50 protein-coding genes and 8 pseudogenes (1 of these 58 running past the window's edge) are annotated in these 56,750 nt (G+C 59.0%); 18 read left to right on the forward strand and 40 right to left on the reverse strand.

From position 1 onward, the window contains the following. Positions 1-228: 228 nt before the first annotated feature. Positions 229-570, forward strand: a pseudogene (locus F3J08_RS12585) (transposase); the annotation flags it as partial. A 248-nt stretch (positions 571-818) separates the two neighbouring features. Here F3J08_RS12585 and F3J08_RS12590 read toward each other — a convergent pair. Next, positions 819-1,100 (reverse strand): helix-turn-helix domain-containing protein, encoded by a 282-nt coding sequence (locus F3J08_RS12590; RefSeq protein ID WP_166930366.1) that lies wholly within the window; start codon positions 1,098-1,100, stop codon positions 819-821. Continuing rightward, a complete protein-coding gene (locus F3J08_RS12595; RefSeq protein WP_240149338.1) occupies positions 1,097-1,501 on the reverse strand; it encodes a type II toxin-antitoxin system RelE/ParE family toxin in 405 nt (134 codons plus the stop codon). The genes F3J08_RS12590 and F3J08_RS12595 overlap by 4 nt, the downstream gene beginning before the upstream one ends. A gap of 181 nt (positions 1,502-1,682) precedes the next feature. Between F3J08_RS12595 and F3J08_RS12600 the strand changes: the two genes are divergently transcribed. Both F3J08_RS12600 and istA read left to right on the forward strand, forming a co-directional pair. Then, complete coding sequence (locus F3J08_RS12600) at positions 1,683-2,069, forward strand: hypothetical protein (RefSeq protein WP_166930368.1); 387 nt, start codon at positions 1,683-1,685, stop codon at positions 2,067-2,069. Positions 2,070-2,159: 90 nt separating this feature from the next. Next, positions 2,160-3,345: pseudogene (gene istA / locus F3J08_RS12605) on the forward strand (IS21 family transposase); the annotation flags it as partial. Between the two features lie 80 nt (positions 3,346-3,425). Here the strand turns inward: istA and F3J08_RS12610 are convergent. From F3J08_RS12610 to F3J08_RS12675, 14 genes and pseudogenes are all read right to left on the reverse strand, one after another. Beyond that, on the reverse strand, positions 3,426-5,516 hold the full coding sequence (locus F3J08_RS12610) for a ParB/RepB/Spo0J family partition protein (protein ID WP_166930369.1): 2,091 nt from the start codon (positions 5,514-5,516) through the stop codon (positions 3,426-3,428). 160 nt (positions 5,517-5,676) lie between these two features. After that, positions 5,677-6,276: a glutathione S-transferase family protein gene (locus F3J08_RS12615; RefSeq protein ID WP_166930370.1), complete on the reverse strand. Its 600-nt coding sequence runs from the start codon at positions 6,274-6,276 to the stop codon at positions 5,677-5,679. Positions 6,277-6,644: 368 nt separating this feature from the next. Then, a pseudogene (locus F3J08_RS12620) lies at positions 6,645-7,551 on the reverse strand (OB-fold nucleic acid binding domain-containing protein); the annotation flags it as partial. A 90-nt stretch (positions 7,552-7,641) separates the two neighbouring features. Next, on the reverse strand, positions 7,642-9,480 hold the full coding sequence (locus tag F3J08_RS12625; protein WP_166930372.1) for a reverse transcriptase domain-containing protein: 1,839 nt from the start codon (positions 9,478-9,480) through the stop codon (positions 7,642-7,644). Positions 9,481-10,094: 614 nt separating this feature from the next. Next, positions 10,095-10,532: pseudogene (gene dnaE2, locus F3J08_RS12630) on the reverse strand (error-prone DNA polymerase); the annotation flags it as partial. Between the two features lie 337 nt (positions 10,533-10,869). Then, positions 10,870-11,976 carry an IS110 family transposase gene (locus F3J08_RS12635; protein WP_370458735.1) on the reverse strand — a complete coding sequence of 369 codons (1,107 nt, stop codon included), beginning with the start codon at positions 11,974-11,976 and terminating at the stop codon, positions 10,870-10,872. 1 nt (position 11,977) lies between these two features. Then, positions 11,978-12,271, reverse strand: a pseudogene (locus F3J08_RS12640) (DNA polymerase); the annotation flags it as partial. A 291-nt stretch (positions 12,272-12,562) separates the two neighbouring features. Continuing rightward, positions 12,563-13,713, reverse strand: a pseudogene (locus F3J08_RS12645) (IS110 family transposase). A gap of 77 nt (positions 13,714-13,790) precedes the next feature. After that, positions 13,791-14,402 (reverse strand): annotated as a pseudogene (gene dnaE2 / locus F3J08_RS12650) (error-prone DNA polymerase); the annotation flags it as partial. Positions 14,403-14,646: 244 nt separating this feature from the next. Beyond that, positions 14,647-15,822: a toprim domain-containing protein gene (locus F3J08_RS12655; protein WP_166930375.1), complete on the reverse strand. Its 1,176-nt coding sequence runs from the start codon at positions 15,820-15,822 to the stop codon at positions 14,647-14,649. Positions 15,823-15,994: 172 nt separating this feature from the next. Further along, entirely contained in the window at positions 15,995-16,249 is a 255-nt protein-coding gene (locus F3J08_RS12660) for a hypothetical protein (protein WP_166930377.1), read from the reverse strand. Positions 16,250-17,028: 779 nt separating this feature from the next. Next, positions 17,029-17,472 (reverse strand): hypothetical protein, encoded by a 444-nt coding sequence (locus tag F3J08_RS12665; RefSeq protein ID WP_166930379.1) that lies wholly within the window; start codon positions 17,470-17,472, stop codon positions 17,029-17,031. A gap of 123 nt (positions 17,473-17,595) precedes the next feature. Further along, a complete protein-coding gene (locus tag F3J08_RS12670) occupies positions 17,596-17,769 on the reverse strand; it encodes a hypothetical protein (RefSeq protein WP_166930381.1) in 174 nt (57 codons plus the stop codon). After that, positions 17,766-17,972, reverse strand: coding sequence for a hypothetical protein (locus tag F3J08_RS12675; protein WP_166930382.1), 207 nt, complete (start codon positions 17,970-17,972; stop codon positions 17,766-17,768). Before F3J08_RS12675 ends, F3J08_RS12670 begins: the two co-directional genes overlap by 4 nt. Positions 17,973-18,128: 156 nt before the next feature. Between F3J08_RS12675 and F3J08_RS12680 the strand changes: the two genes are divergently transcribed. The 3 genes from F3J08_RS12680 to F3J08_RS12690 all read left to right on the forward strand — a co-directional run bounded on the left by F3J08_RS12680 (position 18,129) and on the right by F3J08_RS12690 (position 20,091). Beyond that, positions 18,129-19,085 carry a site-specific integrase gene (locus F3J08_RS12680; protein ID WP_166930384.1) on the forward strand — a complete coding sequence of 319 codons (957 nt, stop codon included), beginning with the start codon at positions 18,129-18,131 and terminating at the stop codon, positions 19,083-19,085. A 66-nt stretch (positions 19,086-19,151) separates the two neighbouring features. Beyond that, complete coding sequence (locus F3J08_RS12685; RefSeq protein ID WP_166930386.1) at positions 19,152-19,805, forward strand: AAA family ATPase; 654 nt, start codon at positions 19,152-19,154, stop codon at positions 19,803-19,805. After that, entirely contained in the window at positions 19,798-20,091 is a 294-nt protein-coding gene (locus tag F3J08_RS12690; protein WP_166930388.1) for a hypothetical protein, read from the forward strand. The genes F3J08_RS12685 and F3J08_RS12690 overlap by 8 nt, the downstream gene beginning before the upstream one ends. 1,020 nt (positions 20,092-21,111) lie before the next feature. Here the strand turns inward: F3J08_RS12690 and F3J08_RS17565 are convergent. From F3J08_RS17565 to trbB, 17 genes and pseudogenes are all read right to left on the reverse strand, one after another. Next, on the reverse strand, positions 21,112-21,303 hold the full coding sequence (locus F3J08_RS17565) for an MJ0042-type zinc finger domain-containing protein (RefSeq protein WP_166930525.1): 192 nt from the start codon (positions 21,301-21,303) through the stop codon (positions 21,112-21,114). Then, complete coding sequence (locus F3J08_RS12700) at positions 21,303-21,695, reverse strand: DUF2442 domain-containing protein (RefSeq protein ID WP_166930390.1); 393 nt, start codon at positions 21,693-21,695, stop codon at positions 21,303-21,305. The genes F3J08_RS17565 and F3J08_RS12700 overlap by 1 nt, the downstream gene beginning before the upstream one ends. Continuing rightward, complete coding sequence (locus F3J08_RS12705) at positions 21,685-21,909, reverse strand: DUF4160 domain-containing protein (protein WP_205206990.1); 225 nt, start codon at positions 21,907-21,909, stop codon at positions 21,685-21,687. The genes F3J08_RS12700 and F3J08_RS12705 overlap by 11 nt, the downstream gene beginning before the upstream one ends. A 1,757-nt stretch (positions 21,910-23,666) precedes the next feature. Continuing rightward, the gene (locus F3J08_RS12710; protein ID WP_166930394.1) at positions 23,667-23,996 is read right to left on the reverse strand and encodes a hypothetical protein; all 330 of its coding nucleotides are present in this window, start codon (positions 23,994-23,996) and stop codon (positions 23,667-23,669) included. Next, the gene (locus F3J08_RS12715) at positions 23,993-24,871 is read right to left on the reverse strand and encodes a DNA polymerase Y family protein (RefSeq protein ID WP_370458736.1); all 879 of its coding nucleotides are present in this window, start codon (positions 24,869-24,871) and stop codon (positions 23,993-23,995) included. Before F3J08_RS12715 ends, F3J08_RS12710 begins: the two co-directional genes overlap by 4 nt. Further along, a pseudogene (locus tag F3J08_RS12720) lies at positions 24,801-25,403 on the reverse strand (ImuA family protein); the annotation flags it as partial. The gene F3J08_RS12715 and the pseudogene F3J08_RS12720, both read right to left, overlap by 71 nt. A 19-nt stretch (positions 25,404-25,422) precedes the next feature. Continuing rightward, entirely contained in the window at positions 25,423-26,313 is an 891-nt protein-coding gene (locus F3J08_RS12725; RefSeq protein ID WP_166930396.1) for a pyridoxamine 5'-phosphate oxidase family protein, read from the reverse strand. 97 nt (positions 26,314-26,410) lie between these two features. Further along, positions 26,411-26,650 (reverse strand): DUF2274 domain-containing protein, encoded by a 240-nt coding sequence (locus tag F3J08_RS12730; RefSeq protein ID WP_166930398.1) that lies wholly within the window; start codon positions 26,648-26,650, stop codon positions 26,411-26,413. Next, positions 26,643-27,878: a TrbI/VirB10 family protein gene (locus tag F3J08_RS12735; RefSeq protein ID WP_166930400.1), complete on the reverse strand. Its 1,236-nt coding sequence runs from the start codon at positions 27,876-27,878 to the stop codon at positions 26,643-26,645. Before F3J08_RS12735 ends, F3J08_RS12730 begins: the two co-directional genes overlap by 8 nt. Next, a complete protein-coding gene (gene trbG, locus F3J08_RS12740; RefSeq protein ID WP_166930402.1) occupies positions 27,875-28,882 on the reverse strand; it encodes a P-type conjugative transfer protein TrbG in 1,008 nt (335 codons plus the stop codon). Before trbG ends, F3J08_RS12735 begins: the two co-directional genes overlap by 4 nt. Further along, entirely contained in the window at positions 28,879-29,562 is a 684-nt protein-coding gene (gene trbF, locus F3J08_RS12745) for a conjugal transfer protein TrbF (protein WP_025437949.1), read from the reverse strand. Before trbF ends, trbG begins: the two co-directional genes overlap by 4 nt. After that, a complete protein-coding gene (gene trbL, locus F3J08_RS12750) occupies positions 29,562-30,968 on the reverse strand; it encodes a P-type conjugative transfer protein TrbL (RefSeq protein ID WP_166930403.1) in 1,407 nt (468 codons plus the stop codon). The genes trbF and trbL overlap by 1 nt, the downstream gene beginning before the upstream one ends. Before the next feature lie 3 nt (positions 30,969-30,971). Next, positions 30,972-31,742: a P-type conjugative transfer protein TrbJ gene (trbJ, locus tag F3J08_RS12755; protein WP_166930405.1), complete on the reverse strand. Its 771-nt coding sequence runs from the start codon at positions 31,740-31,742 to the stop codon at positions 30,972-30,974. After that, a complete protein-coding gene (gene trbE / locus F3J08_RS12760) occupies positions 31,739-34,180 on the reverse strand; it encodes a conjugal transfer protein TrbE (protein WP_166930407.1) in 2,442 nt (813 codons plus the stop codon). The genes trbJ and trbE overlap by 4 nt, the downstream gene beginning before the upstream one ends. A gap of 11 nt (positions 34,181-34,191) precedes the next feature. After that, positions 34,192-34,467, reverse strand: a complete 276-nt coding sequence (locus F3J08_RS12765; protein WP_166930408.1) for a VirB3 family type IV secretion system protein — start codon at positions 34,465-34,467, stop codon at positions 34,192-34,194. After that, entirely contained in the window at positions 34,467-34,820 is a 354-nt protein-coding gene (locus tag F3J08_RS12770; protein ID WP_173572147.1) for a TrbC/VirB2 family protein, read from the reverse strand. Before F3J08_RS12770 ends, F3J08_RS12765 begins: the two co-directional genes overlap by 1 nt. Continuing rightward, complete coding sequence (trbB, locus tag F3J08_RS12775; protein ID WP_166930527.1) at positions 34,820-35,794, reverse strand: P-type conjugative transfer ATPase TrbB; 975 nt, start codon at positions 35,792-35,794, stop codon at positions 34,820-34,822. The genes F3J08_RS12770 and trbB overlap by 1 nt, the downstream gene beginning before the upstream one ends. A 450-nt stretch (positions 35,795-36,244) precedes the next feature. Between trbB and F3J08_RS12780 the strand changes: the two genes are divergently transcribed. Further along, on the forward strand, positions 36,245-37,123 hold the full coding sequence (locus F3J08_RS12780) for a MucR family transcriptional regulator (protein WP_370458737.1): 879 nt from the start codon (positions 36,245-36,247) through the stop codon (positions 37,121-37,123). Between the two features lie 27 nt (positions 37,124-37,150). Here the strand turns inward: F3J08_RS12780 and F3J08_RS12785 are convergent, their stop codons facing one another. The 4 genes from F3J08_RS12785 to F3J08_RS12800 all read right to left on the reverse strand — a co-directional run bounded on the left by F3J08_RS12785 (position 37,151) and on the right by F3J08_RS12800 (position 41,744). Further along, positions 37,151-37,603 (reverse strand): CopG family transcriptional regulator, encoded by a 453-nt coding sequence (locus F3J08_RS12785; RefSeq protein ID WP_166930410.1) that lies wholly within the window; start codon positions 37,601-37,603, stop codon positions 37,151-37,153. Further along, complete coding sequence (locus F3J08_RS12790) at positions 37,600-39,624, reverse strand: conjugal transfer protein TraG (RefSeq protein WP_166930412.1); 2,025 nt, start codon at positions 39,622-39,624, stop codon at positions 37,600-37,602. The genes F3J08_RS12785 and F3J08_RS12790 overlap by 4 nt, the downstream gene beginning before the upstream one ends. 164 nt (positions 39,625-39,788) lie before the next feature. After that, on the reverse strand, positions 39,789-40,412 hold the full coding sequence (locus F3J08_RS12795) for a TetR/AcrR family transcriptional regulator (RefSeq protein ID WP_205206991.1): 624 nt from the start codon (positions 40,410-40,412) through the stop codon (positions 39,789-39,791). A gap of 159 nt (positions 40,413-40,571) precedes the next feature. Then, positions 40,572-41,744 (reverse strand): iron-containing redox enzyme family protein, encoded by a 1,173-nt coding sequence (locus F3J08_RS12800; protein ID WP_370458738.1) that lies wholly within the window; start codon positions 41,742-41,744, stop codon positions 40,572-40,574. 411 nt (positions 41,745-42,155) lie between these two features. Here F3J08_RS12800 and F3J08_RS12805 point away from each other — a divergent pair, with 411 nt between their 5' ends. The 5 genes from F3J08_RS12805 (at position 42,156) to F3J08_RS12825 (ending at position 49,203) form a co-directional block, all read left to right on the forward strand. Then, entirely contained in the window at positions 42,156-42,332 is a 177-nt protein-coding gene (locus tag F3J08_RS12805; protein WP_166930416.1) for a hypothetical protein, read from the forward strand. 12 nt (positions 42,333-42,344) lie between these two features. Then, a complete protein-coding gene (locus tag F3J08_RS12810; RefSeq protein WP_166930418.1) occupies positions 42,345-44,036 on the forward strand; it encodes a recombinase family protein in 1,692 nt (563 codons plus the stop codon). 108 nt (positions 44,037-44,144) lie between these two features. Next, the gene (locus F3J08_RS12815) at positions 44,145-44,510 is read left to right on the forward strand and encodes an antitoxin Xre/MbcA/ParS toxin-binding domain-containing protein (RefSeq protein WP_166930421.1); all 366 of its coding nucleotides are present in this window, start codon (positions 44,145-44,147) and stop codon (positions 44,508-44,510) included. Continuing rightward, the gene (locus F3J08_RS12820; protein ID WP_166930423.1) at positions 44,507-45,025 is read left to right on the forward strand and encodes an RES family NAD+ phosphorylase; all 519 of its coding nucleotides are present in this window, start codon (positions 44,507-44,509) and stop codon (positions 45,023-45,025) included. The genes F3J08_RS12815 and F3J08_RS12820 overlap by 4 nt, the downstream gene beginning before the upstream one ends. Before the next feature lie 119 nt (positions 45,026-45,144). Beyond that, positions 45,145-49,203: an NACHT domain-containing NTPase gene (locus F3J08_RS12825; protein ID WP_205206992.1), complete on the forward strand. Its 4,059-nt coding sequence runs from the start codon at positions 45,145-45,147 to the stop codon at positions 49,201-49,203. Between the two features lie 387 nt (positions 49,204-49,590). On the opposite strand, the gene F3J08_RS12830 is transcribed toward F3J08_RS12825, so the two are convergent. Continuing rightward, positions 49,591-50,403, reverse strand: coding sequence for a helix-turn-helix domain-containing protein (locus F3J08_RS12830; protein WP_240149339.1), 813 nt, complete (start codon positions 50,401-50,403; stop codon positions 49,591-49,593). 35 nt (positions 50,404-50,438) lie between these two features. On the opposite strand from F3J08_RS12830, the gene F3J08_RS12835 reads away from it, so the two are divergent. From F3J08_RS12835 to F3J08_RS12855, 5 genes are all read left to right on the forward strand, one after another. After that, the gene (locus tag F3J08_RS12835; RefSeq protein WP_166930426.1) at positions 50,439-50,600 is read left to right on the forward strand and encodes a hypothetical protein; all 162 of its coding nucleotides are present in this window, start codon (positions 50,439-50,441) and stop codon (positions 50,598-50,600) included. Positions 50,601-50,666: 66 nt separating this feature from the next. Beyond that, positions 50,667-52,331: a 2-isopropylmalate synthase gene (leuA, locus tag F3J08_RS12840; protein ID WP_166930428.1), complete on the forward strand. Its 1,665-nt coding sequence runs from the start codon at positions 50,667-50,669 to the stop codon at positions 52,329-52,331. Positions 52,332-52,361: 30 nt separating this feature from the next. Beyond that, on the forward strand, positions 52,362-53,141 hold the full coding sequence (locus F3J08_RS12845) for a class I SAM-dependent methyltransferase (protein WP_166930430.1): 780 nt from the start codon (positions 52,362-52,364) through the stop codon (positions 53,139-53,141). A 128-nt stretch (positions 53,142-53,269) separates the two neighbouring features. After that, the gene (locus F3J08_RS12850) at positions 53,270-53,755 is read left to right on the forward strand and encodes a GNAT family N-acetyltransferase (RefSeq protein ID WP_240149340.1); all 486 of its coding nucleotides are present in this window, start codon (positions 53,270-53,272) and stop codon (positions 53,753-53,755) included. A gap of 431 nt (positions 53,756-54,186) precedes the next feature. Continuing rightward, on the forward strand, positions 54,187-54,609 hold the full coding sequence (locus F3J08_RS12855) for a VOC family protein (protein WP_166930434.1): 423 nt from the start codon (positions 54,187-54,189) through the stop codon (positions 54,607-54,609). Between the two features lie 62 nt (positions 54,610-54,671). Here the strand turns inward: F3J08_RS12855 and F3J08_RS12860 are convergent, their stop codons facing one another. Continuing rightward, positions 54,672-55,754: an NmrA family NAD(P)-binding protein gene (locus F3J08_RS12860; RefSeq protein WP_166930435.1), complete on the reverse strand. Its 1,083-nt coding sequence runs from the start codon at positions 55,752-55,754 to the stop codon at positions 54,672-54,674. Positions 55,755-55,911: 157 nt separating this feature from the next. Between F3J08_RS12860 and F3J08_RS12865 the strand changes: the two genes are divergently transcribed. Further along, positions 55,912-56,364 carry a helix-turn-helix domain-containing protein gene (locus tag F3J08_RS12865; protein WP_240149341.1) on the forward strand — a complete coding sequence of 151 codons (453 nt, stop codon included), beginning with the start codon at positions 55,912-55,914 and terminating at the stop codon, positions 56,362-56,364. Here F3J08_RS12865 and F3J08_RS12870 read toward each other — a convergent pair. After that, positions 56,321-56,750: the 3' portion of an NUDIX hydrolase gene (locus F3J08_RS12870; protein WP_240149342.1), read on the reverse strand. 86 nt of this gene lie beyond the right edge of the window; only the last 430 of its 516 coding nucleotides appear in the window; its start codon lies off the right edge, out of view — the gene reads right to left on this strand; it ends in the stop codon at positions 56,321-56,323. The two genes, F3J08_RS12865 and F3J08_RS12870, sit on opposite strands and share 44 nt — an antisense overlap.

Raw genomic sequence — 56,750 nt, forward strand, 5'->3', positions numbered from 1 at the left:
TCTTGACTATGCTGTATCGCTCGACGGACTGCCGCTGTCGTCGTGGCGCTCCCGTGGTGAACCTGGCCCATAGTGCTTCCTTCCATTCCGATGAAAAGATTGCACCATCAAAACCCGGGACCAAACAGCTAGGATAACGAAAGCCCTTATACAGCGACATCGATCCTTCCCTTTACTCCGGGGAGATCTCGCAAAATCATCGTATCATCGTTAACCTGACAAAACCCGCCTGCCGATATTTCGGATAGTGCGGGCGGACAGATAATCCTGGATGCTATCCGCAAACGCTGGCCGTGGGTGAAGCAGCTGTTCGCAGATGGGGCCTATGACCGCTTGCAGTTGATGGACAAAGCCGCCTTTCACGACTTTACGGTCGAAATTATCCGGCGGTCAGATACGGCAAAAGGATTTGAGGTCCTGCCACGCCGATGGGTCGTTGAACGGACATTCGGCTGGATGATCCGCTGGCGCCGACTGGTGAGGGACTACGAACAGCGTATCGACGTCGCAGACGCCATGATCCACATCGCCATGGGAAGCCTCATGCTACGCCGAAACGCTCATCCGTGAATTTCCACAAGGGCTCTAAGTAGTTATCAACGTCTATTGAAACAACAGGGCCATCAGGCTCACTAAAATCGTAGTGCGGGGGAAATCTTCGTTTACAGTAAAAGTGATCACTAATCCGGGATATAAGCCTTTTTTATAAGCATCCATCGATATTGTGACTTTCTCGCCAACAGATGGAATACAGTTTGACGAGGTTTTATATATTTCCGTCCCGCCGATAACAAATCGTATTTTCACCTTCATTCTTTTTAGGCGGTTTCCATCACCCGCATCTCTACATGCAGGTTGGCAGACGTCAGCATGTTTACGAGAGTATCGATAGCAAACACGTTGATCTTACCACGCATCAAGTCAGAGACGCGGGGTTGCGTAACACCAAGCCGGCGGGCGGCTTCTGCCTGCGTCCATCCACAATCGCGGATTCTCTTCTCCAACGCCATCATCAGCGCCGAACGCAGTTTCATGTTTTCTGCCTCGGCGGGGGTGTCCTCGAGAGCATCCCACACGCTGGCAAAACTCTGGTTCGTCATCGTCCTATCTCCCTCACAAGATCGCCGTAGCGCTGGGTTGCCAAATCGAGATCGGCCTTGCTGGTCTTCTGCGTCTTCTTCTGGAAACAGTGCAGCACATAGACAGCATCAGCAAATTTGGTCACGTAGATCACGCGAAACGCTCCGGAGGCATCCCTCAAACGTATTTCCTGCACGCCCGGCCCGACTGTCATCATAGGCTTCCAGTCAGCGGGTACCTCTCCGCTCTGCACTTTATCAAGCTGATACCCCGCTTCGCGCCGCACAGAGAGAGGAAAGTCGCGCAAATCGTTGAGGGCGCTCCCTCTGAATTGCAACATCTTCATCCGAAGGATATACAAAATTTTGTATGCTATTGTCACCTCCTTTATCTGAATAAAATAGAAAAATCTCCTGCTCATGATCCTGTGGGATTGTGGTGTGTCGGGCGCGCTGTGGGCAGGGTGAAGGCCTGTCCATAGGGCGCACGTACCCGCCCTGGCGGCACTCCACAAGTCCGTAGGACAATCTCCCTGTCACCAAATTTCATTTGCTTTTGTCTTTCTTGTTCTTCTTATGTTCCGTTCTGAAAGGAGGAGCATCATGGACAACACCGCACTCGACACATTGCGCAGGCGCATCCGGCAGATCGAGCGATGCGACCATACAGACCACGCCCATCTACGCCTGGAGACAGGCTATGACCCGATCGATCATCATCTCAATGGCGGTCTGGCGGGTGGCGCGCTGCATGAGTTTCTGATCGCCTCCCCGCTCGAGCGCGGCAGCACGCTCGCCTTTCTCCTGCCGTGCCTGGCGCAGAGCGATCGCCCGGTTTTCTGGCTTTCGACACGCCCCTCCCAGCTCTTCGGGGCAGGGCTGGATGCACTCGGCATCGCACGTCGACGCCTTTTCTGCCTCGAGCTCGTGCCGGATCGGCTTCTGCCGGTTGCCGAGGACATCCTGCTGTTGATTTTCATTGAGAACTGACCCTGGGAGGGCGGAAATTTTCATTAAGAATTGACCCATGCCTGACACTGCCCCCGATGCATGAGCGCGGGAGGCGAAGGAGTGATCAGCATGGACTTGTTGAGTGTAATCCGCCGTTGGCATTACCGGGATCGTCTGCCGATCCGCGAGATTGAGCGTCGGACATCTGTCGCGAAATACGATCCGCAAATACCTTCGTTCTGAGACGCTCGAGCCGGTTTTTGCGAGCGCGGTTCGGATGAGCAAGCTGGATCCGTTTGCCCAAAAGCTGACGAACTGGCTGGAGCTTGAGGCTTCGAAGTCGCGCAAGCATCGTCGTACGGGACGTCGCCTCCATGTGGACCTCGTGGCGCTTGGCTATGAGGGGTCGTATGGGCGAGTTGCGGCCTTCATAAGAGAGTGGAAAGTCGAGCAGCAGAAGGCAAAACAGACGACAGGACGGGGCGTGTTCGTCCCCTTGCGTTTTCAGCTGGGCGAAGCCTTCCAGTTCGACTGGGGCGAGGACTGGGCGGTTATTGGGGGGAGACGGATCAAACTGCAGGTTGCCCATACCAAGCTCTGCTATAGCCGTGCTTTCATTTTGCGGGCCTATCCGCTCCAGACGCATGAAATGCTGTTCGATGCCCTGACACAGGCTTTCCGTGTGCTGGGTGGCGTCCTCCGCAGAGGCATTTTCGACAATATGAAAACCGCCGTGGATCGCATCGGGCAAGGCAAGGTTCGTCAGATCAATCTGCGTTTCTCTGCCCTGGTCAGCCATTATCTCTTCGAGGCGGAATTCTGTAACCCCGCAGCGGGCTGGGAGAAAGGCCAGATCGAGAAGACCGTTCAGGATGCACGGCGGCAGATCTGGCAGGACATGCCGAATTTCTCAGATCTGGCCACTTTGAATGCCTGGCTCGAAACACGTTGCCGGGAGTTATGGACCAGCCTGCGTCATGTCGAACTGCCGGGCACCATCGCCGAAGCACACGCGGCGGAAATGCCTCATCTGATGGTGCCGGGGCGGGCGTTTGACGGGTTTGTGGAACACACAAAGCGGGTCTCTCCGACCTGCCTCATTCAGTTCGAGAGCAATCGCTACAGCGTTCCGGCTTTCTTTGCCAATCGCCCTGTCAGTCTGCGCGTCTATCCCGAGCGTCTGGTCGTTGCAGCCGAAGGCAAAGTGCTTTGCGAGCACTCTCGGATCGTGGAGCGCTCCCACGGTTTACCGGGGCGAACGGTCTATGACTGGCGGCACTATCTGGCCGTAATCCAGCGTAAACCCGGCGCCTTGCTCTTGTTGGGGAACATACACCATAAAAAAATGCGACTCCCCCGGGAGGAAGTCGCATTCTTGTAAGAAGCACGGATGGATTATTCGGCGGCGATCTCGGCGTTCAGGAAGGCTGGCAGTTCCACGTCCTCCGCTGTGTGGTTCTGTTCCTCGCCAGGCTCGGCATCGTCAGGCAGCCCTGCACGCAGCGCTTCGGGGAGCCAGCCGGAACCTTCGAGCAGCCGTTCCGCCTCACGGGCCATGTCCGCTTTCTTGAGATGCGCGATCAGCCCCGCAGCCTGTTCACCGCGTGCTTCACGCACGGCGTCCAGAATATGCGGCTTGGTCACGCGGCCGAGATAGTTTTCGACGGTCGGCTGCCAGCCCGCCTCGACCGGATCAAGATGCAGGGCGGACGCCAGCCGGTTGCTGCGGGCCAGTCGGCGCTCAATCGCGCGCGGAGAAACCGATCCGTGTGGATTGACCTTCTCAAAAACGGCATTCACCCCGAAGGAGAGGCAGTGCGCGAGAAGGGCCGAACGACTGGCCTCATCCAGCCGATCCAGCCACGCCCAGAGTTCGTCCTCGTCCTGTGGCAGATCCTGCTTCCATCCTTCGTGCCGCGCGCGCAGGGCATGGGCCGCCAGACTGCTGCCCAGATCGGACGCCTGGATCGGGAACCCGACAACGCGCACCCCGGCTTCGAGGCAGGGGCCGCCGCGATCGTCGCGGAACAGGCTGAGGCAGAGCGTATGCAGGAATTCGGTCAGCGCCACATCAGGGTTGCTGGCAAACGCGTCACGAAGGGCCAGCGTCCGCCATGCCGTCAGTTCGGAGAGCAGGCGATCCGGGATGGGACGGCGGAGATCGTCCTCGTCTTCGGCATCGTCGGGCGCAAGGTGCTGTCCCGTCGCGCCGGCAGTCGCGTCGTCAGCATGGTCTTCGGGAGCGGCGCCGTCTTCCAAGGCTGCCGCAGGATCGTGCGCGTCTGAGAGATTTTCATCTTCAAGGTCTTCCGGATGGGCAAACCCGCGCTCGATCAGCAGGGTGCCGTCGCTGTCGAGGCTGACGAAGGCCCCACCCCGCACGATGTCGCCCGGATCGAAGATTGCGGGACGGGTTTCGAGGGCTTCGATGACCTGTTCAATCTCACCAAGGCGATGATCGATTTCGTCGGGCAGTTCGTCGGCCTCGGCGTAGTCCGCCTCTATGGTTTCCTGCTCCGCACGCAGGCCGGTCAGACGTGCGGTCTCGTCCTCGGACAGCTTCGCTGGCGTTCCGTCGATCTCGATCAGGTGGCGGGTGTGCCCCCAGGGGAACGACAGAGCCGTCTCGACCCATTTCCAACCTTCGCCCCTGACCTCCTCGGCGGCGGCATGCAGTTTTTCCATCACGAGACGGTCGAGGATGACAGGATCCTGCAGCCAGCCCCCATCATCGGCCTCGAACAGGTCGCGCATGACGTGTCCGCCTGCCGCGACATAGGCGTCCAGACCGACAAACCGCGCACGGGCATCCGACGCCCGGACGGTCTTTTCGGTCAGCATCCGGCGGATGACATAGGGCTCGCGATTATGGCTCTGGGCGACGATTTCCCAGACCTGCTCCTGACGCGCCGCATCATCACTGATGGAAAATGCCATCAGTTGCTCAAGCCGCATGCCGTCCTGCTCATAGACGTCAAGCAGCTTTTCGGAGACGCTCATCAGGCGCAGACGCTGCCGGACCACGGTGCCGGGGACGAAGAACGCCGCCGCGATTTCCTCCTCGGACATGCCTTTTTCGAGCATGTCGCGGAAGGCCCGGAACTGATCCAGCGGATGCAGGGCCACGCGCTGGACGTTTTCGGCGAGAGAGTCATCCTCGGCGAGAATGGGCGATCCGACCTCGCGCACGACGCACGGCACAGGGGCGGTCTTGTTGAGCTTCTTCTGCTTCACTAGCAGTTCGAGCGCACGAAAACGTCGCCCGCCAGCCGGAATTTCGTAAGTGCCGGTCTCGTGCCCGGTGTCGTCGAGGATGGGGCGGACATTCAGGCTCTGCAACAGCCCGCGGCGTTCGATGTCTCGAGCCAGTTCGTCAATCGAAAGACCGGATTTCACGCGTCGGACATTGGACTGGGACAGGACCAGTTTGTTGAACGGAATGTCACGCGAGGAACTGAGCGCAATTTTGGAAACAGCGGTTGCCATGGCGAAAAACTCCATGACGGGCGGACAGGAGACTCACTCCTACCCTCTCGACCCGTCACGAAATTCCCAACTTCACTTTCCCTCTTTACAGCCGCTTCCAGGTGCACGGCTTTCCCCATGAGGAAAGAACGGGCACGGATGTAGCCATGCGTAAAATCGCTTAGTGATCAACGGGAACATAGCCCGGCAGCTTTTCCATGTTATCGATCCAGCGGCGCAATGACCGGTAAGGATCAAGGGCGATGTCGCCCTCCGGCGCCAGTGCGAGATACGGATAGGCGGCACAATCCGCGATAGTGGGTCGGTCTGCTGACAGCCATTTATGGGTGCTCAGATGCTGGTCGATGACCTTGAGAGTTCGCTGGCTGTTACGTACGGCATCGTCGTAACGCAGGGGATAGTCGAACAATTTCACAAGTCGTGCATCTGCCGGGCCATGCTGGATTTCATTGACGCTCACCGACAGCCACTCAATGACGGCTGCCCGGGTTGCCAGATCTACCGGCCACCAGTCTGCCTTGCCGTATTTTTCCGCCAGATAGACGAGAATGGCCTGAGAATCCCAGATCACGGTCTCTCTGTCCTGTAGGACCGGTACCTGCTGCCAGGGGTTGAGGGCGGTAAAGCCAGCTGTTTTATGTGCTCCTGCGACGATGTCGACATCCTGAATGTCAAGTTCAATGCCCGTCAGCGCGGCGAACAGCCGAACCTTGTAGCAGTTTCCAGATGGGGGACAGTTGTAGAGTATTGGTAATGTCATAACCAGTCGTTCCTTGGTTTCTTCCGCCGGAGCAGATCACCTGTCCCCGGCGCATCAAGTTTGGAGACAAAACGAAATCAATGATCGACGCAAGGAGTGACCGGTCGGTACAATTCTATTAACGCGCAATTCACCCCGCCATTCCCTGGCGTCGGGCGGTTGGAAAGGTGTTTTGCGCTGGGCGTATTCACCTCCTGCCTATTTCCCTACGGTGCACAACCGAAGCCGTTCACCGCGAGACCATAGGTCCAGGTGTTCTATTTGGCAGGCCACCCGACATAGGAGGCCGCCCAGTGCAAAAAAGTGTTTCCACACGCCACTGACCACGGTAATCAAAATGGCAACTAAGGAAAAGCCTAAACGTGTTTTTAATGGAAATTCCGCGACCTGAAACTGAGCCTGTCGAGACCTGAACTGGCCGGATCGTCGCCCCCTCCCCACGCTCCGACCTGCCGGAGCAATCCGGACAGATCGGTGAGTTCCAGCGTCACCAGATGCACGACATCACCCTCGCGCTGAATGCGCCCCCTGGCGGCCACCATGCTGGCCGAGAGGATGATCGATCGGTACTTCTCGAAGATGTCGGGCCAGATCACCAGATTGGCGACGCCAATCTCGTCCTACAGCGTGATGAAGCACACCCCCTCGCCCGACTCGGGCCGCTGGCGCACCAGCACCAGTCCGGCCGCTTCGGCCCGTTTGCCATCTCGCAGCGCCATGGCCGTGCCGCAGGGCACGATCCGGCGTTGCCGCAGGTCTTCCCGCAAGGAACGACACGGGGTGGGCGCGCAGACTCAGCCCGAGATGATTGTAGTCGCCTACCACTTCGGCGCCATCGATCATCGGCGCCAGCGCCATCGCCGGCTCGTCGGTCTCGCGCGCCTGCGCGGCCGCGGCAAACAGCGGCAGCGGCTCGTCATGCAGGCCCTTGATCGCCCACAATGACTCGCGCCGTGCCAGCCCTAAGGCCGGCCGGAAGGCGTCGGCCTCCGCCAGTCGCACCAGCGCTTCCTGGGGCACTCCGGCCCGACGCCACAGATCGTCGATCGAGGCGAACGGCCGCCGTAGCCGCGCCGCCACGAGCGCCGCCGCATGGGCGTTGGCCAGCCCCTTGACCAGGCTCATCCCCAGCTGCACCGCGAAACAGCCGCGTTCGTCGTCCTCGCCTTCGAGAGTGCTGTCCCAGCGGGAAGAATTTATACAGACCGGTCGGACCTCAATGCCGTGGTCCCGGGCATCGCGCACGAGTTGCGCGGGGGCGTAAAAACCGTCGGGTAGGGGCGAGACGTCCCGATGGGATCGATCTCTACCCCTCCCACGGAACCGGACGTGATAGTTTCCCATCATCCGGCTCCTACGTTTGCATCATCTTGTCCTGTTTTTCCTGTAGTCTCCATCGGCATGATGTGCGACGTGACATTCACGGCAGAGCACGATACGTTTCCGCTCGCGCGCGGCCTTGAGATATGTCCACAGAGTAGTGCCCTGCATGTCGGACAATCGTCGAGAGTGATGGACCTCTACCGGAGCATCGTCGCGTCCACAAAATTCGCAAACCTGTGCCCGTAGCCGATCCATGGTGTCGGTCCGACTACAGAAATAGGTTGCTGTTTGAGGATAGTGATCAAAGCGTCCAGATGCCGGATTGGGCCGGACATCCTTGAGGCGAACCATCTTCATGAAGCGTCGCCCACGGCGACCTTCATACCATAGGCCAATATCATTCCCACGCCGGAGCCTCTGGACCGTTTTCCTCACCGAGCATTTATGCTTCTGCGCCAAGGATTTCATCAAGCTCCACCACCACAGATGGTGCAACCGATTGACCTGTCGCTTCCAGATTGTGCCGAGCCTATAATACTCGGCTATCCCCCGCATAAGGGCATTATATCCGGCTAGGATTGCGATATCAGAGTTATTGATGAGCTCTCCCCGCGCATGACCTCGGTTTGTATAGAATGTTCCGAGATTTTGGCGATCGGCAAATCGTGCAAGTCTTTCTTCGGGAACATGCAGTTGCATCCGGTCGCCAGCTATACGCATGGTCACGGCGCGACCGCACCTCACCATGCGTCTTGCTCGGCCATCTCCGAATGTTTTCAGCGTGTATCCCAGGAAAGACCCACCTTCTGTTGCCTTACTGATCCCGCTTTTCTCCTGAGAGACGCTCAGTCTCAATCGATCATGCAAAAACGCGTTGATGGCCGAGAGAATATTTCGAGCGTCCTCTTTGCTGCCGATCACCCCGATAACAAAGTCATCGGCGTAGCGGCAATATTTGAGTCGGCGGTAATCCGGGTCGAAGGCATCGGTTGACGGCGTCTGCCTTCGCCGTTTCTCCAGTTCCTTAATCTGCGCTATGAGCCCCGGGACTTCGTCCTCTTCATTACGTGCTCTACGCCGTTTGATCATACTGCGTCGTGTTTTTATTTTCTCTTGGATTTCACTATAGAGAAGATGTCTCCGTCGTGTCTTCCCTTTGTTGAACCCCGTCATCATTTCCTGCATAAACTCATCGAGTTCATGCAGATAGATGTTGGCAAGGATCGGTGAGATCACACCACCCTGGGGCGCACCACTGAACGTCCGGTGAAACGTCCAGTTGTCGAGATAACCAGCCTTCAACATTCTTCCGATCAAACTGATCAGGCGTTCGTCGTCGATCCGTCGTCGTAGAAGATTCAGAAGAATGTCATGGTCGATATTGTCGTAATATCCGACAATATCGATCTCGATCAGCCATTTTACGCCATGCCATGTGTTTCTGATTTCTGTCAGAGCCGTATGGCATGATCGCCCCTGACGAAAGCCGTGAGAGTGCGTAGAAAAAACAGGCTCATAGATTTGTTCGAGCACTATTTTCACGACGGCCTGAACGAGCTTATCGTCCGCAGTCGGAATGCCCAACGGGCGTTTTGTTCCGTTGGGTTTGGGAATGTATTGCCTTCGAGCAGGAGAAAAGCGATAAGTCCCTTGCAGGACGCTGGTCATGATCCGGTTCATTCTGGCCAGCGAGAAGCTGTCCAGCGTGTTTTGCGGATCAATCCCGGGCGTTGTTGCCCCTTTGTTTGACGCAATCTGCTCGTACGCTCTCTCCCGAAGGTGAGGACTACCGAGCAGCCTGAAAAGGCCGTTAACGCGTTTCCCTTGTCTGGACAGGTTGATAATTGAGCCAAGCCGCTTTTCCACGGTAGTTGGTTGCATCAGCAAACCTCCGTCATAGAGCGACCGAGCTCGGCAAACGCGCCACCCTTCACCCGCGCAGAGGGGATTCCCCATCCGGTTGCCCGGTTGGTTTCACCCATACCCGTCCACCCGTAGGTGGCTGTCCCAGACATTACTCTGGGCATTTGGCTAATATGGCGGCTCCGTCGCCATACGGGATATCGGAGAGATACCCGCTTAGGCGATCCCGTGTTTACGCATTCGGTGAGATCCGATGTGGTTAAATGTCCCGTTCGATCGTTATCCTTCCGACAGAAGGTGGGCCGTGTCATCAAGGTTAGGTAGGGCCAATGGGTCGTCCCACCCGTCACACGGTATGGCGCGTCAATCATCGCTGCGCCATGACTGCGCCTCAAGTCCCCGATCTGGGATTCACGCAATTCAGCATTCATCATACACATCTTGCCCTGACCCCCGCTAACCTACGATGATTTCGGTCCGGTAGGGCCTTACTATCAGCATGCTATTGTCCCCCGCCGGTTTCCCGGTTGCAGCCATTGCCGGCCGAAGTAAGCTAATTGGGCATCAGGTAACTCCTTGATTTCCTGAGAAGGACTATCCTTCACTCATACGAATGCGCCACCACGGCGCACCATAGGCTGCGAGTTCAATAATGAGGCCAGAAAAACGTCCGGGTAGTGGCACTTCAGCCAGGACGAGGTGTAGGCAAGGATCGCGAAGGATGCGGCATGGCTTTCCGGAAAACCGTAGGAGCCGAAACCTTCGAGCTGCTGGTAAATGCGCTGGGCGAACTCTTCCGGATAGCCCTTGCGCGTCATGCCTTCGAGCAGACGGGTCTGGAAATTCGACACAGTGCCGGTGTTCTTGAACGTCGCCATCGCCCGGCGCAGCCCGTCCGCCTCGGCGGCGGTGAAGTCGGCACAGACCATCGCCACCTGCATCACCTGCTCCTGAAACAGCGGCACGCCGAGTGTGCGCTTGAGCACCTCCTCCAACTCCGGCGTCGGATAATCCGGCTCTTCCAGCCCCTCCCTGCGCCGCAGATAGGGATGCACCATATCCCCTATGTGGACGGCCGGCTTGGCGCAAGAGGTCACATTGATTTCGTCTCCATGTCTTTCCTCCCTTGGTATTTTATTCCGGCCGAATGCACGGATACTGAATGTGGTTTGAAGATCCGGTCAGATGCGCCCTTATGTCCAGCCTGTTCGTGCGAAGTTTTCGCTGGCCATCATGGGTGCGCGCGTAAGTGTCAGGCACCATTCTTGGATGCGTATTCGAAGATACACGGGGACATTCGGTATTGCCTGAACTGTTTCTGATTACAGCCTTCCCATCACGTCAGTCAGTACATACTCCCGGATCTACCAGAGCAAGCTCCGGTATCCATCGTCCTGGCGGCGCACGTCAGGCTGTAGCGACGCTGCGGCCAGCCGGACGATAGATCTCTTTGCGTGACAACAAGGCCCAGATGATCCGGGCCAGCTTGTTGGCCAACGCGACGGTTGCCAGACGGCCCGGGCGACGTTCCAGAAGCTTGCAGAGCCATGCTCCTGCAGCGCTCTCCCATTTCTGCGCGCGGTAAAGCATGGATGTTGCGCCCAGAACGAGCATCTTCCTTATTTCCCGATTGCCCGTCTTGGTAATTCTGCCCAATCGTGTCTTTCCGCCCGATGAGTGCTGGCGCGGGACAAGCCCGAGCCACGCCGCGAAGTGCCGGGCCGTATCAAAGGCCCCGATGTCCGTGACGGATGCGACGATCAGGGATGCAGTTACGGGACCGATCCCCGGGACGGTCAAAAGACGGCGCGCGTCTTCATCCTGCTTGGCATGGGTACGGATCTGCGCTTCCAGGCTTTCGATGCTCTCGACCAGGCGACTGTACTGTTCAAAGAGTAGAGTGGCGGTCTGTCTCATGGTGGAAGGCAGTTCAGTCGACACCTCGATTTTCGTCATTAGCTCAGACAAACGGCAGTTACCCACCGGTACGATCAAACCGAATTCGGCAGCGAGTGCGCGCAACGCGTTTATAGTCATAGTCAGTTGTTTGACGAGAAGACTACGGGTCGAATGCAGTGATAAAAGACTTTGTTGCTCTTCATCTTTGATTGGAACGAACCGAGCGTCGGGATGTGCAGCGGCAAGGCAGATTGCCGCTGCGTCAACAGCATCGTTTTTCTTGCCGCGTTTGACGAACGGTTTGACCATTTCGGGAGGAATGAGTTTGACGTCATGACCTGCATCCCGGATGACGCGAGCCCAATGATGCGATGTCCCGCACGCTTCGAGTACGACCCGGCAACGCTCAAGCTTTCCGAAGAAAGCCGCAACCTCGCTCCGGCCCAGCTTTCGCTTGAGAAGGCGTTTTCCACTCGCATCCGTGCCGTGCGCCTGAAAAACGGACTTGGCGATATCCAGGCCGATTGTGGTAATTGTCATCCGGGCGGTCTCCTCTGAATGGTCTTCCGACCCCATCATGGCACATTGATGCCGCATGGAGGCCGTCCACCCCATCTTGGATAGGGCCGGGGCGCACGATCGCGACCTGTATGACCAGATCGTAGAAGGTCGCGGGCTTCATGCGCGGCAGCATGGCCATCTGGGCGCGACTCTCGATCTGGAAGACGCCGATCGTGTCGGCGCGCTGAATCATCTCGTAAGTCTCGGGATCCTCAGCCGGTACAGAGGCCAGATCCAGGCTCAGGCGATAATGCTCGCTCATGAGCTCGAAGCCGCGCTGCAGGCAGCCGAGCATGCCCAGGCCCAGATCATCGACTTTCATGAAACACAGCGCGTCGATATCGTCCTCACATGAGGATTTTTAGGTCAATGCTTTTATCCTTCTTCTTTCCGGGATCTGGATCCAAGGTGCAGAGCTCGTTTTTCAGATCCGCGTCGGGTTACCCGATGCACGTATCAACCTCACATACGGTCGCTGCCGGAAGCAGCCGCACCATAATCCCGCATCCGGCGGGCAAGGACTCAGGGGGCGAGACCAACCTTGTCAACGGCTGTTTGACGGCCAGGACGATATACGGTCGCCCACCTGGATCCAACGGGATTGATCAGATCCCGGAGGATTTCGTGGCGGTAGTAATACTCAAGCGGCTTTCAGAAGCGCTCCCTCGATTACCACTCCCGCGGTTACGTATTTCCACAGCGCTACGAGCAACTTCCTTGCAAGGGCGGTGATCATGGTTTTCCGGACGCGTCCGCCGCTCTGCGCCACCCGCTCGTGGAACCAGAGGCTAAGCGCGGACGTCGGCTGATGCCGAAGCCAGAGCCATGCCATTTGGAGCATGGTAGCTCTCAACCGCGCATTGCCGGATTTGCTAACCCCCTGTTCCCGATTGACGGTCCCGCTTTGCCAGGGCGTCGGTGCAAGCCCGGCATAGGCAGCGACCTGTCGTCGATTGTCGAATTTGCGGAACAATCCTTCCATCCACAAAACGGCAGAAAATTCCGCCCCGAGACCCACAACGTTGGCCAACATAGAAGCGGATGGCTGCCTAGTGCCTGGCTTGCGGCGATCAACGCGTCCCGTTCAGCTTCCACGGCCTTGATCTGGTCACGGATGAGATCAAGGCGATCAAGTTCACGAATGATCTGGCTTTTCATATGTGACGGAAGTGGCCGACCGTCACCCGTGCACAGTTCTTCCAAGCGTTCCCTCCGGTCACGCCGCATTGGATTGTAGACAATCCCTTGCGAGAACAGGAGCCCCTTAACCCGGTTAACGTGTTGCACACGTTCTGCCGTCAGCACCTTTCGTTCCCTGGCAATACGTCGGCAATCTTCTTCGTCGGGAGTTGGAGGCCGCACCATCGCGCAAACGCGAGGTTCGCCTCTCTTAAAGGCCAGAAGGGTCCGGACGAGCATTTCTCCATCGATACGATCGGTTTTGAGACGACGATGACGGCGGGACATTGCGATGGAACTCGCCTCGACGACGTGGCTCTCAAATCCTTCCTGTTCGAGAGCGCGATGAATCCAGAAGCCATCAAGACCCGCTTCCTGAATAACGATGACAGGGTAATCCTTACCCATTCGGGCCTGCGCCTTCTTCCGAAGCGATCCGAACCTTTCGAGCAATCCGGCAACGTCGCCTCCCGGAACGGAATGTCTCGACATCTTTTCGCCAGCGCCAGGCGACAACGAGGTGATGAGCCAATTTTTTCGACTGAGCTCCAGGGATACGAAAAGTGCTGACAGCTCGTTCCGTACTACGTTTCCGCTATTGGTCTCGATCATGACGATATCTCCTGAACGTTTGGATGGAACCCCGGAACTGATATGGGGAGAGGCGGCGCTTTCCATCCACATAGGATCTTGTCCCAGGTGATGATCTGCCGTCCTTCCATCGCGGCCGGCTGCAATGGCACCAGCTCGTCCAGCCGGTCGCGGGTCAGCACGAACCCGCCGGGATGCTGCGAGAGATGCCGCGGCACACCGATCAGACAGCGCGCGAGGTCCAGCGTCAGGCGGATGCGCCGGTCGGTCAGATCGATCCCGGTCTCGGCAAATTTCTCTGCTTCGACATGCCGCGACCAGCCCCAGATCTGTTTGCTCAATAGAGCAATCACGTCCTCCGGTAGCCCCATCACCTTGCCGACATCGCGCAACGCGCCCTTGGCGCGATAACGGATCACGACCGCCGTCAGCGCCGCGCGGTCGCGGCCGTAATGGTCATAGACCCACTGGATGATCTCCTCGCGTCGGGCATGCTCGAAATCCACGTCGATATCCGGTGGTTCGCCCCGTTCCTCGGAAATGAACCGCTCGAACAGGAGGGTAGTGCGCGACGGATCGATGGCGGTGATGCCGAGCACGAAGCACACAGCGGAATTGGCCGCCGAGCCGCGTCCCTGACACAGGATGTCGCGCCGTCGCGCTTCACGAACGATGGAATGCACCGTCAGGAAATACGGCGCGTACTACATGCGCCCGATGAGCGTGAGTTCATGGCGGAGGATCTTCTCCACATCCGGCGGGATTGTACCGCCATAGGTCTCCCGCGCCCCCTGCCATGTCAGGGCTTCCAGCGCCTGTTGCGAGGTCTGGCCCGGGATCTCGATCTCGTCGGGATATTGATAGGCCAGATCGTCCAGAGAGAACCGGCAACGCTCGACGATCTCCATCGTACGGTCGATCGCCTCAGGATACCGCGCAAACAGCCGCACCATCTCAGCCGGTGGTTTCAGGTAGCGGCACCCCTCGGGCGGCCATCGCGTCCGGGCATCCCTCGGGCAGCGTTCGGGTGATCTCGGCCAGTCTGGCGGCGGTGTCTGCCAGTCCGGCCCCTACCTCGCCTTCCCCGATGCTCTCGCCTTCCTCGGCGGCTTTGGGCTTGCCGTATGCGTGATCGTTCCAGTCATGCCCTACGGCGGGCGGCATCAGGAAGGGCAGGCCGGTGGCGCGGGCTTTCGTCTCTCCTGTCCCGCTTTCGTCATTGTCAGCGGCAACGGCACACAGGCGCGGCCTTACGATCTCAGCCACAGCGCCAAGGTTGCCAGCATCGAACGCCACGAAAACGGCGCGGCCTGTCGCCTCGGCCACGGTTAGGCCGGTAGCGTACCCCTCAACAAGAAACCCCGGCTCGATCCCCGGTATGACGTGGAAAGCGCCTCGCACCTTTCCGCCCAGGAGGAACCGCTTTGTTCCGTCTGGCGTGATCTTCTGCACGTTGATGACGCGGCCCGATGCGTCGTGCATCGGTATGACCAGATCCCCGGCTTTGGCAGCGGTCGCATGGTCGAACCATCGGCTTTTCTCGTGGCTATACAGGCGGCCCGTGATGGTCTCGGCGGCATAGAGGGCAGTTCGTGGCGTAACGTGCTTGCGCTCGGCGTAGGGGTGCGAGGTTGCGACAGGAAGGCGGCCCACGATGGCGCGGGCCACGATCTCGGCGGCCTCATGCGCGGCCCTGTCGATCCGCTCTTGCTGCTCTCTCTGGTGTTCCTGTTCGGCCTGCCTTGCCGCTTCCTTGGCGCGGTATTCTTCGGAACGTCTGGCGCGTTCCTCGGCGGTCATTTGATCGGAGAGCGCGACACCGTAGCGATCAGCCAGCCAATGCAGAGCTTCGGTGAAGTCGCACTCCATGCGGTCGCGTATGAAGTCGATGGCGTCCCGGTTATGCCCTCGCCAATCTTTTACCCATCCAGCAAACCGCCCGGTTGTGGTGGCTGTCCATGTCCGGCGCCCCACTTTGTCTCTGGCGTACTCAATGCCCCCGCGTGTCGCCTTTCGTCTCGGATACTCGCCTAGCAAGAAATGATCGGCCAGACCTGCGATATCGGAAGCCGCACGGGCTTTGATCTCGGCGGCGATCTCAGGCGGAATGAAGGCGCGGCGCTTGCTCATAAGCGGGCCTCCCTCAGTGTCGAGGTTCTATGTCCGCTCTGGCTTTTGGGGGTAGTCATCCGGGCTATTTCCTTGCCACGGAAGCCAATTCAGGGTACTTTCTCACCCGTCGCGCTGCAAAAACGACATGAGTGAGAAGGCCCCCGGAATTGGCTTCCGGCGGGCCTTTTTCTTATGCGTTGGCGGCGATGGTGGATGACGTGCGGGTGCGCTTTCGGCGATCGCCTATGGCGTTCACGGTCGCGGCAATTTCGGGCAGATCATCGCGGCGGACGCCACAGGCAAAGCCAAGACGAATCGTGGGGATGACGCCCTCACGGGCCAGGCTATAGAGGTGCGACCGAGAATTTTTTACGCCCATATCAGCCAACACTCTCAAAGCATCGGCAAGGGGCAAAAAGTCAGTTGTTTCTAAGGCAGTGCTCATCTCTCGTGCTGCTTCCGTTCATGGATTGAAGGGCAGCAACAGGCCAAGACAGATGGCTGGCATCATGAAACAGGGATGGAAACAAGCGAGATTCTTCGTTATGGAACAAAACCTGTGAGGGTTTGCTTTGCTCCGTTGCGATGAATTTTCGCTTGTTTCCTCCTTGTCTGATTATCTCAGCTTGTTGCGGTAACTTGGTCGTTCTCGACCAACGGAATGATGAAAACCAACGGAAGGGCCGGGTAGCGTTGGTACCGCTATCCGGCCTTTTCTGTATGCGCGAGACGAAGCCGGGGCCAATCTCAGGCCGTCCAGGTTCAAAGGTGTCTCGGAGTTTCATCATTACTCAAATGAACTAGCACAGCCTCGCGCCCGCGACACGCCCTTTTTGTAAAGTATCCGCATAGAAGCTCGCACAGGGCAATTGTGACCTGTCCGGTGACAGATAATCTAACACGGGTGTTTAACCGCTGTGCGACGCTCAAATGGGCTCAAATGCCCATTCCGTTTGTCGGGTAAACGCGATCATTCGCCGAAAGCCATTGTCGATAGTCGCGCATGGTTGCGGATAGTCGCATGTTTGCTTGCAGGGCAGGTCGGGGCGCCTCGGTCAGCCAGACTGAAAGTCTGCATTTGTGTGTTGCCCAAATCTTCACTTCCACCGTGTCCCCACTTTGACCCCATCCTGACACTGCTATGATGCGGAAGTGATACGCTGGTGACACGGCGCGAGCCTGCCTGTTGTTCTCGCGTTGCAGGATCAACTGCGAAAGGAAGCCTTACCCGTCGAACGCAGCGGGATTGTAAGGCGGCTTTTCATTGGCAGCATGAAGCATACGCCAGCGCCTAGCCGCCTCCCCTTTCGCGATATCCAGCGCCTCGATGGCCTGCGACTCGGTGGCGGTCTCTTCTGCCATGGCGTCGATGAACGGGCGTCGCATGGCCTCAAGCTCTCTCAGAAGGTCGTCATCGTCGCCCCCGTCGAGGAACAGGCTATCGGTGAAATCCCATCCCGGCCCCCATTCCGGCATCTTTGCCGACTCGCCATCGGACAGAACCCCCATAAGATGGGCGAAAACGATTTCAGGCCGGATCAGGGCAGCGGGCGCGGGCCGGGTCCAGTCCCTTACCGGCCTGTCGTGAATGGCGGACAGTCTGGCGCATAGCTGGCGGGCGCTGGCGATATCGTGCGCCTCATGCAGTCTTTCCCATCGGTCATCCATGAACGCGACGCATGGCCAGAAATATGCGGGCCATATGTCCGGCTTCATAGGACAGTAAGGTTGCGTCCCTCATCTCTAAGATCGCGTCTTCTTCCTCGCGTGTGAGGGTGCCGAGCCTTTGGGTCATAGCTTCCCCACTTTCTGGCTGGCGTTGTCCAGCGAGACGGCAAGGCGCTTTGCCCATGCGGCCAGCATTTCAAGCGGAGGCGGCTCACTGGCGCCCATGAAAGCAGCCAAAATCTCGGAAATCGAATAGAGGTCCGAATAAGTGGAATGGATCAGATCGCGGCGGATCATTGCACGGCCTCCATGCGAGGCGTTGCACGGTGTCTGGCGCTCTGGTCAGGCGTTGCGACGGCATAGACAGATACGGCCAGCCCGAACGCGGCAGCGATGCCGGAAAGCGCATGTAACGAAAGCGCGATCAGCGGGCTTGTGGGTTGTACTGAAAGATCAGCGTCGGTATGAGCCGCGCCACATGCTACATAAGGGAAAGCCATTAGTCGGGTGCTCCGATTGGTGGTTAGGGACGGCGCTGAGGTTCGCGGCCTCGCGTCGTCCTGCATTAATTCATGCGTTCATCAATTCAGGATTGCAAGAGTTTATTCGTTCATGTAATCAGTAACCAACGATAAACTGCATTATCACTGGTCCCGATGACACAAGCCCTTGCCCCCCTTCCCGCCCCTCCCGAAATGCTCCCGGCTGGCATCACGCAAGCGGCGGACATGCTGGCGGCAGCGGCGCTCTCGCCTTCCACGTTGCGGGCGTACCGGACCAGTTGCACGGCGTTCTCCCGGTGGTGCCATGCTCAGGGCGTGGCATTCCTTCCGGCACAAGCCGAGACGGTAGCGGCTTATGTCTCGATGCTCATGCAGGCAGGGAAGCGGGCAGCGACAATCTCCCTCGCAGTTGCGGCGATCTCATGCGCTCATGAACTGGCAGGCCATGACGGCTTTGGGCGCTCTCGCAAGGTGAAGGATGCTCTAAAGGGAATGCGGCGCATCATCGGCACGGCCCCGGACAAGAAAGCCCCGGCCACGGCTGATCGGCTGGCGCTTATGCTGGCGACATGCGGTGACGATCTCGCAGGGCTTCGCAACCGGGCATTGCTGGCGCTCGGCTTCGCTGGCGCGTTCCGTCGCTCGGAGCTGGTCGCGCTTGCTGTCGAGGATATCCAGCAAGTCGATGGCGGAGCCATCGTGACGATCCGGCGCAGCAAGACAGACCAGGAAGGCGCGGACCAGACAATCGGCATTCTCAACGGGTCACGCCTTCGCCCCCTCGATGCCGTTACGGCATGGTGCGAGGCAGCGGGCATCGCGTCCGGCCCGATCTTTCGCAAGGTCACAAAAGACGGAACACTAGGCGCCCCTATCACGGCGCAGACCGTGGCGCAGGTGGTCAAGGCAGCGGCGAACCGGGCCGGCCTCGATCCTTCAGAATTCTCAGGCCACAGCCTCCGCTCTGGCTTCATCACGTCCGGCGCAGAGGCAGGCCATGACGCGATCCGCATTGCCGAGGTCAGCCGTCACAAGAATCTTGAGGTTCTTCGCGGCTACGTCACCCGTGCCAATCTGCTCAAGGATCACGCGGGCGCTTCTTTCATGTAGCATTCCGTTCATGATTTCATGCGTTCATGATTGATTTAATTATGAAACGCGGCCAATCATGCGGCCATGCAGCGCGATAAACTCAAAACCCTAGCCGTGGTGGCCCAAAAGGGCGGAACCGGCAAAACAACCCTTGCCCTCAACCTTGCGGCGCTCGCGGCTTCCGATGGCCTGCGTGTCGCCCTAGTCGATTGTGACCCGCAACGGTCGGCGGCCTCATGGTGGGAAACGCGAGAGGGCGAAGACATAACCCTGATTGAACGCCCCGCGTCTGACCTGCCCATGATCCAGGAGGCAGCGCGGGCAGACGGCTTTGATTTGCTGATCGTGGATACCCGGCCCAGCGTCGAGGCGGAAACCATGCAGGCCATCCAGTCGGCAACGGTCGCAGTCATCCCCACGCGCCCCGGCATCCTCGATCTTCGGGCGGTCGCGGCAACGGCTCATCTTGTCGCGTCATCACGAACTCCCGGCGTGATCGTCCTCAACCAATGCCCCCCGCCACGGTCAGAGAATGAACCCACGCTAACCGCAGAAGCTCGCGCCGTGGCGAACACGCTCGGCCTTCCCGTGGCCCCGCCTGTCGTCTCGATGCGAGCAGCTCTCTCCTACTGCCTCAACGATGGCCGGTCGGCTTTTGAGTACGAACCCGGCGGCAAGGCAGATCAAGAAACCCGCGCTCTCTGGCGCTATCTGAAAAAGGCGTATCTCGATGGCTAAAAAGGCACCCATGTCCCTCGGCGCTCTCGCAGCAAAGAAACCTAGTGCGATTGCCACCGCACCATCAGCCCCGGTCCCTGATCTTACAGGACAGGAACAGGCAAGGGCAGGACGGCCCCGGACGCTCCCTAGCGACTTCCAGACGGTCACGGTCAGGGTGTCACGCCCCGTTCGCAAAGCACTCAGGCAGGCGGCGCTTAACCATGACAAGCCGATACAGCAGATCATCACAGACGGCATCATGGATCAGCTTGCACGGCTCGCCGTCCCCGTCGAGGCAGACTAACCGGCAGGGGGGGGCACTTCCGTTGTAGCCCCTTCCATAAGGCACACGCCTCAAACAAAAACGCCGCTCAACCCATGGAGGGGAGCGGCGCTAATGGCATACCGATGCTCTATCCCGCTGAGCTACCGAACCATATATGGCGGTCCGGGTGGGACTCGAACCCACGACCTCCGGCTTCTGATGAGGACGAGAGCCCAAACTGAAACCTTCCCGCCACATATGGTTGCTAGTTTTCTTATAGCAAGGTCTGGGAATAAAATAATTTACTTTCGACGCCATGGACCAGATTGCATGGCTCGTGCGTAGCGATCAGAAATGAATAATAGGCAAAGCAGTGGCGAACAGGAAAACCGACTGTAAGACCATAAGGATCACATTTATGAAGCCTGACAGCGCACGTTTTGTAGCAGCCTTTTCCACGGTTTTCTTTATGCTCTCAGGATGCACTAGCGCATTGGAAGACAAACATTCGGCAGCAATAAGATCACCTGAGAAGTACAGGTCACATAACGATTATGTTTCGAGATGGGCAGAAACCATTGCTGGGTCAGGCCCCGGCGGCCCAGGACAGCCATACTGATGATAAATAGCCCGCAAGAATGGGAATTTCTTCCTAAGACGATCCAGACCAAGAAAACTGCAGAGAAAGAGCGAAGAACATGCGCCTCATCTTACCATCGGGATGGACGCCAACACGCACGATAGGCGTCCTCTGCATCGGATATGCCCTGGCACTCGCTCTCCTATTTAGTCGAGAGCTATCACCCAACCTAGCAGCCCTGAAAGCAGATCCATCAGCAGGCCATGTCTGGAGCGTCGTCTATGACGATCAGCAAAAGCGCCTCACAAGGATGGAAAGCAACGAATGGGGCTTCGCTATTGTAGGGTCTTTGTTGGTCTGGTGCCCGAGAATCAGGCGGACACAAAAAGTCTGACTAGCTGGCGCAACATGGTATCGCGCATTCGATAGACTAACTGGCAGGGGGCCACTTCCGATGTGACCCCTGCCCTATATGGCGACTAACCCTCTTCTATGAGCGAGTAAGAATATGATTCCGTGCTGTTCCACGTTTTCATAACCTGCCCGCATTTTTGACAAGTTGCACTATCCCTGTCCCGGACAGGAAGGCGCGTGATCGTCACTGCATACCGAGCCTGACAATGTGGGCACGTGAAATCGTCCCCTTCTCCATGTCCCCAAACCTTAACCATCAAGCCGCCTTCCTGGGCCTTCCGCCCTTAGTCCCATTGCGCCGTGACGCCGCAGCTTTGGCGGGAGACGTGACCCGGCCAGCCTGCGAGGCCATAAACGCCCGCGTCCCGAATATCCCTGCCATCAGTTCAGGCACCAGAATATCAGCGTTCAATTCCTCCCAGCACAAAGCATATCGACCCATGCGCTCAACCTTGGCTAGCTGGGCATCTGTTGCGTCCTGCAATCCCTGTATCTTTCGGGCAGGAAACTCGAACCGAGCCCCATTGGTCAGTTCTACCGTGACCCTGCCTGTCGTCGCATCATAGCCCGCAGCAACCACGCCCGGCGTAGCCTTGGCATATTCCTGACCTGCTTCCACCGCCTGTCTGTATTCCGCTTCACTGACCATGGATCGCCTCCCACTCTTTCAGCAGCGCTTCCGCATGTTCCTCAACCGCCTTAGCCAGTTTGGAGCCTTCGCGGTGGCTTATGCCCTCAACCCGTAGCAGACGCGCAGGCTTCTCAAGACTTACGATTGCCTGCCCGTCTGGCCCGATGACATGCACATGCGGAGGCTTATGATCGTTCGGAAAGATCACAACGCGATATCCCGCTATTCGCATCACCACTGGCATCAGTAGATGATGAACCTATCATGATAGGTTTTCAATAGATGAATGCAGCAGTCTTGGTCGGACCGCCTAGAACGGTACTCAGCCCGTCTGGCCCGGCACCAGATTAACCTTGAAAATATAGGGACTGAAATCCGTCAGCCTAATGCCAATAAGCAAGATATGAGAAAGGCCATGGGGAAGGAGAACCTCCATGCTGTCCATCACCTTTCCCGACCACCTGACCATCGGAATCACGCTGTCTGTGTTGATATGGGCGATTGCTGAAGTCCGCTTGTGGCTTTCACGCAAGCGGCCATAGCCTCATCGCCAAGGGGTAGCCAGATCGGCCATGCCTTCACGCGGTTTCTAACGCGAGATAATCGCGGCGCGGACATGGGGTGGCGACTTACCACCTCACAAGGGGTCGGTGAAACGCCTATCCCTTATGGGGTAACGAAACGATAGGCCATCGCAGGAGGTGGCGTTTTACCACCCCCTTTTGGGGTCGCGCTTCGCTACCCCATCGCAGGGCATAACGAAACGCGATCCCCTTTGCTGATCTTGCAGCGCAGGAACAGCGGAAGGGGTCTATTCGGATCAGACCCCGTGACCGGCAAGGGTATAGCGAAACGCGATCCCCTTTGCTGGCCCCCTCAAGTTTGAGGGTGTGCTCAAGTTTGAGCATACCTACCGGGGTCTCCCCAACTTTGGGGACACTTATGACCAAACAGCGTGACGGTATCGCCCAGCTAGCCAGAAAGGCAGGTCAGGCGTCCGAATTTCCGCACCATTACACCCGCGCGCGTGTGCGCGTGCGAGAGGGGGCTTTTGCGTCAGGTTGACGCAAAAGGGATACCCTCGATCGGATGCGCCAAGGATGCAAACCAGACGCAAGGTGGATGCAAGTTTTTGGCCTCTCAATATACAAATGCAAACTCTCAGTTTGCCGGGTCGAGAACGCAAAACCACAAATTCCACACATCAACGCGCATAATGACAGCGCCCCGCCAGGGGGACGCTAAGGCCATTATCCACACACTCCGCACGGGCGCGTGTGCGCGTGCGAGGCAGGGGTGATTTGCCATCATCAAATGGCACGAAACCGGCATTGCGGTTTGATTGATCTTCACTGTGAAGAATAATTCTACCCCGAGCGCCCCAGCCTTCCGGCCCGTATATCTCTCAGTATCTCGGCTTCAACTTCGGCCCTCATGGCAAACCATGCCGCCCGCTTTGCCTCTTTGGCTTTCTTGCGCGCCTCAGATCGTGCGGAAGGGACGGACGGCCCCGATGGCGACAGGGCGGACCATGCCTCTTTTTTGGCAATGCTTCGGCTGGCTCTGGTTAGCTTGCCAAGGCGTTCGGCGTTCTCAGAAAGCCACGCGGCAAAGGCTCGATCCTGCTCGGTGCGGGCGGCTTTCCATCGGGCGCAGCGGGTGGCTTTGTTCGGTCCCTTCATGGGGTCGAGTATAGCATTTACTAAACCGATATCCGACAGTTCCGACAATTCAACGCGGGCGCGTTGGGCGGCAATCTGACAGAGTTGACATATCCACGCGCGGGCGTTGCTCACATAAGGAAGCGACAATTCCGACATACCCACGCGCGTATGTGCGGGGCCTCGAAAGCCCCTATCCCGCCTGACTTTCTTTGATTGTTTTTCACCCGGAATTCAAAGAGTCTGACACTGATAAAAACTGAAATCAGAATGCGGCATGTTGAGGAATGTTAAGGCCCAGACAGTAGGCCCATAGGTGCGGCGGCCCCTATCGCACTTGCCCAAGGAACCAGACACGGACGCCTTGCGCGGCTTTCTGCTTCCGATATCCGCACTGGTCACGGAATGGGCAGACAAAGACTTTATTGCCCTCGCTGTCTGTCGTCTTGGCATCGCAGACCGCTTCGGCAGCGGAAAGGTCCAGTTCCCTCGCCATCTTCACCGCGCCCGGGTTGCGGCACATTCCCCACGGCTTGCCGGTCTCTGGGTCGGTCCCTCTGGCGTCCGGGTCTTCCTGATTCATGCCCCGATAGACGCGACAGACGATCTCGGGCGCGATTTTGCGGAATGCCTCGGCCTGCTCTTGAGCCAGCTTCACCGCAGAAGACGCAGCAGGAGATCCAGTCGCCGTGCACCGAGGCCGCGTTCTTCGAGGCCGATGCAGAGCGGTGGCACCAGCATGCCTATATAGCGCGCGATGGTTTCGGCGGCGGCAATTGGCTCGGCGAAGTCGCGCGACACCGCGACGGGATCGACCGGACGGATCGGCAGGATGGGTTCCTCCACCCTGCCATAGGCCTGATCCAGCCTTCGTGTGATTTCCGGACCGAAGCGCAGCACCAGCGGGGCGCGGGGCGCGTTCTCGAGATCGCGGATCCGGGTCAGGCCGAGGTCGGCCATTCCGGCAACGACGTTGGTTGGGAGGCGGAGAACAGCGACTGGCATATCCGCCAGAGTAGCGACGTGCTCTCTGGGTGGAACGACAATCGCCGTGCCCGGCGTCGTGCGCGTGACGGCATAGGCTGCTCCGAGCGTATCAGCGACGGCGGCTCTCGCCATGATACCGGATCCGTTCAGGCGACGAACAATATCACGTAACATTGTGGCCTCACCGCCCAGGAGATGATCGGCTCCGGTGGTGTCGAGAACCAGCCCGTCCGCCGACTTGCCGGACGCATCGACCGCCACGATGGGACTGACCCGCTGCTGCAGCCACAGCGCCAGCCGTTCCAGCGCGGCGCGGTCCTCATCGGGCTGGCCGTCCTGAACCGCCAGGCCCGGAATCAGCGCCTGCGCATTGGCAACCGGCATTCCGATCACCACCCCGCTTTTACGGGCAGCGCGGTCGGCGGCCAGCACGACGCGACGATTGCCCTCGCGCCCCGCGAGGACCAGTGGCTGTTCAGGCGGAGGCGCGCCGTCGCCCCGTTCGCGGCGGAACCGGTCGGTGGCCCAGAACGGAAGCCAGATCACCGTGATTCGCCTCGGCTCCTGCTGTTTTGTCCGGACCTCCGGCAATCCGCAATCCTGCCTGTCCATTTCGTACCTCCACCTCGAAGTCGGCGCTTTCGCCGGATCGTGTCCGGATCAGTTCCAGCAACCATCGACTGTCGCCGACCCCTGGCACCGGCAACGTCCGGGATGGCAGGAGCGAGACCCGCCAGCGTGTGGCGCTCGCCGTCGGCTGCCCGAAGTCAGCGGCATCCCTCTGTCGTCTCCACCGTTGGAGGGCGAGACCGATGCCGCCACCGCTTTCAGCCGCGAGTTGCAACCGGCGCGAAGCCGTCATGGTCAGGCGACCGACTTCGGCGACCACCGCGCCCAGACCAGGATGCCGCAGCCCTTCCTCGAAACAGGCCAGCACGTCACGATCGGTGCCACTCTCGACAAAAAGCACCCGCGAGAGTGGAAGGCCGACCTGCTGAAGTGCGGGGGTAAACAGATCGGCAACTGTCACGATCCATAACACCTGACCTTGTGTACGTGCGGCGATGCCGGCAGCAAAATACGAATGCGGTTTGCGGTCATACGTCGTGACTCGACGATACGATCCCAATATCAGGTCCTTCCACCCAACCGAGCGACAGAGCCTTCCTGCGTCGGATCACCTCTCGAATACGCACATCAAGCGAACGCCCTGCATCGCTCCACGAAACAGACGCCTCACCCGTCAGATGCAGAAGATCACCGTTGTCGAAATTGATGAAGAGAAGACCAGCCCGAGGATTTTCCAGAAAATTTCCAAACGTGTTGAAATAACGGTTACCTGGATAATCCGGAACAGTCAGAATATCACCGTCGAGCTGCACAAAACCTGATGGTCCGCCGCGATGCGAGACATCCATGCCGCCGTGGACGACAGACGATGCGCAGGAGGCGATGAAGAATGTGCTGGCGGTCATGATGACGTCGCGCGCCTCAGCGTCTAGTGCCGGATATCTCTCCACGGCACCGGGCAATTGAAGCAGCGATCGTGGCTCACGTGTGCGGATATATTTTGGACAGTTTCCGAAACTCTGCAGAACGCGCATCCGGATGCCATCCGCGTCGTTCGCCAGAACGGTGCCGTTGGCGCGGTTGCGTCGGCGTGTCGCAAACTCGATCCCGAGGATCGCGATCGGGCGTTCCGGTGCCAGCGCTTCAACCACTGGATCTCCTGATAGGGGATGCCAGGCGAGATGAAGTGTTATCTCGTCAGGATCTGAGAGAAAGCCGGGCAAGCCGGTTGCAAGCGTTGCGACCGGCCAGCCATCGGGAGAAAGGGCACCCAGCACGACATAAGGCAGCGATGCAAAGAACGTGCGATGCTGCTCTGTCATGAAGGAGCGAATGAAAGTGCTCGAAGGTGCGGCTACGCCAGCCAGTGCCTGCGCACGCCGTTCGCCCTCGTGAAATGCGGTCGCCGTGTTATCCATCGTCGTGATCCGTCATGCCGGAACTGAATGAGGCAAACATGCCACGTAGCATCTCCGAGCAACAATACAGAACGGTCCGTTTATTGGCTATTCACTTTCAGGGTTTTTCGCCTTCCTCCTTCCTTTTCTTAAGGAACACACGATCACGTTCGATGAACCGGGCCACCATAATTGGAACCAGACGCGCCGGGTTCTTGCCGACGTTGGCGTCGCCGCCATTCTCCTCCGCGAGAAAGCGGGCATACAGAAGGAGGTCACGATGAATGTCCGCGGGAAAGGCAATCGTCATCCGGACAGGACGACTGTCGGGAATTGCTGTGATACGAAGCTTATCCATTGCGATGTTCTCCTTTCGCAACATAAGGTTTGAGTATCAGGTCACGCCCCAGCAAAAGCGTGAACGGCAGACCGGGACGGTCGGTGAGGGTCGGCTGAATATCGAGTGAGCGGTCGACCAGCCGGTATCCCACCTGAGAGAACCCGTTGCTGGCGCCACTGCGAATGGCCTGGGCGAGATTGTTCTCGCTCTGGCTCGTGCCAGCTTCCGACCCGACGCTGAGCAGCGTGGTCACCAGTGCGGCTTTGAACAACTGGCCCCAGTGGTTGTTCACCTCGTCCGACAGGCCGGACTGGCCGATCGCGTCAGCGCCGGGCAGTTTCTCCAGCACGAGGCTTTCGCCGTCCGGGAAAATCAGCCGGGTCCAGATGATCTGGGTGCGTTGCTGCCCGAAGGAAATGCCGCTGTTATAGGCACCGAACAGCGTACTGCCCTGCGGGATCAGGAGATAGCGCCCTGTCGGGCTGTCATAAACGTTCTGGGTGACGTGCCCCACGATCTGGCCCGGAAGATCGGAACTGATCTTCGTGTTCAGCGCAGCTGCAATGACCGTTCCGGCCTGAAGCACGTAAGGCGAGATGAGCGGCAAAATCCGATCGGGGCTGATGGTCTGCCGGTCAGGCTGACCCGCGAGGAAGGCCCGGTTCTCTGCCTGTGGTCCGGTGCTGGTCGTTCCTGCAACCTGGCTAGGGGACGCTGAGGTCGCAGATGAAGCCGGCAGCACGTCATGCTGATCACGCACATCGACTGAGGCAAACAGTTTGCTGCCAATGGCGGCGTCAATTTCCTGCTGTGCCCGACGCGCATCCTCGTTGCCGATCGCATTGGCAGGGATTGATTTGCCCTGCCAATGCGCGTTGAGGATTGGCCTGCCCAGATCACCGGGAAGCGCGGGTCCGAGCCTGGGCACATTGGAATAATCTTTCGGGAGGTTGTCCAGACCTGCCGCAGATGGCGGTGACGCATTGTCCTGACCGGCTGATGCTGACGGCGCTCGATGGCTGGCTTCCAACGCATATCCGAGGGCGAATGCCACGGCGATGACGCCGATCCCCCCGAATGACCAGATCACCGTTCGCGACAGACGCACGACGCGTGGACGCTCGGCACGGAGGCGCAGATCGGGGGGCGTCGCCGGCGGGGCCGGCCTTCCATCATTGGACTGAGTATTCTGATCAGGGCGCGGAGCGGTGTCCTGCCCTGCCCCCTCTCCTCTTTCTTCGCTCATGACGGCCGCCCATCAGTGCGCACGATGCGCACGCGCTGCTCGCTGGTTTTGTCGCCGAGACGCAGCTCGGCCGCGGCGAACAAGCGGTCAACGATCATCCAGTTCTGGCGGACCCGATAATTGACCAAAGCCGGATTGCCGTCTGGACCCAGCACGAAGAGAGGTGGCAGATCCCCCTGCCCGATCCCGCTCGGGAAGGCGATATAGACTTTCCGTCCGTCATCGAAAGCCCGCGAGGGCAGCCATGGCGGCACACCGCCTTTTGCTGGCTGGATGGCATAGCGAAAGTGCAGATCATCCAGATTTAACCCCGCATCCACGGGAGCCTCTTCTTCGGCGTCGTCGTTTTGACGGTGCAGCGCGATCAGGTCGTCCTCGGGATAGTCCCACGACACGGACGCCATGTAGGTTGCCGGTGTGGACCGCAGTTCCGCCAGATAGGTCCGGCGGTCGGTATTGACGATCAGATTGGTCGTGAGATCGGGACGGGTCGGCTTGACCAGAATATGGACACGTTTGGTAGTACCACTGCCGCTCGACGTATCGCCGATTACCCACCGAACGGTGTCACCGGCGGCAACCGGCCCGCTCCCGACCAGCTTTTCGCCGGGCTGGAGCATGATGTCGGTAATGTCACCGGGCGACGCGTAAACCTGATAGAGCGCGCCGGGACTGTAGGGATAAACCTGCACGGCATTGATAAATCCTGCCCGCGTCGGCTGGATGCGGGCGGCGACGTTCGCCTGAATCACACGCGCGGTCGGGTCGGCGACCTCCGGTGCACCTCGCCGGGCCCGGACGCTGCGCGACGGCAGTGGTTTCAGTTGACCCGGCAGCGGCAAAGGTCTGGCGATTTCCACCACCTGCACCGGTTTGGGTGGATCAGGCAGGCGTGTCGCCCGCGCGGCATCATCATAGCGGATGGCGGGCGGATGATACTGTCCGGCACAGGCGGACAGGGTGAGCAGCGCCAGCGGCAGGGCGCGCAAGACCATGCGGATCATTGTCCGAGTTCCTTCGACCAGTTGATGGCGGTGACATAGATGCCAAGCGGGTTTTTCCGCAGGCGATCGGCGGTGCGCGGGGTGACGATCATGACCGTGAGAATAGCGGTCCAGCGTTCGGTGCCCGTGAAGGCACCGTCACGGTAATGCCGCTCGGTCCAGGCCACGCGGAAACTGCCGGGCGATGCCCGGATGACCGACGACACATCGACCTCGACCTGTTCGTGGCCGACCCGTGAAAACGGGTCGTTGAGGCGGGCATAGTCGTTCAGCGCCTGTGCACCGGAAATCATGGTGAACTCGTAGGCCTGCAGCCAGTTCTGCCGCACAACGACAGGATCGGCGGACAGGCCACGCACATCTTCAATGAAGCGCGCCAGGTACCACGACACCTGCGGATCGGTCGGAACATAGGCCGAGGTCGCAGGGCCGATCACCTGTGTCTGGCCGAGCTTGTCGACCTGCACGACCCAGGGGACGATGGTGCCACGCGCGGACTGCCAGATCAGGCCGATCCCGAGTGCTGCCGAGAGGAACAGACTGCCAAAAGCCATCAGCCGCCAGTTACGGGCCTGCACACGGGCGGAGCCGATCCGGTCATCCCAGATCTGGGCTGCGTGTTGATAGGGTGTCACGGGTTCGGGTGTGATCCCGTAGCGTGTGGTAGAGCGACGGAACATCATTGTTTCTCCGAAAGATCGATGGCTGCCGATCCACCGCCGCCATCAGCGGAGCGGATGACATGGGCCGCTTCGGCCGCGTGGGTCGCGGCATTGCGGCGCTTCATTTTTTGTGCCCAGCGTGGTGGCTTGCTGTCGGGAGCAGAGCCGACGCCGCCGCCTTGACCTTTGCCAGCGCTGTCTGAGGGGCCGGCGGAATTCCCGCCGCCCGCCTCGGAAGCGGTTCCGCCGGTAAAACGCCCCCCTGTCGCGGTGAAGGCGCCACGAGCGCCGGAGCCGTAGCTCTGTTTCATGGACGCTGCGGCCCCGGAGGCCCTGCTCTTTGCAGCGTTCATGGCTGCGGCACCCGGTGCGCGGGCGACACCACCAAGCCCGGCGGCCACGCGCGCTCCCGCACTCCCGCCCGCGGCGCTCATGGCACCCATGGAATAGGCGCCTGAGGCCGCCCCCGCTGCAGCGGCCCCGCCGCGAGCGGCAGCAGCCGTGGCGGCCAGAGCCGCGCCACCACCGGAGGCGATGGCGGCAGGGGCAGCGACAGCCGCCGCTCCCATGGCGCCGACCGCCATACCGGTGCCGACAGCCGCACCCGCGCCAAGTTGTGGCGCGCCGGAGATCAGGCCGTTGGCGAGTGAACCGCCGAAAATCGCAAGCCCGACCATGCAAAGGGAGGCCAGAACCACGGACAGCGCCTGTCCGATGGTGGGCGAACTGCTCCCGTAGGAGGTCATGAACTGTTTGAAGAGACCGGAGGCGATGGCGGAAATGACGGCCAGCACCATGATCTTCACACCGGACGAGACGACGTTCCCGAGAACCTTCTCGGCCAGAAAGGCCGTCCGGTTGAACAGGGCGAACGGGATCAGCACGAACCCGGCGAGGCTGGTGAGCTTGAATTCGACAATCGCGACGAAGAGCTGCACCGCCAGGATGAAGAAGGCCGCCAGCACGATGAACCAGCACAGAAGCAGCACGAGGATCTGCACGATGCTGGCAATTGCGCCGAAGGAAAACGCCAGTTTGCTGGCCGCATCAAGCAGCGGTTGTGCGGCGGAGAGGCCGGTCGCGGCCAGCCGTCCCGGATGCATGAAATCGGCAAGTGTCAGTGTTCCCCCGCCCGCTTTAAGACCGAGCGCGGCGAAACTGTTGAAAACGATGCTCGAGAGATTGCTGAAATGGTTTATGACGAAGGCAAAGAAGCCGACATAAAGCGTCTTTTTGACCAGACGCTGGACGATGTCCTCATCCACCGCCCAGGCCCAGAACAGCCCGGCCAGCAGCATATCAAGGACGGAGAGCGATCCGGCGAGGGACACGACGCTGCCCCGCAGCAATCCAAAACCGGAATCGATGGTGGTCTCGAAGGTGTTCAGGAACCCGTCGATAATCCCGACATTGCTGGCGTCCATCGATCAGTCTCCCGAACCGGGAACAGAGACCGTCTCGGGAACATAGGCGTCATACTGCGCGAAATGCTGGTATTGCGCCTCGGCCGCGGCTTCGTTCGCAGCCTGTCGGGCACGTTCCAGTTCAGCAGCCCGACCGTTGGCGGCAAGCTCCGCCTGAATGTCAGATAGCTGGCGGGATTGCAGGGCCATAAGCTGGTTTCCGGCCTGCGCCGCCTGCAACGCACCCGTAGAATTCTGGCTGGCTGAGACGAGCTGGGTCATGGCCGAACTGTCGCTCGGGATGTTGCCCACCACACGGGCCTGCAATTTCAGGGCATCCTCGAACCCACCGACGGAATTCTGCCACCGCGTCTGTGCCTGACTGAAAAGGGTGCTGTCAGACATGCCGGACGAGACGGATGTGTACGCCTGCTGATACTGCTGCTCGACGGACTGGACGCTGTAGGCAATGTTCTGCGCCTGGGCCAGAAGGGCGGTGGTCTGGGAAACCGTCGATTGCAGCGTCGACAATGTCGAGAGCGGGAGCGTCGCGAGATTGCGACCCTGATTGACCAGCATCTGCGCCTGGTTGGCGAGCGATGTGATCTGGTTGTCGATCTGCTGGAGTTCGCGTGCTGCAATCAGGACGCTCTGTACGTGATTGGCCCCGTCATACACTGCCCATTGCGCGTGGGCCGACACGACTGGCATGACCAAAACCAAAGCAGCGCCGAAGACCGCAACACATCCGGAGTGGACATGTTTTGCCCGAATACGGAAAGATCTTTCCGTCATGGCACGCCTCCGTCACGCAGAAGGTCCGCGACCCACGTCACACCACGCGCCTCAAACCACGCGGGCAGAAAACCCTCCCGCCCATGCTCCGCCAGCACGGCGTCAATCAGCCGATGATCGTCCTTCCCCGACGCCGCACACAGGGCGAGCGCCACCGACCCGAGCCCCAGTTCGAAGAGACGATTGCCACGCTGGGTCTGGCAGTAATATTCCCGCTTGGAGGCCGCGCGGGCGATGATGGCGATCTGCCGGTCGTTGAGGCCGAAATCCCGGTAGAGAGCCATGATCTGCGGCTCGATGGCCCGCTCGTTGGGCAGGAAGATCCGCGTCGGGCAGCTTTCTACCACCACTGGTGCGATGGGTGAATTGGCGATATCCGACAGGGACTGAGTTGCGAAGATGACGCTGGCGTTTTTCTTGCGCAGGGTTTTCAGCCATTCACGCAACTGACCGGAGAAATTCCCGTCATCCAGGACGAGCCAGCCTTCGTCGATCACCAGCAGAGTGGGGCGTCCGTCCAGCCGTCCTTCGATGCGATGGAACAGATAGGACAGCACGGAAGAGGCGGCACCAGAGCCAATCAGTCCTTCGGTCTCGAACACCACCACATCGGCATTACCCAGATGCTCGGTGTCAGCATCCAGCAGGCGACCATAGGGGCCACCCAGGCAGTACGGGGCCACCGCCTGTTTCAGGACGTTAGACTGGAGCAATGCCACTAGGCCGGACAATGTGCGTTCCGGCACAGGCGACGATGCCAGAGAATTCAGAGCCGACCAGAGGTATGCTTTGACGTCTGGCGTCAGCATGACGCCTTCAGCGGTCAGGATCTGCCCTAGCCATTCACTGGCCCATTTGCGCTCGTCTGCATCGTCGATCCCTGCCAGGGGCTGAAGCGAGACGCTGCTGCCCTGTTCTTCCGATGGATGATCATCCGTCAGGCCACCGCCGAGGTCATCCCAGTCACCGCCCATGCCGAGTGTCGCCGCGCGCATGGAGCCACCGAAATCGAAGGCGAAGATCTGCGACCCCACATAGCGCCGGAACTGGAGCGCTATGAGCGCCAGCAGCACAGACTTCCCCGCTCCAGTCGGTCCCGCGATCAGCGTATGACCCACATCGCTGGCATGGAGAGAAAACCGGAACGGCGTGGCCCCGGCGGTCCTGCCGTAGAAGAGCGGCGGCGCCCTGAAATGGACATCCTGCTCCGGCCCGGCCCAGACGGCGGAGAACGGGATCATGTGCGCCAGATTCAGCGTCGAGACCGGGGGCTGGCGCACATTGGCGTAGACGTGCCCAGGCAGGCTGCCGAGCCATGCTTCGACCGCGTTCAGAGTCTCGGTCATACAGGTAAAGTCGCGACCCTGAATGATCTTTTCCACAAGGCGGAGTTTTTCAGAGGCGATGCTGGCGCTGCCATCCCAGACCGTGATGGTCGCAGTGATGTAGGCCTGCCCCACATCATCCGCCCCGAGGGACTGCAACGCCAGATCGGCATCGGCCGCCTTGTTGGCGGCATCATTGTCCACCAACACGGATGCTTCGTTGGTCATGACCTCCCGAACAATGGCCACAATACTCTTGCGTTTTGCGAACCACTGCCGCCGGATCTTCGTCAGCACCTTGGTCGCGTCGGTCTTGTCCAGCAGGATGGCGCGCGTTGACCAGCGATAGGGCATGGCCAACCGATTGAGATCGTCCAGAATTCCGGGGAAGGTCCGGCTGGGAAAACCCGTGATGGTCAGGGTCTTCAGGTACGCATCACCAAGTTTCGGCTCCAGCCCCCCTGACAACGGCTGATCCACCAGCAGCGCATCCAGATGCATCGGGATTTCCGGTACCCTGACCCGCTGATTGCGGGTCGAAATGGTGCTGTGCAGGTAGGTCAGAGTTTCGCCGTCATCGAGCCATGCCGCTTCGGGCATGAAACCATCCAGCAGGGCCAGCATCCGATCCGTGCGATCCACGAACGTATGGAGCATGCCGTGCGGATCCGGCCCGTCCCGTTCTCTGCCCTCATAGAGAAAACGCTCGGCACGGCCTGATGATTCCGCAGGCGGTAGCCAGACCAGGGTGAGGAAATACCGGCTCTCGAAATGCGCGCCCTCATCTTCGAATTGCTCCCGGCGTTCGAGATCGACCATCTGACTGGCAGCGTCCGGGAAATCGCTGTCCGGGTAGATCGTGGCCGGGACGCGCTGTGCCTCCACGAACACGGCCCAACCTGAACCAAGACGCCGCAGGGCATTATTTAACCGCCCGGTCACACCGATCAGTTCCGCTGGCGTGGCGCTATCCAGATCGGGGCCACGGATACGTGCCGTGCGCTGGAAGGAACCGTCCTTGTTCAGGACAACACCCTTCTCAACCAGAGCAGCCCAGGGCAGGAAGTCGGACAGGAGGGCAGAACGATTACGATATTCTCCAAGGGACATCATGGCCGATCTCCCTATGCCCGAAGCCAGGCAGGGTAGCGTAGATGCCGCCGCCCGACCTCGATGAAGAACGGATCGCGCCTGGCGCCCCAGACCGCCAACGTGTGGCCGACGATCCAGAACGCGGCGCCGATCAGCCAGAGGCGCAGACCCAGCGCGATCGCAGCCGCCAGCGTGCCATTGGCAATGGCGACCGCGCGTGGCGCACCACCCAGCAGGATCGGATCGGTCAGGGAGCGATGCACCGGGACATGAAAGCCCGGCACCGCGTCGTCGTCATATCCCACCATCAGATCAATGCTCCCCCGGAGAAGGAGAAGAAGGACAGGAAGAAACTGGACGCCGCAAAAGCGATGGACAGACCGAAGACGATCTGAATCAGGCGTCGGAAGCCACCCGACGTTTCCCCGAAGGCGAGGGTAAGGCCGGTCACGGTGATGATAATCACCGAGACGATGCGCGCGACCGGTCCCTGAATGGATTCCAGGATCTGGTTGAGCGGTTCCTCCCACGGCATTCCGGAGCCGGACGCCCAGGCGGAGGAGGTTGCAGCAAATAGTGCGATGCCCGCCATACTGGTCAGACGGGACAGGCGACTGGTATGGGCGCGCGTCATGACGCGCGCGGACAGGGTCTGCGACATCAGAGTGTGTCCTCAATGCTGGAAAGGTTGAAGGAATGTGAACGCCCTGCTTCGCCGGGCGGGGCATCAAACGAGGTCAGGCGATAACGGCCTGTTGCCGGATCCAGTCCGTCCACCGTTGCGAGTTCCGTCAGCCGCCGCGCAGTCCCACGTCCGGACAGCACCGCGATCACATCGATGGTTTCCGCGATCATGCCGCGCGGCACCGTCACCACGCCCTCCTGGATCAGCTGTTCGAGACGGTACAAGGCTGCGAGCGCTGAGCCAGCGTGCAACGTGCCGATGCCGCCGGGATGTCCGGTGCCCCACGCCTTGAGCAGATCGAGCGCTTCGGCGCCGCGCACCTCTCCGATCGGAATGCGGTCAGGACGTAGACGGAGGCTGGACCGGACGAGGTCGGAAAGCGTGATGATCCCTTCCCGGGTCCGCAGGGCGACGAGATTGGGCGCCGTGCACTGCAATTCCCGTGTATCCTCAATGAGGATCACGCGGTCCCTGGTCTTCGCCACCTCGGCCAGCAGGGCGTTGACCAGCGTCGTCTTGCCGGTAGACGTGCCGCCCGCAACGAGGATATTGCTGCGCTGGACGACGGCCTCGCGGAGATAGGCCGCCTGTGCGACGGTGATAATGCCTGCGTCGATATAATCGTCGAGCGTGAATACGGCGACAGCGGGTTTGCGGATCGCGAAGCTGGGCGCTGTCACGACCGGTGGCAGCAATCCCTCGAAACGCTCGCCTGTCGGGAGTTCGGCTGAGATACGGGGCGCGGCCTCATGAACCTCCGCGCCGACATGGTGCGCGACCAGACGCACGATGCGTTCGGCATCCGCTGCGCCGACCGTGTCTCCGGTGTCGGACAGCCCCTCTGACAGGCGGTCGATCCAGAGGCGCCCATCAGGGTTGAGCATCACCTCGACAACGGCCGGATCGGCAAGATGTCTTGTGATGGCCGCTCCCAAAGCTGTGCGCAGCATGGAAAAACCACGTGCCGCTGCGTCGTTCGTTGTCGCATGGCTGAACATTGTCATTCCCGTTGTCGAGCGGGTCCGGCCATTCCGGACCGCAACGGGGACAAATAGAGGAGGCACGCGTTTCCAGATCGCAACAAGAAATTCGGCCATCATCGTACCGGGGCATACGAAAGCGTATACAAACTGGCAGAGGCGTAGACGGCTAAAAATTTGGCGTATTATCAGTGCATTAGGCTTGAAAATTTTAATCCGACGTTGTCAGGAATTGCGGTGAGCAGAAGAAACCGATTGCAACGATGGCGATGACTGACTTCGCGAGCGTGAAACTTTTGAGCCGGGCCAAATATTAAGTTATGGAAGCAAGTGTCAGGCCCCGCTCATCAACGGCAACGCGTATAATACGATATTTGGATATGGCGAGTGTTTACTGTATCTGGAACTATAAACCGACGCATGATTGGACCCGACACGCTATACATCGACGAAGACGGCGGATTGGCAATATTTTCGATGCGCCGAAGATCGACGTCACACGGCGTCAAAAAATTGCTCGGAAGGTGTGACCCGTGCTTGAATCGACAAGGCGCAAATCTGTTGGTGAAATACAGGCTTTCCGAAGCTTATAACGATTCACACCCTATATTGAGGACTACCCTATTGAGCAGCGACAAGGACATCATTCTCGGTCGTCTGAATGCGATGGCACAGATCGTAACGGCGCACCTTGCGACGACGAAGGTGGAAACCGACCAGCTTCCGGACCTCGTACGTCGGCTTTACGCGTCGCTTTCAGAGGAACAGCCTGTGCCGAACACGGCAGGATTGGCAGCAGCCCGGACAACCAGCAATGTTCCCTCGCCTGCTGAAAAGACAGAACCGTCCGTGACTCTCGACGAGACACCGGCGGAGGCGACGTCGCCCACAATTCTGGCCGTCGAGAAACAGCAGCAGCCAGCCGTCCCGATCAAGGAATCTGTCTTTCCCGACTACATCATCTGCCTGGAAGATGGGAAACAGCTGAAATCGCTCAAACGGCACCTCGCGGCTGCCTTCGACATGACCATTGAGGATTATAAGGCCAAATGGGGGCTGCCTGAAGAATATCCGACCGTCGCGCCGAATTATACGGAAATGCGGCGTCAGGTGGCACAAAAGATCGGCCTTGGAAAGCGTGCTTCCCAGAGTGACGACAAAACGGACGGCACCGATGCGTCTGCGCGGTCGGCCCCGGGAACACCATCACCTACACGAAACAAGGCCAAGGGTGGCCTAAAGGAACGGTCAACCGGAAAAGCGGATGAACATCGACTGGCCAACGCGTTCTCTCGATGATCCGGGGTGACGCGTTAGGTTGATTTGTCAGTCCTTTTTAACAGCGGCGTCGCTGCTTTCATTCGCCTCACGCTCAATGTCTGTCCGGAACCGCCTGTCGCTGGCCAGCCGTCGCCCCAGCATCTCGACGAAACGGTCGTAGCGCTCCGCCCCCTGGGCACGGGCCGCTGAGGCCATGCTGTCCGAAAGACCCGGCATACTGGTGAACCAGAGCCGGATGAACAGCGCGAGCGTCTCGACCGAGATCGACAGGTCGCGCTCGATCCGCGCCTGACGACGATCGAGCCGCTGCACGGCGGCTTCCAGCGACGCTTTGGGATCGCCACCAGCGCCTTCCGGGTCGAGCCAAGCCGCAATCGCGGCTTCGGCCAGCAGGGAGTCCGACATCGACCGTCGGGCGGCCTGCGTCCGCAGCCCCTTCCACAGATGCGGCTCCAGATAGACCGAAAGCCGCTTTTTCTTCTGGCGTACGCCGCTCATGACATCCCCAGATCATTGCCGGGATCAAGAGCCGCCTGACGCGCTTTGCGGGCCAGATCCGCCGTCAGCACGGCATGGAAGTCTTCCTCTTCCATCGGATCGCGCTCACGCTCGCGCATGGGCGCATCACGCGCGGGGTCCTCGTCGCCCTGCGGCGGCGGCGGGTCGGGCTCTTCGGAAACGTCCATTTCCGGCTGACGACGGGCCTCGGTGCCGACAGGATCTTCTTTCTCACCCGCCTCCTTGACCGCATCCTCTGGTGTGTCGGGCTTGACCTCAGGCTTCGATGGCTGCGGACGCGAGGTCCAGTCGTCGGGTGCGACCGGTAATCCTCGTGTCCCCGTCTCCGGCGCGGGCAAGAGCCGTTCCCGAAACCGGCTGTCGCGAAAATATTGCGCCTTTTTTGCCCGAACGGGCGACATCCCCGAGAGCAGGACCAGTTCGTCGGTTGCTGGCAGTTCCTGAACCTCGCCGACGGTGAGCAGTGGTCGGGCACTCTCCTGACGGGACACCATGAGGTGCCCGAGCCATGGCGACAGCCGATGACCGGCATAGTTCTTCTGCGAGCGGATTTCGGTTGCGGTGCCAAGCGCATCGGAAACACGTTTGGCTGTCCGCTCATCGTTGGTCGCGAAGCTGACGCGAACATGGCAGTTGTCAATGATCGAGTTGTTCTGCCCGTAGGCTTTTTCAATCTGGTTAAGCGACTGGGCGATCAGAAACGCCTTGATCCGGTAGCCAGCCATGAAAGCAAGCGCGCTTTCGAAGAAATCGAGCCGCCCCAGCGCCGGGAACTCATCGAGCATCAGCAAAAGACGCTGCCGCCCTTCTGCTCCGGACAAATCCTCGGTCAGCCTGCGCCCGATCTGGTTGAGCATCAGCCGGATCAGGGGCTTTGTGCGACTGATATCCGAGGGCGGGACAACGAAATATAGCGTCGTCGGCCGGGCCGGATTGACGAGATCGCCAATCCGCCAGGTGCTGCGGCTCGTCACCTCGGCCACCACAGGGTCACGATACAGACCAAGGAACGACATGGCCGTACTCAGCACCCCTGATCGCTCATTGGGGGACTTGTTGAGCAGTTCTCGCGCCGCCGACGCCACAACCGGATGGACGCCACGCTCGCCAAGATGGCGCGTGCCCATCATCACGACGAGGGTGGCCGCGATCGAGCGTTTCGGATCGGACAGCAGACTGGCAACACCGCGCAGAGATTTGTCTGGCTCGGCATAGAGAACGTGGAGGATTGCTCCGACGAGCAGGGAATGTGAGGTTTTTTCCCAGTGATTGCGTCGTTCGAGCGAGCCTTCGGGATCGACCAGCACGTCGGCGACGTTTTGGGCATCGCGCACTTCCCACTCACCGAGACGGATTTCCAGTAACGGGTTGTAGGCACAGGATGCCGGATTGGTCGGATCGAATAGGATCAGTCTACCGAAGCGGCCCCGGAACCCGGCCGTAATGGACCAGTTTTCGCCCTTGATATCATGGACGATGGCTGAACCGGGCCAGGTCAGCAACGTCGGGATCACCAGCCCTACGCCCTTGCCCGAGCGCGTCGGCGCGAAGCAGAGCACATGCTCGGGGCCATCATGCCGGATATAGTCGTGCTCCCAACGCCCCAGCACCACGCCATCCTGGCCGAGAAGTCCGGCCTGCTCGATATCGTCGCGTTCGGCCCAGCGGGCCGATCCATAGGTGGAGGTGCGTTTATGCTCCCGCGCGCGCCTGACGGACAGGACCACTGCTGTCAGGAAGGCGAGCACTCCGCCAGATCCGGCGATCCATCCGCCTTCGACGAAAATGTGTGGCGCGTAGGCATCGAACTCGTACCACCACCACGGAAACAGAAATGGCGCATAGAGCGGCCACCGTCCCGCCACCACAGTCCACGGAGGACCGAGTTCCGGCTGGAATGCGAGCCGCCACGCGACCCACTGCGTTGCGGCCGACCAGGCCATAATGACAATCAGGAAACAGAGGCAGAGTTGCCCCCACAGGATACGAGAACCAGACATGAATTCCTCCTGGGCATGGAGGAACTCTGCATGGCGACACGCCCGTCAGTTCAAGACTTTTCCTGGTCAACTGACGGCGCAGGCGTGCGGAGGCGTAAACAAACTGGCGCTGGCGTAAGTATCACTTCCAAACGCCTTCTGGCTTCAGGCAGAACCGGCAAGAGTCAGTTTTTTGTGGGTGGGTGCCTGCTGGTTTCATCGTCCAGCAGACGTTCCGCAGCGACCCACGCCTGATCCGCGGCATCCTTCTCGTCCAGAACATTCGCCGAGACAACTGCGCCATCAAGCAGATAGATCATGAAGTGGGCAAGTTGTTCAGATCGTCCTTCCAGAACGCCGTTCGCCTCTAGAAGCGCCCGGATGGCGTGCCGCAGGCTGCGTTTCTGGAGACGGGAAATCTCGGCGATAGTATCCTGCTTTCCCTTGTATTCCTCAGTCGCGCGAGAGAACACACATCCCGCAAAATCGGGCTGACGAAACCAGGACGTATGCCAGTCGAATACGGCGCGCAGGCGGGCTCTCGGCTCCGCGTGTGCGCTGACAGCCTCGATCAGCGAGGCCTCCAGCGTTTCAATATGTCCTTCAAGGTAGTCGGTCACCAGCCCCTCTTTGTTGCCAAAGTGGTAGTAGATTGCCGTCTTCGCGACCTGCGCGGTGGCGGCGATGTCATCGACACTGACCTGGTGGAAACCCGAACGGGCAAAGAGGGAGCCCGCTGTCGTCAAGAGAGTAGCCCGACTATCGGGACCGTTCCGCTTTCTGCGGAGTTTTTGCTGTGGCACGTCCATGACCTCACAGGAATTCGCATCAATCCGTCTCACTCATAATCGGAACGTTTTGTGCGTCAACAAGTTCAAGGCGCAGATCAAGCCACAGCTACTCCCTTTCCACAAGTTAATAAAGCGATATCAAATGTACCGGTCGTTCATACACGGGACGTTGTCTGATTAGTTGACTGCCTCCAGGGCCGCTGTCGGAACTGGTTTGTCCGCTTTCATTTCGGCCAGTTGCCAGTCCCAATACGCCTTGCTCGAATTTAGCCGCATCGCCGCACCTTCGAGCACAGATCGCGCTTCACTGGGATACCGCCGGAGAACAGGCACAATGACATTGTCAATCCAGCCATCGCCATGCAGAGCATCGACCTCGACATGCTCGCTGTAATAATCCAGAATCGATGGTTGATCGTTGCCAATACCGACGCGGCGGCATCCCGAGAGCAATTTGGCGTATTGGTCGGGATCCGAGAGTTCCGTAATTGCGAGCGCACAGATCGAGCGGAAATATTCCCGCCGGTTAAAGGCGAAATAAAGCAGCAGATTATACCCCGAGAGGCCCTCCCAACCCAACGCATCGACAAACTGGGTCGGATTATCTTCAATCTTGAGATAGTCGAGCAGGTCGCGATAGAGACGCACATGCGTGCGGGCTGGGTTGCCCTGCCCCATCTCATCCCAGAAATTGTGGGCGACTTCCATGCGGACATCTTCGTCGATACCGACAAGAGACAGCACGATCAGGTCATAAAAACGCATATTCAGCGCGTAATCAGTCGTAAAATACTTGATAATCTGCAGTCGCGACGCGTCGGTTTTCATGAAATCAAATACCGCGTGGTTATACCCGGAATGGCTCTTCCAGAGGGATTTGATGGCGTCGCCAATTGCCTCCGGCTCGACGTCGGCCGGGATTGGACCGGCCTGGCTCAATTCCCACTCCATCCACGAAGCTTCGATCGCACGGCGGGCTCGCAACAGTTCGATGCTGTACTGATTGTCAGTAAGGCCCGGGTGCGGTCTGGAAAGCTGCAGACCATAGAGGTCATGCAGGACCCGATGGACGGTCTTCCGTGCCGCAAGGTCGCTCTGTGCAAACGCCATATCACAGCACCGATGCGTGAGCGCCTCCAACTGACCCGAGGCTCCGCGAGATGCGAGGAACGTATCGGCATTGTCGTTGGAAAGTGCATTGTTCACCAGACGGCGCAGCACCTGCGGCGTGTCGTCATCGATGTTGATCTCCGGTCGCGCAAAAGCAGCGCCGCCAGCATGTGTCAGCATAAAGCAGTTCCTTGCAATGTGTGTACAATCTGGAAACAGCTCGCGACCTGTAGATTGCACAGTGACGAAACGGTCGGTTTTGAGTCAAGAAAAAAGACCATACTGACGCGTATTCGTCATAATTGCAGAGGCGGAACCGAAGGCCTAGCCGCAGGTGTAATGCTTTTGCGAAAGTACGATCCGCGCAGTATGTTGTTTTTAGGTAGTTTTACAGACACTCCGTGGTCGGAAGCGGCGTAAAGCCGCAGCACTTCGAATCGCACTGACTGTTCTGTTCCTGATCCAGCCAGCGGGAAATCTCACAAGAACGTGAATGTTTCGAGCCTAAAACACCGCGCCACGACCGACAGGCGCACGCCACGACCCGCCACGATACTCCTTACCACATTGTTTTATCGCGGTTTTCTATTTGCCTGCGTGCTGATGAGAGGCACGATGGCACCCATCTGAGCTTCAAGAAAAGGCAGGACGATGCGCGCAAAAGACGCTACAGTGTCGACATCGCCCCGTGTCATTCTCGACCCTACCGGTCATGGAGACGGTAATGGTGAGGGTCTGCGGGCGCTGATACGAGCCCTCGCCCGGCAGGCGGCGCGGGATTACATTGAACATGAAAACGGACCGATCCGTACACGATCGGAGGACTGACAGGATGTCTTCATGAAGGTCGCGCTCTACGCCCGCTATTCTTCTGACAACCAGCGCGATGCTTCCATTGAGGATCAACTGAGGCTGTGCCGGGAATATGCTGCCCGTCAGGAGTGGAACGTCGTCGACAGCTATAGCGACAGAGCGGTTTCGGGGGCCTCCCTGCTTCGTCCTGGCATTCAGGAACTGATGCAGGACGCGCAGCGTGGGAAGTTTTCGATCATTCTCGCCGAAGCCATGGACCGTCTTTCGCGCGATCAGGAAGATATCGCCGGGCTGTTTAAACGAATGAAGTTTGCCGGGGTGCGGATCATCACGCTTTCAGAAGGCGACGTCACCCAACTCCATGTCGGGCTCAAGGGCACTATGAATGCCCTCTTTCTGCAGGATCTGGCAGACAAAACGCGGCGCGGCATACGGGGACGCGTTGAAGCCGGTAAATCGGGCGGCGGTCTGTGCTATGGGTATGACGTCGTCCGAAAATTTGACGCCGCCAGCGAAGCTGTCCGCGGAGAGCGGTCGATCAACCTCAGCGAAGCCGCGATCGTGCGGCGCATCTTTCGTGAATATGCAGACGGCAAGGCGCCTAGGGCCATTGCGCTCGATCTGAATGCGGAAGGGATTGTCGGACCGTTGGGAGGTGCCTGGGGACCATCCACCATCCACGGCAACCGTGACCGCGGCACCGGCATCCTCAACAACGAGCTTTATATTGGCCGACTGATCTGGAACCGCCTTCGCTATCTGAAGGATCCGGAAACTGGCAAGCGCGTCTCCCGCCTGAATCCAGAAAGTGAATGGATTCTGCAGGAGGTTCCTGAACTTCGCATTATTGAGCCCGGCCTATGGGAAGCTACCAAGGCGCGTCAGGCAACGACAACGTGGTCACAAAAGACGCGTGGCGACGGCGTCCATCCTCTGAACAGTCTCAAGCGCCCTCGGCACCTCTTCACCGCGATGACACGCTGCGGCTGCTGTGGCGGTGGTTTTTCAATGATCTCAAAAAACCTGCTTGGCTGCTCGACTGCGCGCAACAAGGGCACCTGCGACAATCGTATGACCATCCGGCGGGACATGCTCGAAAAGTCTGTGCTTAACGGGCTACGGACGCGCCTCATGGACCCTGCTCTGTTCAAGGAGTTCTGTGATGAATTCACTCGGGAGGTCAATCGCGTGCGAATGGAGCGTGGCGCAGATCTCGCTGCGATGCGCGCGGAACTACCCCGTGTTGATCGCGAACTGGACAAGGCGATCCAGGCCATTCTCGACGGCGTGCCCGGCGTCAAATTGAAGGACAAGATCGGACGGCTGGAGGCCCGCAAGGAAGAACTGATGGCTCTGCTCGCCGACGCACCCCAGCCGCCTCCTCTGCTGCATCCAAACATGGCTGTGATCTACAGGGAACGCATCGAAGCCCTTTACGAAAACCTTCAGAAAGAAAATGAGAGTCTTGAAGCAGTCGAGAGGATGCGCGCTCTGGTCTCACGGATCAAACTGATTCCACAGGATGGAGAGCTTGCGATCTTCCTTGAAGGAGACCTCGCTGCAATTCTGAACTTCTCGTCCAACAAAAAAAGCGCCGCAGTCCATCCGGACCACGACGTTCTTCAGTCGTTCATTGAACAGGATACATTGGTTGCGGGGGCAGACAACCAACGATACTTGCGATTGGTAGACCGCGAGATACCCCGCCTTGCCGCATGACAGAGTTACCGTGCCAGAGCGCACGGGCGCATCCAATCAGAATCCTTGTCGCAAGCTTGTGCCGCATATATGATCCACAAACAGGGTCTATTTGTAAGGCAACCAGCCATGTCTGAGACCATATTCCTCTCCGAAGCTTTCGATCCATCGGGGCTGATCGCGGCAGAACGACTGAGCAGCATATTGCACATCACGAGGGGCGAACTGGCCGTAACACTGGGACTGTCGCGCGATGCCGTCTCCAAAAGCGCACGCCTCAGCCGTCCCGCCACGCAGGCGAGGCTGCGCGACATGGTCGAGATTCTCAATCGGGTCCGGCCATGGGCGGGTTCAGCCCAACAGGCTTTTGCGTGGTACCGGGCGCAGCCCCTGCCCTCGTTCGGGGATCAGACTGCCGAGGCGCTCGTCCGGGAGGGCCGCGCCAATGCCGTCCGGCGCTACCTCGACCGGATTACGACCGGCGGGTACGCTTGAGATTCACCGGACGCGTATTTCGGGCTTATAATCCTCGCTGGTCTTTCACCCCCTTGTCAGGCGACGGTGCGGCACGTCACGGAGGACGGTTCAATCCGGTTGGCACGGCTGCCCTCTATACCTCACTACGCATGGAGACCGCCTGGCTCGAAGCCCAGCAGGGCTTCCCGTTTAAGCCGCAGCCTCTGACCATCTGCGCCTATGATGTCGATAGCGAACCTGTCCTCGATCTGACCGATCTGTCCGGCCTCCACGATCTTGGCTTTTCCCCCGCCACCCTCGCCTGTCCCTGGGAAGACCTTGCCGGCCAAGGCAAGACACCGCCGTCATGGGAACTGGCAAGGACGTTGATAACCAGCGGGGTGGCTGGCATCGTCGTCCCCAGTTTTACCCCCGAAGCGACGGAGAATGACAGGAATCTTGTCTTCTGGAACTGGTCAGACAGTCTTCCCTCCCGCGTCATCATCATTGATGATGAGAGGCGCCTGCCGGCGACCCCAGCATCATGGCTGTAAGCCGACGCTAGAAAAAATGGTCGAAAGTTATTATTATCTTCGTGCGGTAATATTCCAAATACCTGATATCCCCGCCGTTTAAATTCAACATAAGAACCATGCGCGAGCATATATTTAACATGGCAGACAATCCTTCTTCAGATGCCTTTTATTTCTCGCGTCGATTTGCAGTCATCGATATCTCGACCCCTGATAAAAAGGTCGATGAAACGGGACTTCTCGCACTTACCGGCAACAAGATCGTTCTTGGCGAACCTGGCTTGGGCAAAAGCAAGGTCATGGAGGAACTAGCGCGTCAGATTGGTATAAAACCGGTTACCGCGATCCGCTTTATCAACGCCAAAAACCCGCAAAGATTGGTGCATGTTGGCAAACCGTTGCTGATCGACGGCCTTGATGAAGCTATGTCGCGTCGAGAAGGCGATGCAGTGGACGCGATTCTGGCCCAGCTAGAGGAAGCCGGTTCGCCAACATTCATCTTGTCTTGCCGATCGCGCGAATGGCAAGCACGTAGCTTGACGACTCTTCGTCAGTTGTATGATGCCGACCCAACAATCGTTACGCTCGAACCGCTCGATCGCACCGAGGCTTACCATTATCTCGCCATGCAAAATCCAGACGTAGATGCGGATCACGTACTCGATCACCTCGCAGCGCACAATCTGGATGAGCTCTATCGCAATCCTTTGACGCTCAGTTTGATGGGGCGCGTAGCCGAGAGGGACAGCTTTTTACCAGCGACACGCGGTGCCTTGTTCGAGAGAGCCTGCACTCTTATTTGGCCTGAGCACAACTCTGATCGACAAGATAGCGAGTTGGCGCAGCTTACCGCACACCAAGCAATCAATGCTGCTGGAGCGATCGCCGCCAGCTTGATATTCGCCGGTGCAGAAGCTGCCAGCGTGGCTGGAGCAGCGCAAGCTCAACCGAATGACCTTCGGCTCGTCGACATTGAAACTCTGCCGCAGGCCCAGGCTGCGCCGGTGATATTTACGTCCAAACTATTCCAAAGTTGCGGTCCGTTACGGGCCAAGCCCATTCATCGGGTCATAGCGGAATATCTTGGCGCACAATGGCTTGCACGCCAAGCGAACTCTCCGCGCACGCAGCGACGTTTGTTCGCGCAATTACATTCATACGGCACTGTACCTTCCAGCTTACGCGGTCTGCACGCATGGCTCGCCTATCACAGCTCAACTATGGCCGAAGAGGTGATCTCCGCAGACCCCTATGGCGTCCTTCGCTATGGTGAAACGACAAATCTGACGCCGCATCTGGCGGATTGCCTATTCGAAGCTCTTTGTGCGCTGGCCAAGGATGATCCTTGGTTCCGGGCTGCAGACTGGGGAAGACAGACGGCTGAAGCACTGATGATTCCTGTGCTCAAGCCTAAAATCGCGTCGATCGTCGAATCGACAACAAACAGTTTGCATCTTCGCTCTTTGTTCATTGAAGGACTTAAGGATTCTTCCCTCGCTGCTGAACTCGCAGACACACTTGAGAACATTGTCTTATCCCAGGCCCATACCTTTAGAGAAAGATGCGATGCAGTCGATGCGTTGCTACCGTACCGTGACTTGGTCTGGTGCCGCACCACGGTTACTATATTGCTCAATCAGGCCAGCCATGATGCACCGCAATTGGCACGTCATATCATCCAGCATATCAATGCCGATGTGACCGATGAACAACTCGCCACTACCCTGTTCACCGAAATGGGGATCATCAATTGCCCCATCCCACGCCAAAAAAACAAACGCTTTCGTAGCGTTTGGTATTACCAACGTCTGTTTGAATCGATCTCATCAGATCGCCTGACCGACTTACTAGACTTGATTATCGATTATACCGAACTAATTCACGACGACGATTGGACAAATCTCGGCACTGCTGCCGACATTGTAGCCCAACTTGTCGTTCGTACCATTGAGGAAACTAAACTTGGGGCGCTCCAAGCCGCTGCAGTCTGGCGTTGGCTCACAGTTATCGAGCGAGCACACTGCTCCCATCACGATATCCAAAAGATTCTTTCAGAGCGACTTTCGACAAATGCTTCCCTACGACATGCAATTCAAAGCCATGCCTTAGAAAGCGACCGCCGCGGAGAGACTTTGTCGGAAACCTCCATATATATGCAACGTCGGTTAGTAGGGCTCTGGGCACGACCCGATGATCTAGCTCAGGTGCTTGATCGGCTTCTTCAGAACACCACGACGCGTCCAGATTCACAACGAGACTGGATAGATCTCCTGAATATTGGCTGGGGGCCAGACGGGCTCAGTCCAGAGGGACGCGCTGCAGTGAGAGCATTCGGACGCGGGAATAAACTGGTCACGGATTGTCTCCATCTCCTCGACAATCCAGAGACACCGGCTTGGAAGATCCAACAGGAGGAGGAGAATGCAAAAAGAGGGCGTGAACGCCAAGAAGCGTTTAGCAGGGCACGTATCCACTATGAGAACTTGCGCGTTGACCTTCGCACCGGGATATTAAATGCAATCCAGCAGCCCGCCAAAGCCTACTTCAGCAACTTCCGTGAGCTGCCGAGCGAAATACCTCCCCATGAGCGCCTAGCCGAGTGGCTCGGACCAAACTTACGCGATGACGTACTTGTGGGGCTAGAAGCGGTGCTGCACCGTACCGATCTACCGACTGCGACTGAAATCGCCACCGGCTTCGCACATGATGAAATCTATAAACATAGCTACGCTATCATGGCAGGTTTCTATGAGAGAATGAGAAACGGCAGAGGTATCGCTGATCTACCCGATCCCGTGAAGAAGACCGCATTGCTTCTTTGCTATGACGACCACGGTTGGAACCTCGAGAGCGAAAAGCAGGCCCTCCTACAAGCTCTCGAGACGGATGTAGTTCGGACACCAACGGCACGACTATCTTTTGCGCGGCTTTGGATCGAACCGGCGCTCGTGGCAGCTAAAGAGTACGTCCCCGGCCTTTATCTGCTTGTTCATAATCCCGATTGGCAGGCGACCGGTGCGATGTTGGCGGCTGAATGGCTAATAACGTTTCACGATATTCCCGAAAAAGTCGAAGCCATTTTAATCGACTGCCTGACCCATAGCGCTGCCTTCAATGCACTGCGTAATGTAGCGGAGATGCGCGAAAGAACGATACTCCGTAATTTCAAACATATGCAATTCTGGCTTGCGATCGACATACTTGTAAGGTTCGAGAAGACACTACCCGATATTGAAGGCATAGGTGCGCACAATCCAGAATTTATCTGGTTTCTACGTAACCGTTTCCAATTTGAAAGACGTGGCAAGATGCTGCCACTGTCGATCAAACAGGCGGAATGGATTATCAGCGAATTCCGCAAGGAGTGGCCATATGCAGTTTTGGAAGGCAGCAGCACGGGCGACGAAAATGATTATGATGCAACAGATTTTTTACGTTCGTTGATCAACCTTATCGCAAACGACACAAGTGTAAATGCGAGTAACGTGTTACAACGCCTGATAGGCGCGCCCACGGACAGCTATTCAGACCTAATCCGTCATGCAGCAGCAGAGCAGCGTCAAAAACGCGCAGAGAAGGATTTTACGATAATAACGCCCGGTACACTGAGCACTCTCTTGGAAGACGGACCGCCCGGTAATATTGAAGATTTAAAAAATTTAGTGCTCGAAGAGATGGACATAGCTCGTCGTAAGTTTCTTGGAGACGACCTGGATACGGCCACCATCTTTTGGAGTGATAACGGCATTCCGCGTGACGAGAACACATGTCGCGACAGATTGGCAGCGATAATCAGCCCCGACCTTGGGCGCTACAATATCCAGCGGATTACCGAAGCGGATATGCCGATGACTAAGCGCGCTGACCTCGCCTTTGCATGTGGAACGATGCAGTTACCCGTAGAAATCAAAGGCCAGTGGCATAAGGACGTCTGGGACGCTGCAACCGACCAACTCGACGTCCAATATTTGGTCGACTGGCGATCCGAGCAGCGCGGTATCTACTGTGTGCTATGGTTTGGCGATACTCCATCATCGACTAGGCGCCGATTGAAGTCGCACCCCGACGGGGTTCCGGCCCCTACGACCGCTGATGAAATGCGGGACATGCTGATTGCCAGGATTCCAACGGCGCGGCGAGCGCTAATCGATGTGGTGGTATTCGACTTCACCGCGGGAAATCCTGGAGCCATCCTCTGATACACTACGATAAATGCGGCGGCAGCAACTGCGGCAGCCGGCCATGTGCGACGTTGCCCACACACTCATCGGTCTGAAACAATATATATCGCAATTGGTTGCGGGTTGGCTGCCCCGATTTGAACCTGCGAAATTAAGGGTCTGATTTTGTTTGTGTTTATTTTCGCCCTGCCCTGCACCCAAAGAAAAACCCCACGAACCTATTGGTTTCGTGGGGTTTTCTTAATTCAGTTGATTGCGGGGGTAGGCAACCAACGATACTTGCGATTGGTGGACCGTGTGATACCTTACCTCGCGGCATAATCGCATATATATTTTACACTACGTAAAAAATGACCAAATCGTGCCGTCGCTTATCTACAATCAATTCAAGGATATAGTCGAACTTCAAAAGTAATCGCTTGGTGACTTTCCAAGCGAGCGGCGGAACATTGCCGAAAAGGCGCTGGGGCTGTCATATCCGCACGCAAGGGCGACATTCAAGATCGACTGCCCTTCCGCCAGGAGAGCCAGCGCATGCAATAAACGCGCCTGCTGCCGCCAATGAGCGAAACTCAAGCCGGTCTCGCGCCGAAATAGCCGCATGAAGCTCGATCGACTCATATGCAGCGCGCCGGCGGCTTCCTCCAGAGGGACATCGCGGGCAGGATCGCTTTGTATCCATTCACAGAAGCGCGCGAGTGGCCTGTGCCGGGGATGAGGCAGGTTGAGCGGCTCGACAGGCAGGAACGCCAATTCCAGCAACAGCAGCCGCGTAACGGCACGGCCAAGCTCCCCGTCTCGTGGCGTGTCGGCAAGTGCAGCGAGCCGCAGGATCAATTCGCGCAGCAACGGCGTCACCGCCACCACCGCGCAAGCGTCAGGCAGCTCTTTCACCTCGGCCTGGTCGATCAGCAACGCGCGGAACTGCACGGTGGCGTAGCTTTTCGTCTCGTGCCCGATGCCCGCCGGAACCCAAACCGCCCGGCTCGGCGGCACGACCCATGTGCCCCCTGCCGCCGTGACGGAAACGGTACCGCTGATCGCGTAGATGAGCTGCGCCTGAGGATGCGCATGGCGGACACCTACGAAGCGGTACGCGTCCTTGCTGACGACCGTGATCCGGTCAATAGCGGCCCGCTCCAGCATTTCCGATGTGATCCGATCGCGACGATAAATGCCCTTCGCCTGAGAGAATATCATCCCTTTCGGAGCTATCATAGCGCCAGTCCAGAATCAGGCCTCCGTGTCCTACCATGTTTGCGATCGCCTTCCTCGCCAGCCATTCCGTCCAGCCGCGCTTCATGGCGCGGGCGGCTATCAATGCAACCGGTGCGAGCCTTCGCGCCCGGTTCGATACGCAGATGGGGCAACTGCTTTCCGTCGTGCCGCGACTTACAGGCGGCCGCCAGGACTGACGGCATCCTGGCGGCCGTACACGGCCATGCTCGCTGCCCCCTTCCCGCACGCAACGGACATCATTCATGTTGAAAAACCCGGAAACCAAATACCGCCCTTTCATCACGCCCGTCGGCCTGCCGGATCGGCAATGGCCGTCACGGCGGCTGACCGCGGCCCCGCGCTGGCTGTCCACCGATCTGCGCGACGGCAATCAAGCATTGGCGAATCCCATGGGGGTGGAGCGCAAGCTCCGCTTCTACGACATGCTGGTCGCGATCGGCTTCAAGGAAATCGAGGTCGCCTTTCCCTCGGCCTCGCAGACCGAATTCGACTTCGTGCGCCGCCTGATCGACGAGGACAAAATCCCCGATGACGTGACGATCCAGGTTCTGACGCAAGCGCGGATCGATCTGATCGCCCGAACGTTCGAATCGCTGGACGGCGCCCGCCGCGCCATCGTCCATCTCTACAACGCCACGGCGCCGCTGTTCCGGCGTGTGGTTTTCGGCATGGAACGCCATGAGGTCGTCGATCTGGCGGTCACGGGCGTCACGGCGATGCGCGAAGAGAGCCTGAAGCGCCCCGGGACGGCCTGGACTTTCGAATATTCGCCGGAGACCTTCTGCTTCACGGAACCCGAGTTCGCGCTAGAAATCTGCGAGCGGGTGCTCGACGTGTGGCGGCCCACGCCGGAGCGTCCGGCCATTCTGAACCTGCCGGCGACGGTCGAGGTCGCGATGCCGAACGTCTATGCCGACCAGATCGAGTGGTTCTGCCGCCACATCTCGCGGCGGGATGCCGTCGTCATCAGCGTTCATCCCCACAATGATCGCGGCACCGGAATCACCGCCGCCGAGCAGGCGCTTCTCGCCGGCGCGGATCGGGTGGAAGGTTGCCTGTTCGGCAATGGCGAGCGGACGGGAAACGTGGATATCATGACCCTGGCGCTGAACCTCTACACGCAGGGGATCGATCCCGGCCTGTCCTTCCCGGCGATGCACCGGATTGTCGAAACCGTCGAGCACTGCACCGGAATCCCGGTTCATCCCAGGCACCCCTACGCGGGAGATCTGGTGCATACGGCCTTTTCAGGCTCGCATCAGGACGCCATCCGCAAGGGTTTCGCCGCGCATGAGCAGCGTAACGACGGCGTATGGGAGATGCCGTATCTGCCGATCGACCCGATTGATATCGGCGAGACCTACGAAGCCGTCATCCGCGTGAACAGCCAGTCCGGCAAGGGCGGCGTCGCCTGGGTCCTGGAACAGGATCGGAGCCTGAAGCTGCCCAAGCGCATGCAGGCGGATTTCAGCGCCCATGTCCAGAAGCTGGCCGACGAAATCGGTCGCGAACTCGATGCCGCCGATATCTGGCGGTGCTTCGAGATTTGCTATTTGCCCTGCCCGACCGACCGGTTCGTGCTGGTAGATTACGAGGAGCGCGGTCCGGCGGGTCAGCGGCTTTTCGTCGGCCGCATCGCCATCGACGGCAAGGTCCGCTCGCTCTCGGGGCGCGGTAACGGCCTGATCTCCGGGATCGTGGCAGCACTCGCAGACGCAGGCGGCCCCTTGCTGGACGTCGTGGACTATCAGGAACATGCGATGGGTCGCGGCACGGATGCGCGCGCGGCAGCCTATGTCGAATGCCGCACGGCAGAGGGCCGGGCGGTATTCGGCGCGGGCATCGATCCCGAGGTTGCGACGGCCTCCGTCCGTGCGCTGCTCAGCGCGGCAAACAACGCCCTGTAGAACATGAAGACGCCGCATGAGGAAGAAACCATGACCCGTTCCCACGAGAGCATCGTCGACGATCAGTTCGGCGATCAGGCGCAAGCCTATGTGAGCAGCGCCGTCCACGCGGGCGGCGAAGATCTGGACGCGCTTGAATCGATCGCCGAACGCGACAAACCCGATCATGCCCTCGATCTGGGATCGGGGGGCGGGCATGTCGCCTATCGGCTCGCGCGCCATTCCAGGGCCGTCACCGCGGTCGATCTCTCGGCGGCGATGCTGAAGGCGGTCGACGACACAGCCAGCCAGCGCGGCCTGTCAAACATCGAAACCCGTCCCGCTGCGGCCGAAAGGCTTCCAGTCGGCGATGCCACGTTCGATCTGCTCGCCTGCCGGTTCAGCGCCCATCACTGGCGCGACTGGCAGGCGGGCCTCCGCGAGGCGCGCCGCGTTTTGAAACCTGGTGCCATGGCGATCTTCATCGACGTCGTATCGCCGGCCTACCCGCTGTTCGACACGCATTTGCAGGCGATCGAGCTGCTGCGCGATCCGTCCCACGTTCGCGACTATACGGAAGGCGAATGGGCCGCAGCACTCGGTCACGCCGGTTTTCGGATACGCGGCACGATCAAGCGGCGCCTGCGCATGGATTTCGGATCGTGGATCAGCCGAATGCGAACGCCCGATGCGCATCGCGCGGCCATACGATCGCTCCAGCATCTGGCATCCGCCGAAACCACCACCTATTTTGCTATCGAGCCCGATGGCTCCTTTTCAATCGACGCTTTGCAGATCGAAGCGACCGCCTGCAGGGCGCGCACACTCTGATCGGGGAATAACCGGCTTACCGGCATCGAGGGCAGCAACCCATGAATAGACAAGCCAGTCAAAACCAAGAGGTCTCGCTCACGACACGATGGGCAACCCTGGACGACCTTCCGGCACTCCGATCGCTCATGGCGCGCGCCATCGACGCCTTGCAGACCGGCTTCCTCTCTCCGGAGCAGATCGCCGCCAGTCGCGCGATCATGGGCCTCGATACCCAGTTGATCGAGGATGGCACCTACCTCATCGCCGAGAAGGACGGGGTCGTGGCGGGTTGTGGCGGATGGAGCAGGCGCGCCACCCTGTATGGCGGCGATCATAGCGAAGGACTGCGCAACCCCAAGCTGCTCGACCCCGCCAAAGATCCGGCGAAGATCAGAGCGATGTACACACATCCGGACTTCGCCCGACAAGGCATCGGACGGCTGATCCTGCGCAAATGCGAGAAGGCCGCCGCTGATCATGGCTTCTCCGCCGTTGAGTTGATGGCGACGCTGAGCGGTGAGCGGCTGTATGGACAGTGCGGCTTCATCCCGATCGAACGCATCCAGGCGGTCGCGAACGGCGTGACTGTTCCGCTCTTGAGAATGCGAAAAATGCTTGAAGCGTCCGATTAACATGCAATGGGCTGCGCGAACGCGCTCCTATGGTACTGATATCGAGAAAGCCGAAGTCATCCACCACGATGTTCACCGGTACTGCTTCATTGCTCGATCGGTGAACTTCCCGATCACCTACGCACCGAAGTTCGAGATGCTGCAAGGATGACACCCCCTTTCCTGAAACTCGATCCTGGTCGGAGCACCGGAGTACACCTTCCGGTGCCACCGCGAGCCGAAAACTCATTATTTACTTACGTCAACGCGATCAGACGTCATGGATCGGATAACATAAGCCGGCATTTTCCCTGGGTGTGCATTCGACCGAGAATCACTGCAGGCTGCTGCCCCTAACAGGTGCCGGATCACGGTCGTCGCGTGGTCCGGGTGCCAAATGCCGACCGATCAGGCAAGCTGCGGTCGATGACGGTCCAACCTGCGGAGGCCTGATGCTCCTTCTCGACCATGTCTCGATCGGCGTTCCCGATCTCGACGCTGCCCGACCATTCTATGACTCCATCATGGAGGCACTCGGCGCGTCGAAGGTCTATGATCGCCGCGATGCCCTCGGCTACGGCGCGCGCTGCTCGGCCGATGACGTCGCGTCAAGTTGCCTTGCCGTGTATCTGGACCCGAGCCCGATCACCATGAACCGACGCCACTGGTGCTTTAAGGCGTTGACCCGTGAGCAAGTCGACGATTTTTATCGTCGCGGGCTGGCAGCCGGAGGTCGATCAGACGGAGAGCCTGGTCTTAGGCCCGCTTATCATGAGCACTATTACGCGGCGTTTCTGCTCGACCTGGCTGGCAACAGGATCGAAGCCGTCTGCCATGCAAAAGAAACCGCCAGAGCAGTGATCGAACACGGATAAGCGACGCTGCAAACGTAGCGCCTTTGTCGGACATGGTCGCACGATTGGTCGAATTCTCTCCCTCAGAGGCGTCCTTGCCGACGATCCTCGCTCAGCTTCAAGATTGGCCGTCTGACGAGCGTTTCCGGCTGTACGCGCTCCCACAACGTTTCGGTACCCTCTTCCTTCGCACGCTGTTCCCAGCGCCGGATCCAGTCTTCGGCGCTCCTGATGCGCCCGGGATGTATCTCATCCAACAGTTTGTAGTCGCGCGTGATGATGCCGTGCTTCCACTGGTTCCAGAAGCCAGTGAAGTTCTCCCGGAAACTCATCGTACTCTTGTCGGCAGGATCTGCGTTATACGCAGCCGGCTGATCTGCGACCGCCCGAATGGGCGCGAAGTACGTTTCCAGATCGGTGTCCACATAGCGTGCCGGATGCCCTGTTACACGCTCGAACGCGGCGGCGAGATCGGCATATCGGACATGCTCGATCGCGACCTCGAGATCCATCCCGTTGGCGCGTGCCGGGTTGTCGAACAGCCAGCGGACGTAATAAGCGCAGTCATCGAGCGCGACATGCGCCACGGCCCCTTCGCCCAAGGGCACGCGCCAGGTCAGCACGCCATCTTCCAGCCGGGGTGGCATCGGCGTGCCCCCTGAAAAGGCCATTTCCATGTAGGGCCCGGTGGTGAACAGCGCCGCCCCCATGCGATCGCCGTTGGTTCGGGTCTGATCCAGTATCCATTCACCGATCCGCCCCTTGCCGTCGTAATGCCCGGTGCGGAACATCGAGCGATACCCGGCTTTCTTGAGCGTATAATCGAGATTGCCGTAAACGAAGAACTTGACCCCTTCCTCCAGCGCGATTTCATACGCCCGGATCGCCCAGTACATCTCGGTTTTCTCGCCGGCGTTGAAGCCGTCTATGTTGACGAAAGCTCCATCGCAAGCCCGCAATCCCTCGCGAAGGGTGATCTCATCCGCGAACGTCCCTTCGAGGAACGACACGCCCATCAGCGAAGCCAGCGACCTAGCACGGGCCGAGCCGGCATCACGCGTCAGGGCGAGCACCGAATAGCGGCCATCCTCGACAAGACCGCGCACGACCGGCAGCCCCTGCGCGCCGGACGCACCGATCACGAAAATTCTAGAAACGTTTGGCATGTCCGGCTCCGATGTGTTGATGCCGAACAGTGTAGCTCTTATGATAGGAGTATGTCGACTCTGATTATCAGAGTGACACGGCAGCTATTGCAAGGAGGCGTTCGGGACGATGCGATCCAAAGGGTTCGACGGAATGGCATGCTCGATCGCGGAGGTGATGAGCGCCCTCAACGACCGCTGGGGGCTTCTGATCATGCGGGACCTGCTTCTCGGCCTAACACGCTTTGACGATTTGCAGCGATCGAGCGGCGTCACGAATGCGACTCTCTCCGATCGCCTCAAGTGCCTGGAGGCGTCGGGTCTCATCGAGCGTCGCCGATATCAGACGCGTCCCGATCGCTACGAGTATTGTCCGACGCCTAAAGGGCTCGACATGGCGTTGATCATGCAGGCGCTGGTACAGGTCGGGGACAAATGGCGACAAAGGCGTAATGAGGGCGCTCCCTTGCGTTTCGTCGACGCGAACTCTGGCCGAGCATTGAGGTTGGGGCCAGTCGATGCCGAAACGGGGGAGATCGTGACTGCACCGAAGATCACGGTCCAAGCGGGGCCCGACGCGGACGAGATCATGCAATGGCGGATCGCGCGGGGTTGGCGAATTCCTTCATGAAGAGAGTCTCTGCCTCCCGCGCGACTTCGACGACGTCGAGGCTGAGTGCGAGTCCCGCCTCGTCGAGCGCGTGAAGGGCGAACCATCGCGCTTCGAGGGCATCGTCTCCAGCGATCAGCTGGCCTGACGTCCACCGGCAGAGCACAGCGATCAAAATGAAATGCTGACGAAGCCGACCATGCTCATCATGATCGAAGGCATCGACCGCCGTAAACACGCGCAGCGCTTCGGCGTGAACCCCCGTCTCCTCCAGCAGTTCGCGAACCGCCGCATTTTCGATGGTCTCTCCCGCCTCAATCTTGCCGCCAGGAAATCCCCAGCGCCCGGCATCCGGCGGGTTAGCCCGCCGCACCAGGAGTATCCTGCCCTCGTGAAATACGGCCGCG

This window comes from Asaia sp. As-1742, assembly GCF_011753235.1.
Classification (GTDB): domain Bacteria; phylum Pseudomonadota; class Alphaproteobacteria; order Acetobacterales; family Acetobacteraceae; genus Asaia; species Asaia bogorensis_B.

Excerpts from the sequence above, each read along its gene's own strand:
- F3J08_RS12795 (WP_205206991.1), bottom strand. The coding sequence starts at position 40,412 with ATGGACGTGCCACAGCAAAAACTCCGCAGAAAGCGGAACGGTCCCGAT.
- F3J08_RS12595 (WP_240149338.1), bottom strand. The coding sequence starts at position 1,501 with ATGAGCAGGAGATTTTTCTATTTTATTCAGATAAAGGAGGTGACAATA.
- trbF (WP_025437949.1), bottom strand. The coding sequence starts at position 29,562 with ATGTTCCGTCGCTCTACCACACGCTACGGGATCACACCCGAACCCGTG.
- F3J08_RS12680 (WP_166930384.1), top strand. The coding sequence starts at position 18,129 with ATGACACAAGCCCTTGCCCCCCTTCCCGCCCCTCCCGAAATGCTCCCG.
- F3J08_RS12735 (WP_166930400.1), bottom strand. The coding sequence starts at position 27,878 with ATGAGCGAAGAAAGAGGAGAGGGGGCAGGGCAGGACACCGCTCCGCGC.
- F3J08_RS12810 (WP_166930418.1), top strand. The coding sequence starts at position 42,345 with ATGAAGGTCGCGCTCTACGCCCGCTATTCTTCTGACAACCAGCGCGAT.
- F3J08_RS12590 (WP_166930366.1), bottom strand. The coding sequence starts at position 1,100 with ATGACGAACCAGAGTTTTGCCAGCGTGTGGGATGCTCTCGAGGACACC.
- F3J08_RS12850 (WP_240149340.1), top strand. The coding sequence starts at position 53,270 with ATGGCGCGCGCCATCGACGCCTTGCAGACCGGCTTCCTCTCTCCGGAG.
- F3J08_RS12855 (WP_166930434.1), top strand. The coding sequence starts at position 54,187 with ATGCTCCTTCTCGACCATGTCTCGATCGGCGTTCCCGATCTCGACGCT.
- F3J08_RS12785 (WP_166930410.1), bottom strand. The coding sequence starts at position 37,603 with ATGAGCGGCGTACGCCAGAAGAAAAAGCGGCTTTCGGTCTATCTGGAG.
- leuA (WP_166930428.1), top strand. The coding sequence starts at position 50,667 with ATGTTGAAAAACCCGGAAACCAAATACCGCCCTTTCATCACGCCCGTC.
- F3J08_RS12675 (WP_166930382.1), bottom strand. The coding sequence starts at position 17,972 with ATGGCTTTCCCTTATGTAGCATGTGGCGCGGCTCATACCGACGCTGAT.
- F3J08_RS12815 (WP_166930421.1), top strand. The coding sequence starts at position 44,145 with ATGTCTGAGACCATATTCCTCTCCGAAGCTTTCGATCCATCGGGGCTG.
- F3J08_RS12670 (WP_166930381.1), bottom strand. The coding sequence starts at position 17,769 with ATGATCCGCCGCGATCTGATCCATTCCACTTATTCGGACCTCTATTCG.
- F3J08_RS12615 (WP_166930370.1), bottom strand. The coding sequence starts at position 6,276 with ATGACATTACCAATACTCTACAACTGTCCCCCATCTGGAAACTGCTAC.
- trbG (WP_166930402.1), bottom strand. The coding sequence starts at position 28,882 with ATGATCCGCATGGTCTTGCGCGCCCTGCCGCTGGCGCTGCTCACCCTG.
- F3J08_RS12690 (WP_166930388.1), top strand. The coding sequence starts at position 19,798 with ATGGCTAAAAAGGCACCCATGTCCCTCGGCGCTCTCGCAGCAAAGAAA.
- trbL (WP_166930403.1), bottom strand. The coding sequence starts at position 30,968 with ATGGACGCCAGCAATGTCGGGATTATCGACGGGTTCCTGAACACCTTC.
- F3J08_RS12845 (WP_166930430.1), top strand. The coding sequence starts at position 52,362 with ATGACCCGTTCCCACGAGAGCATCGTCGACGATCAGTTCGGCGATCAG.
- F3J08_RS12825 (WP_205206992.1), top strand. The coding sequence starts at position 45,145 with ATGGCAGACAATCCTTCTTCAGATGCCTTTTATTTCTCGCGTCGATTT.
- F3J08_RS12805 (WP_166930416.1), top strand. The coding sequence starts at position 42,156 with ATGCGCGCAAAAGACGCTACAGTGTCGACATCGCCCCGTGTCATTCTC.
- F3J08_RS12835 (WP_166930426.1), top strand. The coding sequence starts at position 50,439 with ATGTTTGCGATCGCCTTCCTCGCCAGCCATTCCGTCCAGCCGCGCTTC.
- F3J08_RS12770 (WP_173572147.1), bottom strand. The coding sequence starts at position 34,820 with ATGTCGCAGACCCTGTCCGCGCGCGTCATGACGCGCGCCCATACCAGT.
- F3J08_RS12705 (WP_205206990.1), bottom strand. The coding sequence starts at position 21,909 with ATGCGAATAGCGGGATATCGCGTTGTGATCTTTCCGAACGATCATAAG.
- F3J08_RS12625 (WP_166930372.1), bottom strand. The coding sequence starts at position 9,480 with ATGCAACCAACTACCGTGGAAAAGCGGCTTGGCTCAATTATCAACCTG.
- F3J08_RS12780 (WP_370458737.1), top strand. The coding sequence starts at position 36,245 with ATGATTGGACCCGACACGCTATACATCGACGAAGACGGCGGATTGGCA.
- F3J08_RS12700 (WP_166930390.1), bottom strand. The coding sequence starts at position 21,695 with ATGGTCAGTGAAGCGGAATACAGACAGGCGGTGGAAGCAGGTCAGGAA.
- F3J08_RS12830 (WP_240149339.1), bottom strand. The coding sequence starts at position 50,403 with ATGATAGCTCCGAAAGGGATGATATTCTCTCAGGCGAAGGGCATTTAT.
- F3J08_RS12860 (WP_166930435.1), bottom strand. The coding sequence starts at position 55,754 with ATGCCAAACGTTTCTAGAATTTTCGTGATCGGTGCGTCCGGCGCGCAG.
- trbE (WP_166930407.1), bottom strand. The coding sequence starts at position 34,180 with ATGATGTCCCTTGGAGAATATCGTAATCGTTCTGCCCTCCTGTCCGAC.
- F3J08_RS12600 (WP_166930368.1), top strand. The coding sequence starts at position 1,683 with ATGGACAACACCGCACTCGACACATTGCGCAGGCGCATCCGGCAGATC.
- F3J08_RS12725 (WP_166930396.1), bottom strand. The coding sequence starts at position 26,313 with ATGGATAACACGGCGACCGCATTTCACGAGGGCGAACGGCGTGCGCAG.
- F3J08_RS12765 (WP_166930408.1), bottom strand. The coding sequence starts at position 34,467 with ATGGTGGGATATGACGACGACGCGGTGCCGGGCTTTCATGTCCCGGTG.
- F3J08_RS12660 (WP_166930377.1), bottom strand. The coding sequence starts at position 16,249 with ATGAGCACTGCCTTAGAAACAACTGACTTTTTGCCCCTTGCCGATGCT.
- F3J08_RS12730 (WP_166930398.1), bottom strand. The coding sequence starts at position 26,650 with ATGGATAAGCTTCGTATCACAGCAATTCCCGACAGTCGTCCTGTCCGG.
- F3J08_RS17565 (WP_166930525.1), bottom strand. The coding sequence starts at position 21,303 with ATGGTTAAGGTTTGGGGACATGGAGAAGGGGACGATTTCACGTGCCCA.
- F3J08_RS12610 (WP_166930369.1), bottom strand. The coding sequence starts at position 5,516 with ATGGCAACCGCTGTTTCCAAAATTGCGCTCAGTTCCTCGCGTGACATT.
- F3J08_RS12655 (WP_166930375.1), bottom strand. The coding sequence starts at position 15,822 with ATGAGCAAGCGCCGCGCCTTCATTCCGCCTGAGATCGCCGCCGAGATC.
- F3J08_RS12685 (WP_166930386.1), top strand. The coding sequence starts at position 19,152 with ATGCAGCGCGATAAACTCAAAACCCTAGCCGTGGTGGCCCAAAAGGGC.
- F3J08_RS12635 (WP_370458735.1), bottom strand. The coding sequence starts at position 11,976 with ATGGGGTGGACGGCCTCCATGCGGCATCAATGTGCCATGATGGGGTCG.
- trbJ (WP_166930405.1), bottom strand. The coding sequence starts at position 31,742 with ATGACGGAAAGATCTTTCCGTATTCGGGCAAAACATGTCCACTCCGGA.
- F3J08_RS12665 (WP_166930379.1), bottom strand. The coding sequence starts at position 17,472 with ATGGATGACCGATGGGAAAGACTGCATGAGGCGCACGATATCGCCAGC.
- trbB (WP_166930527.1), bottom strand. The coding sequence starts at position 35,794 with ATGCTGCGCACAGCTTTGGGAGCGGCCATCACAAGACATCTTGCCGAT.
- F3J08_RS12865 (WP_240149341.1), top strand. The coding sequence starts at position 55,912 with ATGAGCGCCCTCAACGACCGCTGGGGGCTTCTGATCATGCGGGACCTG.
- F3J08_RS12790 (WP_166930412.1), bottom strand. The coding sequence starts at position 39,624 with ATGTCTGGTTCTCGTATCCTGTGGGGGCAACTCTGCCTCTGTTTCCTG.